This is a genomic window from Nocardioides ferulae (assembly GCF_003660455.1).
Lineage (GTDB): Bacteria > Actinomycetota > Actinomycetes > Propionibacteriales > Nocardioidaceae > Nocardioides > Nocardioides ferulae.
On the sequence record NZ_QZVR01000022.1, the window covers coordinates 57,040 to 102,451 of the forward strand.

47 protein-coding genes (1 of these 47 cut by a window edge) are annotated in these 45,412 nt (G+C 73.2%); 24 read left to right on the forward strand and 23 right to left on the reverse strand.

The window, feature by feature from the left end:
* The 3 genes from D6B71_RS19175 to D6B71_RS19185 form a co-directional block, all read right to left on the reverse strand.
* Positions 1 to 47, reverse strand: partial view of a zinc-binding dehydrogenase gene (locus D6B71_RS19175; RefSeq protein ID WP_121258090.1) — the start only. 922 nt of this gene lie to the left of the window's left edge; the window shows 47 of its 969 coding nt (coding positions 1-47); it begins with the start codon at positions 45 to 47; the stop codon falls past the left edge of the window.
* 45 nt (positions 48 to 92) lie between these two features.
* Positions 93 to 1,292 (reverse strand): NAD(P)-dependent malic enzyme, encoded by a 1,200-nt coding sequence (locus D6B71_RS19180; RefSeq protein WP_121258093.1) that lies wholly within the window; start codon positions 1,290 to 1,292, stop codon positions 93 to 95.
* Positions 1,293 to 1,458: 166 nt separating this feature from the next.
* On the reverse strand, positions 1,459 to 1,827 hold the full coding sequence (locus D6B71_RS19185; RefSeq protein ID WP_240641571.1) for a S24/S26 family peptidase: 369 nt from the start codon (positions 1,825 to 1,827) through the stop codon (positions 1,459 to 1,461).
* A gap of 81 nt (positions 1,828 to 1,908) precedes the next feature.
* Here D6B71_RS19185 and sodN point away from each other — a divergent pair, with 81 nt between their 5' ends.
* From sodN to D6B71_RS19200, 3 genes are all read left to right on the forward strand, one after another.
* Complete coding sequence (sodN, locus tag D6B71_RS19190) at positions 1,909 to 2,313, forward strand: superoxide dismutase, Ni (RefSeq protein WP_121258095.1); 405 nt, start codon at positions 1,909 to 1,911, stop codon at positions 2,311 to 2,313.
* Between the two features lie 360 nt (positions 2,314 to 2,673).
* Complete coding sequence (locus D6B71_RS19195) at positions 2,674 to 3,096, forward strand: ATP-binding protein (RefSeq protein ID WP_121258097.1); 423 nt, start codon at positions 2,674 to 2,676, stop codon at positions 3,094 to 3,096.
* A gap of 25 nt (positions 3,097 to 3,121) precedes the next feature.
* The gene (locus D6B71_RS19200) at positions 3,122 to 3,922 is read left to right on the forward strand and encodes an RNA polymerase sigma factor SigF (RefSeq protein WP_240641572.1); all 801 of its coding nucleotides are present in this window, start codon (positions 3,122 to 3,124) and stop codon (positions 3,920 to 3,922) included.
* Positions 3,923 to 3,925: 3 nt separating this feature from the next.
* Here the strand turns inward: D6B71_RS19200 and D6B71_RS19205 are convergent, their stop codons facing one another.
* Positions 3,926 to 4,345 carry a hypothetical protein gene (locus D6B71_RS19205; RefSeq protein WP_126688328.1) on the reverse strand — a complete coding sequence of 140 codons (420 nt, stop codon included), beginning with the start codon at positions 4,343 to 4,345 and terminating at the stop codon, positions 3,926 to 3,928.
* Between the two features lie 295 nt (positions 4,346 to 4,640).
* On the opposite strand from D6B71_RS19205, the gene D6B71_RS19210 reads away from it, so the two are divergent.
* Positions 4,641 to 4,892: a WhiB family transcriptional regulator gene (locus D6B71_RS19210; protein ID WP_027863177.1), complete on the forward strand. Its 252-nt coding sequence runs from the start codon at positions 4,641 to 4,643 to the stop codon at positions 4,890 to 4,892.
* Between the two features lie 88 nt (positions 4,893 to 4,980).
* Here D6B71_RS19210 and D6B71_RS19215 read toward each other — a convergent pair whose 3' ends face one another.
* A complete protein-coding gene (locus tag D6B71_RS19215; RefSeq protein WP_206051852.1) occupies positions 4,981 to 6,456 on the reverse strand; it encodes a sensor histidine kinase in 1,476 nt (491 codons plus the stop codon).
* Positions 6,457 to 6,556: 100 nt separating this feature from the next.
* Between D6B71_RS19215 and D6B71_RS19220 the strand changes: the two genes are divergently transcribed.
* The 5 genes from D6B71_RS19220 (at position 6,557) to D6B71_RS23955 (ending at position 10,367) form a co-directional block, all read left to right on the forward strand.
* Entirely contained in the window at positions 6,557 to 7,420 is an 864-nt protein-coding gene (locus D6B71_RS19220) for a DUF2785 domain-containing protein (protein ID WP_121258104.1), read from the forward strand.
* Positions 7,421 to 7,480: 60 nt separating this feature from the next.
* A complete protein-coding gene (locus D6B71_RS19225; RefSeq protein ID WP_121258106.1) occupies positions 7,481 to 9,226 on the forward strand; it encodes an acetolactate synthase in 1,746 nt (581 codons plus the stop codon).
* 7 nt (positions 9,227 to 9,233) lie between these two features.
* Positions 9,234 to 9,722, forward strand: a complete 489-nt coding sequence (locus D6B71_RS19230; RefSeq protein ID WP_121258108.1) for a GNAT family N-acetyltransferase — start codon at positions 9,234 to 9,236, stop codon at positions 9,720 to 9,722.
* Entirely contained in the window at positions 9,722 to 10,102 is a 381-nt protein-coding gene (locus D6B71_RS19235) for a thioesterase family protein (RefSeq protein ID WP_121258110.1), read from the forward strand. The genes D6B71_RS19230 and D6B71_RS19235 overlap by 1 nt, the downstream gene beginning before the upstream one ends.
* Positions 10,103 to 10,292: 190 nt before the next feature.
* Positions 10,293 to 10,367 carry a 50S ribosomal protein bL37 gene (locus tag D6B71_RS23955; RefSeq protein ID WP_369759046.1) on the forward strand — a complete coding sequence of 25 codons (75 nt, stop codon included), beginning with the start codon at positions 10,293 to 10,295 and terminating at the stop codon, positions 10,365 to 10,367.
* 129 nt (positions 10,368 to 10,496) lie between these two features.
* Here the strand turns inward: D6B71_RS23955 and rsrA are convergent, their stop codons facing one another.
* The 5 genes from rsrA to D6B71_RS19260 all read right to left on the reverse strand — a co-directional run bounded on the left by rsrA (position 10,497) and on the right by D6B71_RS19260 (position 13,778).
* Positions 10,497 to 10,784: a mycothiol system anti-sigma-R factor gene (gene rsrA, locus D6B71_RS19240; RefSeq protein ID WP_121258112.1), complete on the reverse strand. Its 288-nt coding sequence runs from the start codon at positions 10,782 to 10,784 to the stop codon at positions 10,497 to 10,499.
* Positions 10,784 to 11,413, reverse strand: a complete 630-nt coding sequence (locus D6B71_RS19245; protein ID WP_121258175.1) for a sigma-70 family RNA polymerase sigma factor — start codon at positions 11,411 to 11,413, stop codon at positions 10,784 to 10,786. Before D6B71_RS19245 ends, rsrA begins: the two co-directional genes overlap by 1 nt.
* A 121-nt stretch (positions 11,414 to 11,534) precedes the next feature.
* Positions 11,535 to 12,206: an alpha/beta hydrolase family protein gene (locus D6B71_RS19250; protein WP_121258114.1), complete on the reverse strand. Its 672-nt coding sequence runs from the start codon at positions 12,204 to 12,206 to the stop codon at positions 11,535 to 11,537.
* Positions 12,203 to 13,000 carry an SOS response-associated peptidase gene (locus tag D6B71_RS19255; RefSeq protein WP_121258116.1) on the reverse strand — a complete coding sequence of 266 codons (798 nt, stop codon included), beginning with the start codon at positions 12,998 to 13,000 and terminating at the stop codon, positions 12,203 to 12,205. Before D6B71_RS19255 ends, D6B71_RS19250 begins: the two co-directional genes overlap by 4 nt.
* Positions 13,001 to 13,049: 49 nt before the next feature.
* Entirely contained in the window at positions 13,050 to 13,778 is a 729-nt protein-coding gene (locus D6B71_RS19260) for a hypothetical protein (protein ID WP_121258118.1), read from the reverse strand.
* 164 nt (positions 13,779 to 13,942) lie between these two features.
* Here D6B71_RS19260 and D6B71_RS23855 point away from each other — a divergent pair, with 164 nt between their 5' ends.
* The 4 genes from D6B71_RS23855 to rsgA all read left to right on the forward strand — a co-directional run bounded on the left by D6B71_RS23855 (position 13,943) and on the right by rsgA (position 18,466).
* Entirely contained in the window at positions 13,943 to 15,535 is a 1,593-nt protein-coding gene (locus tag D6B71_RS23855; RefSeq protein ID WP_121258120.1) for a sigma-70 family RNA polymerase sigma factor, read from the forward strand.
* A gap of 65 nt (positions 15,536 to 15,600) precedes the next feature.
* Positions 15,601 to 16,122 (forward strand): DoxX family protein, encoded by a 522-nt coding sequence (locus D6B71_RS19270; RefSeq protein ID WP_121258122.1) that lies wholly within the window; start codon positions 15,601 to 15,603, stop codon positions 16,120 to 16,122.
* Between the two features lie 23 nt (positions 16,123 to 16,145).
* Positions 16,146 to 17,456: a 3-phosphoshikimate 1-carboxyvinyltransferase gene (aroA, locus tag D6B71_RS19275; RefSeq protein ID WP_121258124.1), complete on the forward strand. Its 1,311-nt coding sequence runs from the start codon at positions 16,146 to 16,148 to the stop codon at positions 17,454 to 17,456.
* Positions 17,453 to 18,466, forward strand: coding sequence for a ribosome small subunit-dependent GTPase A (gene rsgA / locus D6B71_RS19280; RefSeq protein WP_121258125.1), 1,014 nt, complete (start codon positions 17,453 to 17,455; stop codon positions 18,464 to 18,466). The genes aroA and rsgA overlap by 4 nt, the downstream gene beginning before the upstream one ends.
* Positions 18,467 to 18,484: 18 nt before the next feature.
* Here the strand turns inward: rsgA and D6B71_RS19285 are convergent, their stop codons facing one another.
* Positions 18,485 to 18,931, reverse strand: coding sequence for a DUF2231 domain-containing protein (locus tag D6B71_RS19285; RefSeq protein WP_121258127.1), 447 nt, complete (start codon positions 18,929 to 18,931; stop codon positions 18,485 to 18,487).
* 41 nt (positions 18,932 to 18,972) lie between these two features.
* Between D6B71_RS19285 and D6B71_RS19290 the strand changes: the two genes are divergently transcribed.
* Positions 18,973 to 19,905: an inositol monophosphatase family protein gene (locus D6B71_RS19290; RefSeq protein WP_121258176.1), complete on the forward strand. Its 933-nt coding sequence runs from the start codon at positions 18,973 to 18,975 to the stop codon at positions 19,903 to 19,905.
* Between the two features lie 131 nt (positions 19,906 to 20,036).
* A complete protein-coding gene (locus D6B71_RS19295) occupies positions 20,037 to 20,471 on the forward strand; it encodes a CBS domain-containing protein (protein ID WP_121258129.1) in 435 nt (144 codons plus the stop codon).
* Between the two features lie 26 nt (positions 20,472 to 20,497).
* Here the strand turns inward: D6B71_RS19295 and D6B71_RS19300 are convergent, their stop codons facing one another.
* A complete protein-coding gene (locus D6B71_RS19300) occupies positions 20,498 to 21,943 on the reverse strand; it encodes a protein adenylyltransferase SelO (protein ID WP_121258131.1) in 1,446 nt (481 codons plus the stop codon).
* A gap of 59 nt (positions 21,944 to 22,002) precedes the next feature.
* Here D6B71_RS19300 and D6B71_RS19305 point away from each other — a divergent pair, with 59 nt between their 5' ends.
* On the forward strand, positions 22,003 to 22,371 hold the full coding sequence (locus D6B71_RS19305) for an FKBP-type peptidyl-prolyl cis-trans isomerase (protein WP_121258133.1): 369 nt from the start codon (positions 22,003 to 22,005) through the stop codon (positions 22,369 to 22,371).
* A 25-nt stretch (positions 22,372 to 22,396) separates the two neighbouring features.
* Here D6B71_RS19305 and D6B71_RS19310 read toward each other — a convergent pair whose 3' ends face one another.
* Positions 22,397 to 22,651 carry an RNA-binding S4 domain-containing protein gene (locus D6B71_RS19310; RefSeq protein ID WP_121258135.1) on the reverse strand — a complete coding sequence of 85 codons (255 nt, stop codon included), beginning with the start codon at positions 22,649 to 22,651 and terminating at the stop codon, positions 22,397 to 22,399.
* Positions 22,652 to 22,713: 62 nt separating this feature from the next.
* On the opposite strand from D6B71_RS19310, the gene D6B71_RS19315 reads away from it, so the two are divergent.
* On the forward strand, positions 22,714 to 23,850 hold the full coding sequence (locus tag D6B71_RS19315) for a hypothetical protein (protein WP_121258137.1): 1,137 nt from the start codon (positions 22,714 to 22,716) through the stop codon (positions 23,848 to 23,850).
* A gap of 31 nt (positions 23,851 to 23,881) precedes the next feature.
* Here the strand turns inward: D6B71_RS19315 and D6B71_RS19320 are convergent, their stop codons facing one another.
* Positions 23,882 to 25,189: a DUF445 domain-containing protein gene (locus tag D6B71_RS19320; RefSeq protein ID WP_240641573.1), complete on the reverse strand. Its 1,308-nt coding sequence runs from the start codon at positions 25,187 to 25,189 to the stop codon at positions 23,882 to 23,884.
* Between the two features lie 72 nt (positions 25,190 to 25,261).
* Here D6B71_RS19320 and D6B71_RS19325 point away from each other — a divergent pair, with 72 nt between their 5' ends.
* Both D6B71_RS19325 and D6B71_RS19330 read left to right on the forward strand, forming a co-directional pair.
* Positions 25,262 to 25,660 carry an FAD synthase family protein gene (locus D6B71_RS19325; RefSeq protein ID WP_121258139.1) on the forward strand — a complete coding sequence of 133 codons (399 nt, stop codon included), beginning with the start codon at positions 25,262 to 25,264 and terminating at the stop codon, positions 25,658 to 25,660.
* 60 nt (positions 25,661 to 25,720) lie between these two features.
* On the forward strand, positions 25,721 to 27,262 hold the full coding sequence (locus D6B71_RS19330) for an MXAN_6640 family putative metalloprotease (protein WP_121258141.1): 1,542 nt from the start codon (positions 25,721 to 25,723) through the stop codon (positions 27,260 to 27,262).
* A gap of 27 nt (positions 27,263 to 27,289) precedes the next feature.
* On the opposite strand, the gene D6B71_RS19335 is transcribed toward D6B71_RS19330, so the two are convergent.
* Positions 27,290 to 28,831 (reverse strand): LLM class flavin-dependent oxidoreductase, encoded by a 1,542-nt coding sequence (locus tag D6B71_RS19335; protein ID WP_121258143.1) that lies wholly within the window; start codon positions 28,829 to 28,831, stop codon positions 27,290 to 27,292.
* A gap of 79 nt (positions 28,832 to 28,910) precedes the next feature.
* On the opposite strand from D6B71_RS19335, the gene D6B71_RS19340 reads away from it, so the two are divergent.
* Positions 28,911 to 29,996 (forward strand): patatin-like phospholipase family protein, encoded by a 1,086-nt coding sequence (locus D6B71_RS19340; protein ID WP_206051854.1) that lies wholly within the window; start codon positions 28,911 to 28,913, stop codon positions 29,994 to 29,996.
* A 79-nt stretch (positions 29,997 to 30,075) separates the two neighbouring features.
* Here the strand turns inward: D6B71_RS19340 and D6B71_RS19345 are convergent, their stop codons facing one another.
* Positions 30,076 to 30,834, reverse strand: a complete 759-nt coding sequence (locus tag D6B71_RS19345) for a PIG-L deacetylase family protein (RefSeq protein ID WP_121258147.1) — start codon at positions 30,832 to 30,834, stop codon at positions 30,076 to 30,078.
* Between the two features lie 33 nt (positions 30,835 to 30,867).
* Entirely contained in the window at positions 30,868 to 32,640 is a 1,773-nt protein-coding gene (locus D6B71_RS19350) for a long-chain-fatty-acid--CoA ligase (protein WP_121258149.1), read from the reverse strand.
* A 135-nt stretch (positions 32,641 to 32,775) separates the two neighbouring features.
* On the opposite strand from D6B71_RS19350, the gene D6B71_RS19355 reads away from it, so the two are divergent.
* From D6B71_RS19355 to D6B71_RS19365, 3 genes are all read left to right on the forward strand, one after another.
* Positions 32,776 to 33,333: a MarR family winged helix-turn-helix transcriptional regulator gene (locus D6B71_RS19355; RefSeq protein WP_121258151.1), complete on the forward strand. Its 558-nt coding sequence runs from the start codon at positions 32,776 to 32,778 to the stop codon at positions 33,331 to 33,333.
* Between the two features lie 86 nt (positions 33,334 to 33,419).
* Positions 33,420 to 36,647 carry a fused isobutyryl-CoA mutase/GTPase IcmF gene (icmF, locus tag D6B71_RS19360; RefSeq protein WP_121258153.1) on the forward strand — a complete coding sequence of 1,076 codons (3,228 nt, stop codon included), beginning with the start codon at positions 33,420 to 33,422 and terminating at the stop codon, positions 36,645 to 36,647.
* A 175-nt stretch (positions 36,648 to 36,822) separates the two neighbouring features.
* Positions 36,823 to 37,539 carry a helical backbone metal receptor gene (locus tag D6B71_RS19365; protein ID WP_121258155.1) on the forward strand — a complete coding sequence of 239 codons (717 nt, stop codon included), beginning with the start codon at positions 36,823 to 36,825 and terminating at the stop codon, positions 37,537 to 37,539.
* A gap of 21 nt (positions 37,540 to 37,560) precedes the next feature.
* On the opposite strand, the gene D6B71_RS19370 is transcribed toward D6B71_RS19365, so the two are convergent.
* From D6B71_RS19370 to D6B71_RS19395, 6 genes are all read right to left on the reverse strand, one after another.
* Positions 37,561 to 39,744 carry a SpoIIE family protein phosphatase gene (locus D6B71_RS19370; protein WP_164519746.1) on the reverse strand — a complete coding sequence of 728 codons (2,184 nt, stop codon included), beginning with the start codon at positions 39,742 to 39,744 and terminating at the stop codon, positions 37,561 to 37,563.
* A gap of 215 nt (positions 39,745 to 39,959) precedes the next feature.
* Positions 39,960 to 40,490, reverse strand: a complete 531-nt coding sequence (locus D6B71_RS19375) for a DsrE/DsrF/DrsH-like family protein (protein WP_121258158.1) — start codon at positions 40,488 to 40,490, stop codon at positions 39,960 to 39,962.
* Positions 40,491 to 40,507: 17 nt separating this feature from the next.
* Positions 40,508 to 40,822 (reverse strand): TusE/DsrC/DsvC family sulfur relay protein, encoded by a 315-nt coding sequence (locus tag D6B71_RS19380; protein WP_121258160.1) that lies wholly within the window; start codon positions 40,820 to 40,822, stop codon positions 40,508 to 40,510.
* A 2-nt stretch (positions 40,823 to 40,824) separates the two neighbouring features.
* Positions 40,825 to 42,087: a type III sulfide quinone reductase, selenoprotein subtype gene (gene sqr, locus D6B71_RS19385; protein WP_121258162.1), complete on the reverse strand. Its 1,263-nt coding sequence runs from the start codon at positions 42,085 to 42,087 to the stop codon at positions 40,825 to 40,827.
* A 110-nt stretch (positions 42,088 to 42,197) separates the two neighbouring features.
* On the reverse strand, positions 42,198 to 43,022 hold the full coding sequence (locus D6B71_RS19390; protein WP_121258164.1) for an SDR family NAD(P)-dependent oxidoreductase: 825 nt from the start codon (positions 43,020 to 43,022) through the stop codon (positions 42,198 to 42,200).
* Positions 43,019 to 43,606 (reverse strand): TetR/AcrR family transcriptional regulator, encoded by a 588-nt coding sequence (locus D6B71_RS19395; protein WP_121258166.1) that lies wholly within the window; start codon positions 43,604 to 43,606, stop codon positions 43,019 to 43,021. Before D6B71_RS19395 ends, D6B71_RS19390 begins: the two co-directional genes overlap by 4 nt.
* Positions 43,607 to 43,659: 53 nt before the next feature.
* Between D6B71_RS19395 and D6B71_RS19400 the strand changes: the two genes are divergently transcribed.
* Complete coding sequence (locus tag D6B71_RS19400; protein ID WP_240641576.1) at positions 43,660 to 45,357, forward strand: FAD-dependent oxidoreductase; 1,698 nt, start codon at positions 43,660 to 43,662, stop codon at positions 45,355 to 45,357.
* Positions 45,358 to 45,412: the final 55 nt, after the last annotated feature.

Genomic DNA, 45,412 nt, shown 5'->3' on the forward strand with positions numbered 1-45,412 from the left:
GACAGCGGGTCGTCGGACGAGAGCCTGTCGGCGTACACGGCGAACATAGGGCGAACCTACCGGGACGCCGAACTCCCCCGGCGTGCGTCCCGCTATCTGCGCGCGACGCCGTCGCGACGGGCTGCCTCGGCGACCGCCGCGCTCACCGCCGGGCCGACCCGAGGGTCGAACGGCGAGGGGATCACGAAGTCCTCGGCGAGCTCGTCGCCCACGAGCCCGGCCAGCGCCTCGGCGGCCGCGAGCTTCATGCCCTCGGTGATCGCCGTGGCGTGCACGTCGAAGGCCCCACGGAAGATGCCGGGGAAGGCCAGCACGTTGTTGATCTGGTTCGGGAAGTCGGAGCGGCCGGTGGCGACCACCCGGGCGTGCCGGTGCGCCACCTCGGGATGCACCTCGGGGTTGGGGTTGGCCATCGCGAAGATGATGGCGTCCGGCGCCATCCGCGCGACGTCCTCCTCGGGGACCGTGCCGCCCGAGACGCCGAGATAGACGTCGGCCCCGTCGAGGGCCTCCGAGAGCGTGCCGCTGCGGCCGCTCTTGTCGGCGGTGATCGCGGCCAGCGCGCGCTTGACCGGGGTCAGGTCGTGGCGCCCGGAGTGCACGACGCCCTTGCGGTCGGTGACCGCGAGGTCCTGGATGCCGGCCTCCAACAGGATCTTCGCGATCGCCACGCCTGCGGCGCCGGCGCCGGAGATGACCACCCTGGTCGACTCGTGGCTGCGCCCGGTGAGGCGCAGCGCGTTCTCGAGCGCGGCCAGCGCGACCACCGCGGTGCCGTGCTGGTCGTCGTGGAAGACGGGGATGTCGAGGCGCTCCTTGAGCCGGTCCTCGATCTCGAAGCACCGGGGAGCGGAGATGTCCTCCAGGTTGATGCCGCCGAAGCTGGGCGCCAGCCGGGCGACGGTCTCGATGATCTCCTCGACGTCGGTGGTGTCGAGGCAGATCGGGACGGCGTCGACGCCGCCGAACTGCTTGAACAGCACCGCCTTGCCCTCCATGACCGGCATCGCCGCGGCGGGACCGATGTCGCCGAGGCCGAGCACGGCGGTCCCGTCGGTCACCACCGCGACGGTGTTGGGCACCCAGGTGTAGTGCTGGGTGAGCGCGGGGTCCTCGGCGATCGCCTCGCACACGCGGGCCACCCCCGGGGTGTAGGCCAGCGAGAGGTGATCCCGGTCGGCCACCGAGACGGTGGCGACCGTCTCCATCTTCCCGCCGACGTGCAGGTCGAACACGGGGTCTCCGGCGTGCGGGTGCTCCGGTGCGGGGTCGTTGCTCGGTGCTGCAGGCATGTGTGTGTCGAACTCTCCAGGCGCGGGGCCGTACTCGAAGGACCGGTGGTGGGGCCCGGCTCGACGCGGAAGGGTGTGCCGCGGAACCGTCGGGTCGGGGGTTGCCGTCACCGCAGTCTTTCACAGCGGTCACGACGCCGGTGGTGGCGTCCGGCAGTGCGGTGGGTCACAGCAGCCGCGGGCGGGGCCAGATCCTGGCGAGCACCACGGCGACCACGTCGGCGTCCGGCACGGGGCCACGGTGCCGCGAGTCGACCCCGGCCTCGGGCTGGTCGCTGAGCAGCCACCAGCCCACGGCGCCGCTGCGCGTCGTACGCCGTTCGGTGGCGCGCTTGACGGCCACGGTGCCGTCGGCGAACCGCGCCACCACGAGACGGCCGGGTCGCACCCGCGGCCGGTATCGGACCAGCAGCCGGTCACCGGGGCGCAGCGTCGGGCGCATCGACTCGCCCCGCACCCTCGCGAGGCCGAGCACGGGGCCCGCTGCGCCCACCCTGCGGACGGACCGGATCGCACCTCGTCCTCGCTCGGTCACCCGAGTAGTGTCGCAGTGCTGCCAGTCCGATCAGCAACGAGCTGAACGACGTTCACGACAACCGAAGACGAGAGGACACGCATGTTCGCGCGACTGTTCGCACCCACTGTCGAGGTCTCCGCCCACTGCGACCTGCCCTGCGGCGTCTACGACCCGGCCCAGGCCCGGATCGAGGCCGAGTCGATCAAGGCGATCATCGCCAAGGTCGCGGACAACGACGACCCCGACTTCCGCACCCGCGCCACGCTCATCAAGGAGCAGCGCTCCGAGCTGGTCAAGCACCACCTGTGGGTGCTCTGGACCGACTACTTCAAGCCTCCGCACTTCGAGAAGTACCCCCAGCTGCACCAGCTGTTCAACGAGGCGACCAAGCTCGCCGGCGGTGGCGGCGGCACCAAGGCCGTCTTCGACGCCGAGGTCGCCGACCAGCTGCTCGCCAAGATCGACGAGATCGCGGAGATCTTCTGGGAGACGAAGAAGGGATGACTTCGTCATCCCTTCTTCGTCTGTAAGCCTGGTCGGATCCACCTGGTGACCGCGAGGCTCAGCAGTCGCGCATCACCGCAGCGACCAGGTCGAGACGGGTCACAAGCCCTTCTTGGTCTGTGACAACCGGCCGGGTCACCCGGTGACCGCGAGGCCCAGCTGTAGGGCCCGGTCGGGTCCACCTGCCGGAGACCCGGGAACCACCTGTCCCCCAGCGCCGTCCACTCCTCGGAGCGGGCGGCGCTGGGGCATTTCGGCGTGGCTCTCCCCAGGTTCCTCAGTCCCGCCCCCGCGGGCTCGACCCGCGACTAGGGTCTGGGGAGGCATCGGGGGATGGACACGCGGACGAAGGAACGACACATGGTGACCGGACAGGTGAGCGCGACGACGGAGGAGCACGCGGACGTGGAGCTGCGGCTGCCCGCCGACAACGCCTACGTGTCCGTGCTGCGCACGACGACGGCCGGGCTGGCCGCGCGGCTCGACTTCACCATCGACGACATCGAGGACCTGCGGATCGCCGTGGGCGAGGCCTGCGCGATGATCCTGCCGCAGGCCGACTCCGGCTCCGACCTGCGCGCCTGGTTCCACCTGCAGCCGGGCCGACTGATCATCACCGTGGGCGTCGAGGCCGCCGCGGCCGTCGCCCCCGACTACGACAGCTTCGCCTGGCAGGTGCTGACCACGCTCGCCACCAGCGCGGAGGTCGACGTCCGGCACGGCCTGATCGCGGTGTCGATGAGCATGGAGTCCTCGGCACTCTCCTTCGGGGGCGGCAGCTGACATGACCGATCAGGCTCTCTCGGGAGTGCAGCATCCCCCGGACACGGTGCCCGGCACCGCAGGTGACGCGACCCGCCGGCGCAGCGCCGAGCTCTTCGCACAGCTGCGGGCAGCCGGCGCCGACGAGGCGGCCCGCGAGACGGCGCGCGAGGCGCTGGTCCACCTGCACCTGCCGCTGGTCGAGCACTGCGCCCGACGGTTCCGCAACCGCGGCGAGCCGTTCGAGGACCTGGTCCAGGTCGGCACGATCGGGCTGATCAAGTCAGTCGACCGGTTCGACTCCGACCGGGGCGTCGAGTTCTCCACCTACGCGACCCCGACGATCATCGGCGAGATCAAGCGCTACTTCCGCGACAAGGGTTGGGCCATCCGGGTGCCCCGCCGGCTCCAGGAGCTGCGCATGCAGATCGCCACGGCCGGAGCCGAGCTGACCCAGAGCCTGGGCCGCTCCCCCACGCCGCGCGAGCTGGCCGAGGCCGTGGGCTGCACCGTCGAGGAGATCGTCGAGGGCATCGAGAGCAGCAACGCCTACTCGACGTTGTCGCTCGACGCCAGCGACGACAGCGAGGGCGGGGCCGCCTCCATGCTCGACGCGATCGGGGTCGACGACGCCAACCTCGAGCACGTCGAGATCCGTGAGTCGATCAAGCCGCTGCTCGACCGGCTGGACGCGCGCGAGAAGAGGATCCTGCTGCTCCGGTTCTTCAAGAACATGACGCAGTCCCAGATCGCCGAGGAGATCGGGGTGTCCCAGATGCACGTCTCCCGGCTGCTCAACCGCACACTGGTGCAGCTGCGCTCCTCGCTCGAGGAGTCCGCGCACTGACGGTCAGTCGTCCCTGGTCAGGGTCTCGATGCTGCGTGGGTGCAGCACCCCGACCAGGGTGATGGCCGCCACCGCGAGCAGGGCGAGCGCGACGGGCCAGAGGCCGCGGAAGCTCCAGGCCAGGAGCAGGCCGAAGAGCTGGAACATCACCGCGGGGCCGCGCGACCATCCCCGGCCGCGGCGCAGGCCCCAGGCCACCAGCAGCGCCGCGCCGCCGAAGATCGCGAAGAAGGCGGCCGTGGTGGCCCCCATCGTCAGCCTCTCGGAGGACAGGTTGGCCAGTTCGGCGACGGCGAGGAGCAGCAGGACCAGCCCCTCGACGGCGGTCAGCGAGGCCGCGACGATCAGCGGCGGCGGCACCTGACCCGCCTGGTCACCGAGGTCCGGCCCCGGCTCGGAGCCACGGCCACGTGCGATACTCACGAGTCAGGAGCCTACGGCCGGGCTGCCGGTGGGGGGTGGGGGCACCCCCACCGGGTGTCTGTCCTGGAAACAATTCGGAAACCCCTGTGATGAACGAGACCCCCCAGAAGAACCCGCAAAGGCTTGTCTGGGAGAGGTTCAGTCGGCAGGCTAGACCGTGCGCTCGTGAAGACGTTCACATCATCATGCTCGTGGACCAGGCTCAACCACCCGTACGCCGCACATGCCGACGAGCGACCGCAGGCCAGAGACCCTGGCCTGCACGCACGCTTGAGGAAAGAGGGATCTCCCAGCCATGGATTGGCGCCACCGTTCTGCCTGCCTCGACGAGGACCCGGAACTCTTCTTCCCGATCGGGAACACCGGTCCTGCCATCCTCCAGATCGAGGAGGCCAAGCAGGTGTGCCGTCGTTGCGACGTCCGCGAGCAGTGCCTCGCCTGGGCGCTCGAGGCGGGCCAGGACCACGGCGTCTGGGGAGGTCTCAGCGAGGACGAGCGGCGCGCGTTGAAGCGCCGCAACGCCCGGGCGCGGGTGCGCACCGCCTGACCGAGCGGCGACCTGCCTGCCGCGGCGCGGCGTCGCGATGCCGGCGGTCGGCGACGTCTCCCGACTCCAGGACCCTCCCGGGGGAGCCTCACTCCAGCGGGATGTCGACGATCGCGCACGCTCCGGACCCGTTCGGTGCGGGTCCGATCTCGAGCTGACCGCCGAGCTCGGACTCCACGAGCGTGCGGACGATCGAGAGCCCGAGGTTCGTGGAGCCGTCGAGGTCGAAGCCGGCCGGCAGTCCGCGGCCGTCGTCGACCACCGAGAACCGCAGCCGACCGGTCGGCTGCCGCACGCTGACGCTGATCGAGCCCGTCGCCTGCTCGTCGGCGGGGTCGTAGCCGTGCTCGACCGCGTTCTGCAGCAACTCGGTGAGCACCATCGCCAACGCGGTGGCGGCCTCGGAGGGCAGGCGCCCGAAGTCGCCCTCACGGCTCACCCGCACCCGGCCGCCCACGGCGCCGACCTCGGTCACCATCGAGCCCAGCCGGTCGGCGATCTCGTCGAAGTCGACGATCTCCTCGACGGCCTGGCTGAGCATCTCGTGCACGATCGCGATCGAGCCGACCCGGCGCACCGCCTCCTCGAGCGCGGTCTTCGCGGTGGTCGAGTCGATCCGCCGCGCCTGGAGCCGCAACAGTGCCGCGACCGTCTGCAGGTTGTTCTTCACCCGGTGGTGGATCTCGCGGATGGTGGCGTCCTTGGTGACCAGCTCCCGGTCGCGCCGCCGCAGGTCGGTGACGTCGCGCAGCAGCACCAGCGCCCCGATGTGGTCGCCGTGCGGCCGCAGCGGGATCGAGCGCACGATCAACGAGACCCCGTCGGTGCCGATCTCGGTGTCCCGATGGGCGCGCCCGTTCAGGACCGCGCTCAGCGTCTCCTCGTCGGGCCGCCGACGCGGTGGCACCAGCTCGCGGGTGAGCTCGGCCAGGGCCAGGCCCGCCAGGTCGCCGGAGAGACCGAGCCGGCGGTACACCGACTGGGCGTTCGGGCTGGCGTAGACCACCCTGCCCGCGGCGTCGACGCGGAGGAAGCCGTCGCCGACCCGCGGCGAGTCGGCGTGGTCGCTGCGCTGCCCGGCGGAGGGGAAGTGGCCGCCGGCGATCATCTGGGTCAGGTCCGAGGCGGTCTGCAGGTAGGAGAGCTCCAGCCGGCTCGGCGTCCGCACGCCCAGCAGGTTCGTGTTGCGCGCCACCACTGCGATCACCCGGCCGGCGCGGCGTACCGGGATGGTCTCGACCCGCACCGGGACGTCGTCGCGCCACTCCGGGTCGCCCTCCCGGACCAGCCGTCCCTGCGCATGGGCGGCGTCCAGCATCGGGCGGCGGCCGACGGGGACGAACGTGCCGATCACGTCGTCGACGTAGGAGGTGGGCGCCGTCGTCGGGCGCATCTGCCCGGCCGCCCAGAAGCCGGACCCCTCCCGGTCGGGCAGCCACAGCACCAGGTCGGCGAAGGAGAGGTCCGCGACGATCTGCCAGTCGGCCATCAACAGCTGCAGCCAGGCCACGTCGTCCTCGTCGAGGTCCGTGTGGCTGCGGACCAGCTCGCTGAGGGACGGCACGAGCGGCAGCCTAGTGCCGACCAGCCGGGCGTCGGCCTCGGGACGGCCGACCAACGGACCCCGTGGCCCACCCCCGGCCGGCTTTGGCAGGATGACCCCCATGTCCGGGTCATACTGGCGACAGGTGCAGGCGGAGGGGCTCGCGGTCCCCACCGACCGTCCGCTGGATGACCTCACCGCGGAGCTCACCCGCATGCTCGGCGACCCCGACCCGGGGCTGCGCGACGGCATCGCGGTCCCGACCCTGTCGGAGTGGATCTCCCGCGGGGTCTACGACGACCTGCTCGGCGGGCTGGGGGACGGACTGGCCACCGGCCTGTCGACCGGTCTCGGCGGACGCGCCGACGACACGGTGTTCCGGCGCGCCCAGTCCGCGCTCGTGCTGGGCCGGTGCATCGCGCGCGACAACCAGCGGCCGCTGGTCCCCGGCGGCAAGGTGCTCGAGTGGGGCGACCGGCTCGCCACCTGGCTGCTGCGCGAGCAGGACCTCCGGGCGTTCGTGCCCGGTCGGGGGTGGGCCCGGGCCGTGGCCTGCGGGGCCGACGCGCTCGGCACCCTCGCCCGCTCCCCCCACCTCTCCTCCCCCGAGCTGACCGTGGTGCTCGACGTGGTGGCCGACCGGGTGCTGGAGCCCGTCGAGGAGCAGTTCACCCACGGCGAGCTCGACCTGCTCGCCGGGGCGACGCTGGAGGTGCTGCGCCGCGACGTGCTGCCGCTGGGCGTCGTTGAGCCGTGGGTGGCCAGGGTGGCCTCCGCCGCGGGCACCCTGGCCAGCTACGACGACACCGACCCCTACCTGGTCAGCGGGAACGCCGAGTCGTTCCTGCGCGCGCTCTACCTGCAGCTCTCGCTGGCGGCCTACCCTCCCGCGCTGCGCTCGGACCTGCTGCTGGTGCTGGTGGAGGCACTGCGAGCCACGAACGCGCAGTTCCTGCGCGCCGACTACCTGCGTCCGGTGCACTGACCGCGCCGCCCGGCCGCGTCCTCCTGCGGTCGCGGCGGACCCGTGAGTAGCCTGCGGTCCATGACCGATGCCACCGAGCCCGTGGGGCTCGCCGCCGAGAGCCAAGACGACCGCGACACCGGCCCCGCACCGGGGCCCGGCCAGGAGTCCGGGCAAGACGGGATCAGTGGCCACGCCGGCGAGCTGGCGGTCGCGGTCGCCCGCGCCCACGGAGTCGAGACCATGTTCACGCTCTCGGGGGCGCACGTGTTCCCGATGTACGACGGCGCGGTCAAGGCCGACCCGCCGATGCGCATCCTCGACGTGCGCCACGAGCAGACGGCGGCGTTCGCCGCGGAGGCGACCGGCAAGCTGACCCGGGTGCCGGGGCTGGCGGTGCTGACCGCGGGGCCGGGGGTCACCAACGGCGTCAGCGCGATCGCCCAGGCCCAGTTCGCCGGCTCGCCGATGGTGGTCGTCGGCGGCCGGGCGCCCGGCAACCGCTGGGGCAGCGGCAGCCTGCAGGAGATCGACCAGCCGCCGATCCTCGAGTCGGTCACCAAGCACGCGCGCACCCTGCGCACCGCCGCGGACGTGCTCGAGGGCATGGACCAGGCCTTCTCCTCGGCCGGCTCCTCGCACCGCGGCCCGGTGTTCGTCGACGTCCCGATGGACGAGTTCTTCAACAGTGCCTCCGGCCCGGCCCCCTCCGGTGCCCGGGCGCGCGGCGCCGCCCCCGACCCCGAGACCGTCACGGAGGTGGCCGAGCTGCTGGCCGCGGCCCAGCGGCCGGTGCTGGTCCTGGGCACCGACGTCTGGGCCGACGGGGCCGAGGAGGCGGCGCTGCGGTTCGTCTCCGAGGTCGGCGTGCCCACCTTGACCAACGGCATGGGCCGCGGCGTCATCCCCGGCGGCCACCCGCTGCTGGTGACCAAGGCTCGCAGCCAGGCCCTGGGCCGCAGCGACCTGGTGGTCGTGGTCGGCACCCCGCTGGACTTCCGGCTCTCCTACGGCGTCTTCGGCGGCAAGGACGGCTCGCCGAGCGCCCAGGTGGTGCACGTGGCCGACTCCCCCGGCCAGCTCTCCGGCCACGCCCAGCTGGCGGCGGCCGTCTCCGGCGACCTCACCTCGGTCTTCGACGGCCTGCAGGCGGCGATGGAGCAGGTCGTGCGCCGGCCCGACTGGTCCACGTGGGTCTCCGATCTCCAGGACGCCGTGCGCGCCGCGGCGGAGCGCGACGCGCTGCTGCTGGCCGCCGAGGCCGACCCCATCCACCCCGCCCGCATCTACGGCGAGCTGGTGCCGCGCCTGGCCGAGGACGCGGTCGTCATCGGCGACGGCGGCGACTTCGTCAGTTTCGCCGGCAAGTACGTCGAGCCGAAGCGGCCGGGCGGCTGGCTGGACCCCGGCCCCTACGGCTGCCTGGGCGCCGGGCTGGGGGCCGCGATCGCGGCCCGGCTGGCTCGGCCGTCCGCGCAGGTGGTGCTGCTGCTCGGCGACGGGGCCGCGGGCTTCTCGCTGATGGACGTCGACACGCTGGTGCGGCACCGGCTGCCGGTCGTGATGGTGATGGGCAACAACTCCGCCTGGGGGCTGGAGAAGGGGCCGATGCAGATGCTCTACGGCTACGACGTGGCCGCCGACCTGGCGCCGCGCACGGCGTACGACGAGGTGGTCAAGGCGCTGGGCGGAGCCGGGGAGACCGTGACCGACCCACGGCAGATCGGGCCGGCGCTGGACCGGGCGTTCGCCGCCGACGTGCCCTACCTGGTCAACGTGATCACCGACGTCGAGGCGGCCTACCCGCGGGCGACCTTCGGCATCTGAGCCGGCCGTGCTGATCCGACGGGTGGAGCCGGCCGAGCACGCCGCGGTCGGCGAGGTCACGGTCGCGGCGAACGCGGCCTACCTCGCCGGCGAGGCCGGCCCGGGGCCCTACGCCGAGCGGTTGCGCGACACCGCGACCCGCGACCGTGAGGCGGAGGTGTGGGTGGCGGTCGCCGACGACGGGGCGCTCCTCGGCACCGTGACGATCTGCCCGTCCGGCTCACCGCTGCGCGAGATCGGTCGCGACGGCGAGAGCGAGTTCCGGATGCTCGCGGTCGCCCCCGACGCTCAGCGGCACGGAGTCGGCGAGGCCCTGGTGCGGTTCGTGGTCGACCGGGGCCGCGCCGCCGGCCACCGCGCGGTGGTGCTGTGCAGCCTGGACCGGCAGCACGGTGCGCACCGGCTCTACGAGAGGCTGGGGTTCCGCCGCCTGCCCGACCGCGACTGGAGCCCCCGCCCGGGGATCTCGTTGCTCGCCTTCCGACTGGAGCTGTGATGCCGCCCGAGCCCCTCTCCGCCACCTTGACCTTCACCGTCGGCACCGACGACACCGCCGCCGCGGTCGGGTCCGGCAGCCTGCCGGTGCTCGGCACCCCGCGGCTGCTGGCCTGGTGCGAGGCGGCCACCTGCGCCGCGATCGACCCCTCGCTGCCGGAGGGCTCGACCAGTGTCGGCACCCGCGTCCAGCTCGAGCACCTCGCCGCCAGCCCGGTCGGGCAGCAGGTCGAGGTGACCGCCTCGTCGGCGTACGTCGACGGGCGGCTGCACCGGTTCACGGTCGCCGCGCGCCACGTCGGCGGCAACGGCAAGGTGATCGGCACCGGCGAGGTCACCCGGGTCGTCGTCGACGGCGAACGGTTCCTCTCACGCCTGTGAGCCTGGAATCCAGCCTGAAGCAGGCGGCGAGGCAGCACGAGCGCCGGCTCGACCGCCCGCCGGGCGGCACAAGCGCCGACTCGGTGATGGAGGCGATTTCCCCCGACTGGGTGCGGTTTGCGAGAATGGACGATGGCCCACTGCGTGAACCCGCGGGACGGGCACAGCACACGTCGACCAGGAGGACACCATGGGCAAGACCGGACGCAAGCGTCGCGCACGCAAGAAGAAGGGCGCGAACCACGGCAAGCGCCCCAACGCCTGAGACAGGCGACCGCGCGCCTCGGGCGCGCATCACAGAAGCCCCCGGCCGATGGCCGGGGGCTTCTGTGTTGGTCTGGGTCGGTCCGGTGCGCTCGCCGGGCCTAGGTGATGCCCAGGCACGGCATCACACCTAGGCCTCGGTGATGCGGACCTGCACCTCGCGGATGCTGAGCAGCACCCGGCTGCGCAGGTCGTCGGGGGCGGCCTCGGAGCAGGAGCGGGCCACCACGGACTTCACGGTGCGCTCGAGGTCGTACTTCTGCAGGCAGGGGCCGCACTCGTCGAGGTGGCGGCGCACCACCGAGCAGTCGGCCTCGTCGAGCTCGTTGTCGATGAAGTAGACGATGCGCTCGAGGTAGTCGGCACAGTCCTCGCCGGAGCCGCCGAGCGGCTCGCCACGGCCGTGATCGTGGCTCATCACTTGCTCCCTTCGGGCCCGACCGGCAGCAGGTCGTGGGTGCGCACGTAGTCCGACAGCATGTCGCGCAGCTGGCGGCGGCCGCGGTGCAGACGGGACATCACGGTGCCGATCGGCGTCTCCATGATCTCGGCGATCTCCTTGTAGGAGAACCCCTCGACGTCGGCGAGGTAGACCGCGAGGCGGAACTCCTCGGGGAGTCGCTGCAGGGCGTCCTTGATCTGGGAGTCGGGGAGCCGCTCGAGGGCCTCGGTCTCGGCCGACTTCAGGCCGGTCGAGGTGTGGGACTCGGCGCGAGCCAGCTGCCAGTCCTCGACGTCCTCGGCCATCGACTGCTGCGGCTGCCGCTGCTTCTTGCGGTAGTTGTTGATGAAGGTGTTGGTGAGGATGCGGTAGAGCCAGGCCTTGAGGTTCGTGCCGGGCTTGAACTGGTGGAAGGAGGAGAACGCCTTGGCGAACGTCTCCTGCACGAGGTCCTCGGCGTCGGCGGGGTTGCGGGTCATCCGCATCGCCGCGGAGTAGAGCTGGTCGAGGAAGGGCAGCGCCTCGCGCTCGAAGCGCGAGGAGCGCTCGGCGTCGGTCTCCGTTGCGGGATCGACGGGCGCGTCGGTGAGGGTGGGATCGGTCATCGTCTCCCAGCCTAGCCAGGCGTCCGAGCGGTCGGCGGCGGGTGGATCCAGCAGGGCCATCACGTCGGTCACAACAGCGCGGTCCGGCGACCCATTCCCTCAGCGTCGCTCGGCCGGGGTCTCAGTCGCCGATGATCTCGCGCACCAGCCACTCGAGCACCGCCTCGACCACGACCTCCATGGCGAGCTCCGGGGTCGCCGACCCGCTCTTGCGGACGTGGAAGCCGTGGTCGGCGTCGGGCACCACCGTCAGGTCGACGTGTCCGGGCAGGTCCTCGGGGAACTCCTCGGGCCGGCCCATCGTGTCGCGCTCGCCCTGCACCAGCAGCGTCGGCACGCCGACCGCGAGCAGCTCGGGCAGCCGCGACTTCTCGGGCCTCCCCGGCGGATGCAGCGGGAAGGCGAGGGCCAGGCAGCCGGCGGCGTGCAGGTGGGCGGCGCACCGGGCGGCGGAGCGGGCGCCGGCCGACCTGCCGCCCACGACGAGCGGCACCTCGCGCTGCAGGTGCCGCGCGGCCGCCGTCAGCGCGGCGTCCAGCGTCGGCGGCGGGGTGGCCACCTTGCGGCCGGCGCGCTTCCACGGCTGCTCGAGCCGCACCACCTCGAAGCCGTTCGCCGGGAGGTGGGTGGCCAGTGCGGTCAGGTCGGCGGTGTCGATGCCGTTGCCGGCGCCGTGGCTGAGCAGCAGCGTGCCGAGCGGCTCGGCGGCGAATCCGTGCTGGGCGTCGTGCGGATGGTCGGTGACCAGTCTGGCCTCGCCGTGCGGTGTCTCGATCACGCACTGGGTGCTCATCGGCGATCCTGCCGAGCCGGGTCGGTCAGGTCGGCGGGAAGGCCCGCCGGCACCTCCTCCAGCGGCAGCGGCTCGAGCAGCTCGGGTCCGTTGTTGCGCACGTTGCTGACCAGCGTCGAGACCGGATAGGCCTCCAGAAGCCCCGGCGAGGCCGGAGTGAGCAGTCCGAGCAGGGAGTCGCCGGCGGTACGCGGGTCGAGCCAGGACGACCAGCGCTCGCGCTCCACCATCAGCGGCATCCGGTCGTGGATGTGGCCGAGGGTGTCCTCGGCCTGGGTGGTGATCACCGTGCAGGTCCAGCGGAACCGCTCGGGGTCGTCGTCGGCCCGCGTGGGGTCGCGCCAGATCTCGTAGAGGCCGGCCATGGCCAGCGTGCCGTGGTCGCGGGGGCGGATGAAGAACGGCTGCTTGCGCGGCTTGCCGCGCGAGGTCAGCTGCTCGGTCGGGTACCACTCGAAGTAGCCGTCGGCGGGCAGCAGGCAGCGCCGCGCGGCGAACGCCCTGCGGAAGGCGGGCTTCTCCGCGACCGTCTCCATCCGCGCGTTGATCATCCGGTTGCCGATGGCGGGATCCTTCGCCCACGAGGGCACCAGCCCCCACCGCAGCACCCGCAGCTGTCGTTCGGGGGGCTCCGGGGAGTCCTTGGTGGGAGGCCGCTCGACGACCGCGTAGACCTCCTTGGTCGGGGCCACGTTGAAGTCGGGGGCCAACGGCGTCGGCACCCGGCTCTCGACGACCTCGAACTCCTCGACGAGGTCCTCGGGGCGCCGGCTCGAGGCGTAGCGACCGCACATGCCGCCACCCTAGTGCGGCACGGTCCCGGACGGGCGCCGCGCCGGCCGGTCAGCCCCGGGCGAGCTCGTCGAGCGCCACGGCTGCCGCACCGGCCTCGTCGGCGCCGGCGGCGCCCTGGTGCCCGGTGCCGGCGGGCAGCCCCTCGATCCAGACCCGGGTGCGGTCGTGGTCGTGCTGGAGGAGCCGCCGCAGGAGCGCCACCCGGCTGCCCAGCGCGTCGTCGCGGGACACCAGCGCCGCGATCCTCCGGGGCCCGACCCTGCCCACGGTCCGGGACCGGCCGACGACCGCGCGCACCGTCTCTCCGACGGCGCCGACCCGGTAGGCGTGCTCCACCGGGTCGTCGGCCGGCGACACCTCGACGACCAGCAGCGCCGGCGGCTCGCCCCCTGCGGCCAGCACCTCGGAGAGCCGCGCCACCAGGTGGGCCTGGGTCGACAGGCCGGTCATCGGGTCGGCGCAGTCGAGCCGGTGCAGGTAGCCCAGGGTGCAGTCCGCCCAGCCCGACCCCAGCGCGTGCACCTCCTCGTAGGACGGGTCTCGTCCCAGCACCTGCCGGGAGGTCGTGCGCAGCCCGTCGAGCGCCTCCTCCAGAGGCGTCCCCACGCTCGCCAGCCCGCGCCCGGCCTCCCGGCAGGCGTCGACGGATCCCGCCCCCGAGATCCAGGCCTCCCCCACCGCCACGAGCGGCGCCGGCAGCGCCGACCGCTCGAACGGTTCCCGCCCGGTCCCGGGGACGGCGGTCGACCGTCGTGTCCAGAACACGTTGATCGCCACGGTGCCTCCCCCGTTCCCACCGGTCCGTCGTACGCAGCAGGGACGGCGCCGCTCCCGGGCCATGACGCGGTTTCCCCGAACTTTCTCCCCACGCCCTCCGATCGGCGCCACTGCAGCCCCGCGCCCGCCCGTCATCTTTCGGGGCGTGGGCCGTTGAACCGGGCATGACGTCCCCCGCCGCCGCGCCGGAGCTCGACGCTCCGGCCGACGCCGAGCTGATCTCGGCGGTCCGTGGCGGCGACCTCGAGGCCTTCGGGCAGCTGTTCGCCCGCCACGTCGACGCGGCTCGCCGGCTGGCCCGGCAGCTGGTGCCCACCGCGGACGTGGACGACCTGGTCTCCGACGCGTTCGGCAAGGTGCTGGGCGTGCTGCAGCGCGGCGGTGGCCCGGACCTGGCGTTCCGCGCCTACCTCCTCACCGCCCTGCGCCGGGTGCACGTGGACCGGCTGCGCGCCGGCGCCCGGCTGCGCAGCACCGACGACCTCACGCCGTACGACGCGGGGGTGCCGTTCCGGGACACCGCGGTGGAGGGCTTCGAGTCCAGCACCGCGGCCCGTGCGTTCGCCTCGCTCCCGGAGCGCTGGCGGATGGTGCTGTGGCACCTGGAGGTCGAGGGGCAGAAGCCGGCCGACGTGGCGCCGCTGCTGGGGATGAGCCCGAACTCGGTGTCCGCGCTGGCCTACCGGGCCCGCGAGGGCCTTCGCCAGGCGTTCGTGGCCATGCACGCCCAGGACGTGGCGGACGACGCCTGTGCCCGCGTGCGGTCCGAGCTGGGAGGCTTCGTGCGCGGCGGCCTCTCACGTCGCGACCGGACCAAGGTGGAGGACCACCTCCAGCAGTGCCGCCCCTGCGCCGGCGTCTACCTGGAGCTCAGCGAGGTCAACGCCGACCTGGCAGCGGTGCTGGCGCCGCTGGTGCTGGGCACGGCCGCGACGGCCTACCTGGGCGCCACCGGCGTCGTCGCCGCGGCGGGCACGACGGTGTCCGGGGCGCTCGGCTGGGTGGCGGCGCTGCCGGGCCGCGTGCGAGACCTGGTCGCCACGCAGGCCCCGGCCAGCGCGGCGGCCGGGATCGCCGGGGTGGCCGGCATCGCGGCCACCGTCGCCGTCGTCGGCGGGGTGGTGGTGACGACCCAGGACGACGGGCCCCCCGCCAGTGCCCCCGCCGGTGCCCCCTCGCCACCGCGGGCGGTGGCCTCCGACTCCCGCGGCACCCGAGCCGACGGGCCTGCGGCGCGGTCCGACGCCGGCGCCGGCCGCGGCTCCTCGGTCCCCATGACCGACCCCGCGACCGACCCCGGCACCGGGCAGGGGGCTCCGCCGACGGTCGCGGCCAGCACGGCCGGCACGGCCGCTCCACCCACGGACCCGCCGCCGCCACCGCAACCGCCGCCACCGCCCTCCGGCCCGCCGTCCGGCCCACCTTCGGCGGGGGTGGACGCCTCGGTCAGCGCCTCCTCCCGCGACCTCGCGGGCCTGCTCTGGGGGGTCGACGTGACGGTGCGCGGCCTCTCATCCGGGACCAGGGGGCGACTCCTGCTCAGCACGAACGCCCCCGCGGTCGCGCTCACGCTCGACCCGCGCTGCGGGCTGCTCCAGCTGGGCCGGGCGACCTGCCGGGCGCCCGGCCCGGCGACGTACCGCTTCCTGGTGGTGCCGCTGCCGGTGGCGACGACCACGCTCACCTTCCGCGTGGCGCACGACGGGGGCGAGACCGACCCCACGGACGACACGGTGCGGGTGCGGCTGCACCGTTGACCGCTCCGTGACCGACGGCGCACCGGCGCCGGGTTAGCCGGACCCCCACCCGGGTACGGAGGGGCATGACCGTCAGCAGACTCTTCGCCCGCCCGATGCTCGCCTCGATGTTCGTGGTGGGAGGCGCCAACGCCCTGCGCAACGCCACCGCCCTGGCCCCCACGGCGGCTCCGGTGACCGACAAGCTCGCCGAGAAGGCGTCCCCGCAGCTGCCGTTGCCGACCGATCCGGTGACCTTCGTGCGCATCAACGGCGCCGCCCAGCTCGGCGCCGGAATCGCGCTGGCGACCGGCCGGGCGCCGCGCCTGTCCGCCGCGGTGCTCGCCGCCTCCCTGGTGCCGACGACCTATGCCGGCCACCGCTTCTGGGAGGCGCAGGACAAGGACACCCGCAAGAACCAGATGATCCAGTTCTTCAAGAACGTCTCGATGCTCGGCGGGCTGCTGATCGCCGCGGGCGACACCGACGGTCGTCCCGGCGTCGCCTGGCGGGCGCGTCACGCCGCCCGTGACGCGCGCCGGGAGGCCAGGCACCTCGCCGGCACCGCCCGGCGCGAGGCCTCGCTGGCCAAGGCCAAGGTGACCTGAGGCGCGCCGATAGGCTTGGGCGGGTGAGCCCCAGCCCGATCACCCCCGCGCCCAGCCCCACCGCCTCCCGGTGGGCCGACCCGTGGCCGGCGCCGCGGGCCCGGGGCCCGGTGACGGCCACGGTCTCGCTGCCCGGGAGCAAGTCGCTGACCAACCGGGCGCTGGTGCTCGCCGCGATCTCCGACGGCCCTTCGGTCGTACGCCGCGCCCTGCGCTCGCGCGACACCCTGCTGATGGCGGGGGCGCTGACCGCGCTCGGATCGAGCGTCGACACCGCGGGTGACGACTGGGTGGTGACCCCGGGTGTCTTCGACCGCGACGCCGCGGTCGACTGCGGGCTGGCCGGCACGGTGATGCGCTTCGTGCCCCCCGTCGCCGCCCTGTCCACCGGCGCGGTCGCCTTCGACGGCGACCCGCACATGCGCAAGCGGCCGATCGGCGAGGTGCTCGGTGCCCTGCGCTCGCTCGGCGTCGAGGTCGACGACCAGGGCCGCGGGGCGCTGCCGTTCACGGTCCGCGGCTCCGGCCGGGTCCGCGGCGGCACCGTCGTGGTCGACGCCTCGGCCTCCTCCCAGTTCATCTCGGCGCTGCTGCTGGCCGGCGCCCGCTACGACGAGGGGGTCGACGTGCGCCACGACGGCAAGCCGGTGCCGTCGCTGCCGCACGTCGAGATGACCGTCCAGGTGCTGCGCGAGCACGGCGTCGAGGTCGACGACGCCGACGCGAACCGGTGGGCGGTCGCTCCCGGCGTGGTCCGCGCGGTCGACCACGACGTCGAGCCGGACCTGTCCAACGCGGCCCCGTTCCTGGCCCTGGCCGCGGTGTCGGGAGGGTCGGTCACGGTGCGCGACTGGCCGGCCACCACCACCCAGGCCGGCGACGCGCTGCGCGACATCCTGGCCACGATGGGCTGCACCGTCGAGCGCGTCGCCGAGGGGCTGCGCGTCACCGGCCCCGACCGGCTGCAGGGCATCGACGTCGACCTGCACGACGTCGGCGAGCTCGCGCCGGCCGTCGCGGCGTTGTGCGCGGTGGCGCACTCGCCCTCCCACCTGCGCGGCATCGCCCACATCCGGGGGCACGAGACCGACCGGCTCTCCGCCCTCGCCACCGAGCTGGGCGCGCTCGGCGCCGACGTCACCGAGCATCCCGACGGGCTCAGCCTGCGACCGGCCCCGCTGCACGGCGGGGTGTTCCACACCTATGCCGACCACCGGATGGCGCACGCGGGCGTGATCGTCGCCGCCGCCGTCGACGACGTGCTGGTGCAAGACGTCGCCACCACCGGCAAGACCTTCCCCGACTTCGCCGACGTCTGGGCCGGCCTGCTGTGACCACGGGGCGGGGTGCGGGCCGCTACAGCGACCACGACGTCGAGCACTACGACCGGCCCCGCCGCAGCACCCGCCCCCGTACCAAGGAGCGTCCGAGCTACGACGACGCCGTGAGCGCCCGGGTCGTGACCGTCGACCGCGGCCGGTTCACCCTGCTGGTCGGCGAGGGCGCGGGCGCGACCAAGGTGATGGCGATGAAGGCCCGGCCACTGGGCCGCAAGGGCGTCGTGGTGGGCGACCGGGTGCGCGTGGTCGGCGACACCTCGGGAGCCGACGGCTCGCTGGCACGCATCGTGGAGGTGCAGGAGCGGTCCACCACCCTGCGCCGCACCGCCGACGACGACGACCCGGTCGAGCGGGTGATCGTGGCCAACGCCGAGCAGCTCGTGGTGGTCACCGCGCTGGCCGACCCCGAACCCCAGCCGCGGCTGATCGACCGCGCCCTGGTGGCGGCGTACGACGCCGGGATGGCGCCGCTGCTGTGCCTGACGAAGGCCGACCTGGCCGACCCCGAGACGCTGCTTTCCACCTACCGCTCCCTCGGCGTGCCGTGGGTGGTCACCCGGCGCGGCGGCGACCTGGCGGAGGTGCGCGAGCGGCTGAGCGACCGGACCAGCGTGCTGGTCGGCTCCAGCGGGGTCGGCAAGTCCACGCTGGTCAACGCGCTGGTGCCGACCGCCGGACGCGAGGTCGGCATCGTCAACGCGGTGACCGGCCGGGGGCGGCACACCTCGACCTCGGCCTACATGCTCGCGCTGCCCGGCGGGGGGTGGATCGTGGACACCCCGGGCATCCGCTCGTTCGGGCTCGCCCACGTGCAGCCCGAGCACCTCATCGAGGCCTTCCCCGACCTCGACGAGATGACCGAGGACTGCCCTCGTGGCTGCACGCACGGCAGCGACGAGCCCGAGTGCGGGCTCGACGAGGCGGTGGCCGCAGAGCAGGCCGACCCCGAGCGGGTGGCGTCGTTCCGCCGGCTGCTCGCCGCCCGCAGCGTCAGCGACTACTGACCCGATGACGGGGAGCGCTCAGCCCGAGGTGCCGTACCAGGCGACCTGGGCACCGGCGTCGCCGGTGAGCACCGCATAGACCAGCGTCGCCACGCCGAGCAGCGCGACGAGCCCGGCGAGCAGCCAGCGCACCGGGCCGCCCCGGGCGTGCAGCGCGGTCGCGGCGGCCGCCGCGGCGGCGAAGCCGGTGATCACCAGGCGGAACACCTCGGCCCGCTCCTCGTGGGTCTCCACCAGCTCCGCCAGCGGCCCGCCGTAGGTGTTGGCCTCGGTCAGCTGCTCCCCGGAGAGGTAGGCGACCCACACCGCCGCGGCGGCGACCAGGGCGGCGATCACCAGCGGCCAGCGCAGCCAGTCCCGCCAGCGGGGGACGGCGTAGCCGATGCCGCCGAGGGCCGCCAGCGGACCCAGCACGACGGCGGCGTGCACGACCAGCGCGTGCAGCGGAAGACCGTTGACCTCCATAGGTGAACGCTAAACCAGATTCCTGAAAGTAGCCTGTGGCCGTGTCCACCCGTTCCCCGGGCTCCCCGGGCTCCCCTGACTTCACCGATGACCTGCGCCTCGCGCACGTCCTCGCCGACGACGCCGACTCGCTGAGCAGCGCCCGCTTCAAGTCCCTGGACCTGCACGTGATGACCAAGCCCGACCTGACGCCGGTGACCGACGCCGACCAGGCCGTGGAGGAGGCGATCCGGCGCACGCTGTCGCGGGCCCGCTCCCGGGACGCGGTCACCGGCGAGGAGCACGGCACCACCGGCCACAGCCAGCGCCGCTGGATCATCGACCCGATCGACGGCACGAAGAACTTCGTGCGCGGCGTGCCGGTGTGGGCGACGCTGATCTCTCTCGTCGTCGACGACGAGGTGGTGGTGGGCGTCGTGTCCGCCCCGCAGCTGCAGCGTCGCTGGTGGGCGGCCAAGGGCAGCGGCGCCTGGACCGGCCGCTCCCTGCTCAAGGCCACCGCCTGCCGGGTCTCCGACGTACGCCGCCTGGAGGACGCCTCGCTCTCCTACTCGTCGCTGTCGGGCTGGGACGAGCGCGGCCGGCTCGACGACTTCCTGTCGCTGATGCGCCGCTGCTGGCGGACCCGCGCCTACGGCGACTTCTGGTCCTACATGCTGCTCGCCGAGGGGGCCGTCGACCTGGCCGCCGAGCCCGAGCTGGCCGTGCACGACATGGCCGCGCTCGACGTGATCGTGCGCGAGGCCGGTGGGCGGTTCACGTCGATGGACGGCACCCCCGGCCCGTTCGGCGGCAACGCGCTCGCCTCGAACGGACACCTCCACGAGGCGGCGCTGGCGTTCCTCGGGGCGCTCGCCGACGACGACACCGACGCCGACTGGCCGGCCACCGGCCCGGGGTCCGTCTCCGACCTGCGCCAGCACCGCACCCGCCCGGTCGCCGACGACCGGCCCGGGCCTCCTCCGGGGCACTGACCCGCCCCGTGCACCGTCGCCCACCGGTCGGACGGACCGGCGTCGACCCTGGTCAGGTGCGGGGATCCGTCGTACCGTTCGCAGCATCGACGGATGCACCGAGACCCGAGTCGAACAGCGGAGGTGGCGCCATGCGGATCAGCGACGTGCTCAAGGCCAAGGCCAGCCAGGAGGTCGTCACCATCGCTCCGGAGGCGGGGGTGCGTGACCTGCTCGCCACCCTCGGCGAGCACAACATCGGTGCCTGCATCGTCAGCTTCGACGGCGGCGCCACCGTCGCGGGCATCGTCAGCGAGCGCGACGTCGTGCGGCACCTGCACTCCGACGGCACCGTCATCAACAACACCGTCGGCGCGATCATGACCGAGACCGTCGAGACGTGCGCCCCCGACGACCAGCTCGACGACGTCATGCAGACGATGACCGACCACCGCATCCGACACCTGCCGGTGTGCCAGGACGGCCGCCTCGTGGGCGTGGTCAGCATCGGCGACGTGGTCAAGCACAAGATCGGCCAGCTGCAGTTCGAGCGCGACCAGCTCGACCACTACGTGAACCAGAGCTGACGGGTCAGCCCGGGCTCAGCCTCAGCTCAGGTGCCGCAGAACGTGCGGTAGCGCCCGAAGTCGTCGGGTGCCGGGTCGGCGTACCGCTCGAGCCCGGGCCGCGCCTCGAACGGCCGCAGCACCGCCTCGAGCAGCTCGTGGAGAGGTTCCAGGTCGCCGGCGGTCGCCGCGGCCAGCGCCTCCTCCACCAGGTGGTTGCGCGGCACGTAGACGGGGTTGACGCGGTCCATCGCCCGTGGGTCGGGGTCGCGCTCACGCCACCGGGCCAGCCAGTCGTCGAACGCCGGCAGGTCGAGCACTCGGCCGCGGACCGGCTCGGCGTCGCCGCGGGCAGCCGCGGCGAGTCCGCGGAAGAACGAGGTCCAGTCGGCGTGACCGGACTCGAGCAGCGCGAGCAGCTCGGCGACCAGCCCACGGTCGACCGGGCCGTCGAGGCCGAGCTTGGCCCACACGCCGCCCGCCCACGCCTCCTGGTAGCGGCCGGTGAAGGTCTCCAGCACCTCGACGGCGTCGGCGATCGCCCGCTCCTCGTCGTCGTGCAGCAGCGGCAGCATCGCCTCGGCCAGCCGTGCGAGGTTCCACTGGGCGGCCGCCGGCTGGTTGCGGTAGGCGTAGCGGCCGCCCTCGTCGATCGAGCTGAACACGACCGCCGGGTCGTAGGCGTCGAGGAACGCGCAGGGCCCGTAGTCGATGGTCTCGCCGGAGATCGTCATGTTGTCGGTGTTCATCACGCCGTGCACGAAGCCGATCAGCATCCACTGCGCCACCAGCCCGGCCTGCGCGGCGACCACCGCGTCGTACAGCGCCAGGTGGGGGTGCTGTGCCGCCGCGGCGGCCGGGTGGTGGCGGGCGATGGCGTGGTCGGCGAGCCGGCGCAGCAGGTCGACGTCGCCGCTGGCCCGGGCGTACTGGAAGCTGCCCACCCGAAGGTGGCTGCTGGCCACCCGGGCGAGCACCGCTCCCGGCAGCACGGTCTCGCGCTGCACGGCCCGGCCGGTCGCCACCACCGCCAGCGCCCGGGTCGAGGGGACGCCGAGCGCGTGCATGGCCTCGCTGACGACGTACTCGCGCAGCATCGGCCCGACCGCCGCCCGGCCGTCGCCGCCGCGGGCGAACGGGGTGCGGCCCGACCCCTTGAGGTGCAGGTCGCGCAGCGCACCGTCGGCGTCGCTCAGCTCGCCGAGCAGCAGCGCCCGGCCGTCGCCCAGCCGGGGCGAGTAGCCGCCGAACTGGTGACCGGCGTAGGCCTGCGCGACCGGCCTGGCCTCGCTCGGCACCGTGGTGCCGAGCAGCAGCCCGAGGTCGTCGCGCAGCGCCGCGGCGTCCAGCCCGAGGTCGCCGGCGAGCTGCTCGTTGAGGACCAGCAGTCGCGGATCGGGGGCGTCCTCGCCACGCCACGGCACGGCCAGCTCGGGCAGCTCGCGGGCGAACCGGTCGCCGAGCCGGAGGCTGGAGGAGGGGGCCACGCTCACTCCGTCGAGGCTACGGGCGGAGTCCTAGCGAGTGGGAGGCACGCCCTAGGGTGGTCGCCATGGACAAGCCTGAGATCGACTTCCCCGACTTCGACCCGCCCGCCGACCTCGTGGTCACCGACGTCACCGTGGGCGAGGGCGCCGAGGCCACCGCCGGGTCCACGGTCTCCGTGCACTACGTCGGCGTCGCCCACTCCACCGGCGAGCAGTTCGACGCCTCCTACGACCGCGGCCAGCCCCTGCAGTTCCGGCTCGGCATCGGCCAGGTCATCTCCGGGTGGGACCAGGGCGTGCAGGGCATGAAGGTCGGCGGCCGCCGCCAGCTCGTCATCCCGCCGCACCTGGGCTACGGCGACCGCGGCGCCGGCGGTGTGATCAAGCCCGGCGAGACGCTGATCTTCGTCGTCGACCTGCTCGGCGTCAGCTGACCTGCGCCTCGGCAACTTCGACGAGTCACCAGGGAAGACCGTCGTCGGCGCCCTCGGCGGGCTGGTCGCTGACCCGGGCCGCGACCGCGCCGAGCGCGACGACGTCACCGGTCACGAGCTGGCGGCCGCGCCTGGTCTCGACCTCGCCGTTGACGCTCACCGCGCCGGCGGCCAGGACGGGCTTGGCGTCGGCGCCGGTCTCCACCAGGTTCGCCAGCTTCAGGAACTGGCCGAGCCGGATCGACTCGTCGCGGATCGGGACGTCGTAGGGATCGCTCACGCGTCGCATTCTCCCGCAGCTTCGAGGGTTGGGACTCACGGGAGTGGGGAAGCCTGCCGTCCGTGACCCGCCGCACCCCTCTTCCCCTGCGTGCGCGGTCCGGTCCTGCTGCCAGCCTGATCGTCGGCCTGCTCGCCACCGCCGGGCTGACCGGCGGCTGCCAGGCCCTGGACGGAGATGAGCTGGCGTCGCCCCGCCCCGGCGAGGTCATCGAGCAGACACCCGGAATGTCGCCGACCGACGACTTCCCCTTCGAGGTCGTCGTCCCCGACGGCATCGTCGAGCTCGCCGTCTCACAGCCGTTCCCGCTCCTGCCGAAGACCAGGCACCCTGGCGTCGAGACCCTGCGGGCCCCGGAAGGGCACCGGTTCGTCGGAGTCGCCTGGGATGCCAGGTCCAATCCCCTCCCGTACGACATCGAGGAGGCCATGTCCGGTGTCGAGGCGAGCGCGATCCCGTGGGAGGTGCCGCGCGTCCCGGCCGGACTCGCTCTCGAGGTCGAGGGACTGGGCGAGGTCGAGCTGCCCCCCCAGAGTCTCGGCATGACCGGCGACGACGGTGCCGCCTACGTGGTGGTCCCCGACGACGCAGCCCTGACCCTCCTGGTCACCTACGACGGGGTGACCCAGTCGCTCCCGGTGCCCGCGCAGAGCGCCGGCACCAGTAGTCCGCCCGAGCCGGGCCGCGCCGCACCCCTCTACGACCTGGTCGAGCAGTACTCCGCGCAGCCGCACGGCGACACCTACGCCAGCTGCCCGGTCCCTGACATCCTGGAAGGCCGGGGCCTGGACTCGCTCTTCCTCTGCAGTGCCGACAAGGTCTGGTCACTGCCGTACCTGAGCGGTCGCGGCTGGGCGCCCCCCGGACGGACCTGGCTGGTCGTCGAGGCCCGGATGAGCTTGCAACACCTGTACCACCTCGGTGACGGTGGGCACACCGACTACCGCACCCGATCGGTGTCGTGGTCCGCCACGCTCGACGGCCGGCCGCCGAGCCACCGGTCCCGAGTGGAGTCGAGCACGGCCGAGCACGAGCGATGGCGACTGGTGTTCTCGGTCCCGGAGCGCCGCCGCTACGAGCTCGGCTTCGAGGCGACCTACGCCGGCACGGCGGTCCCACCGAACCGCACCGCCGCCCCCCGGCGTGTGCGGGTCCCGGTGTCCGGCAGCGTCCGGGTGAGCCCGGTGCCGCATGACTGACCGGCTCCGGGGCCGAGTCGCCCAGCGCGGCTCAGTGCACGAGCCCGCTGACGGCGTGGATCAGCACGCCGACCAGGCCACCGACGATCGTGCCGTTGATCCGGATGAACTGCAGGTCGCGGCCGACGTGCAGCTCGATGCGCCGGGCCGCCTCCTTGCCGTCCCACCGCTCGATCGTGTGGGTGATCACCGCGGTGACCTCGGCGCCGTAGCGCTCGACGCCGAAGACCACGGCGTCGGCGAGGATCCCGTCGATCCGGGCGCGCAGGCGGTCGTCGGCGACCAGGCGCTCGGCGAACGAGCGCAGCTCGGCGAGCAGCCGCGCCCGGACCGCGCCGTCGGGGTCCTGCAGCGACGCCGTGAGCACCCGGCGCAGCGCGTTCCACAGCGAGACGCTCGACGCGAGCACCTGCGGGTGGTCGAGCAGCCGTTCCTTGAGACGCTCGGTGCGCTCCCGGGTCTCGGGGTCCTCCAGCAGGTCGTGGGCCAGCTTGGCCAGCATCGAGTCCAGCGCCTCCCGGGCGTGGTGGCGCGGGTCCTCGCGGATGTCGGCGACCCAGCGCACCAGCTCCACGTGGATGCGGGAGGTGACGGCCTCGTTGAGCCGCGTCGGCGCCCACCACGGTGCCCGCTCCCCCAGGATCTCGGTGACCGTGTCGGGGTTCGCGCTCAGCCAGCCGTGCAGCTCCATCAGCGCCAGGTCGACCAGGCCGTGGTGCAGGTCGTCCTCGAGCACCTCGGTGAGCAGTCCGCCGAGCAGCGGGGCGATCGGCTCCTCGCGGAAGCGAGGGACCAGCGCGTCGGCGATCAGGCTCTCGACGTGCTCCTCGCGCACCCGGCGCAGCGCGACCACCGTCACCTCCGACGCCTCGTCGACGACCCGTTGCGCGTGGGCGGGCTCGCGCAGCCAGTGGCCCACGCGCAGCGAGACCGTGGCGGCGGCGACGCGGTCCCGGACGATCTCCTCGTGCAGGAAGTTCTCACCCACGAACTCCTGCAGGCCCCGACCCAGCTCGTCCTTGCGCTTGGGGATCAGCGCGGTGTGCGGCACCGGCAGCCCGAGCGGGTGGCGGAACAGGGCGGTCACCGCGAACCAGTCGGCGATCGCGCCGACCATCGAGGCTTCCGCGCCCGCGTTGACGTAGCCCCAGAAGCCGTCGGCGCCGAGCGTCAACAGGTAGACCACCGCCGCCAGCAGCAGCAGGCCGACCGCGACCGTGCGCATCCGGCGCAGGGCGCGCCGGCGGACCGCGTCCTGGCCGGGGTCCAGGCTGATCAGCGGCCCCGGCGCTGCCGCGTCGGAGGAGCGGCGGGTCTGGTCGGTCGGCATGGCACTCATCGCGGCGATTGTCGCTCACGACCGCGCACGCTGGGGAGGGAGCAGGCGTGCGGCCGTGCCAGAATGCCCGCCATGTCGCGCACGGTGATCACATTCGGCACCTTCGATGTCTTCCACGTGGGACATCTGAGGGTCATCGAGCGTGCCGCGTCGTTGGGTGACCGCCTGGTCGTCGGGGTCTCCGCCGACGCGCTCAACCTCCGCAAGAAGGGCCGCGAGCCGGTGTTCAGCCAGGCGGAGCGGCTCGAGATCGTCGCCGCCCTGAAGCCGGTCGACGAGGTCTTCGTGGAGGAGAGCCTCGAGCTGAAACGTGACTACATCACCAAGTACGCCGCCGACGTCTTGGTGATGGGCGACGATTGGGCCGGCCGTTTCGACGAGTTCCGCGACATCTGCGAGGTCGTCTACCTGGCTCGCACGCCGGCCATCTCCACCACCGCGCTGATCGAGAAGATCGCGGCCACCCCCTGACCCTCGGGAGACCTCTTGCGACGAACAACCGCTGCCATCCTGCTGATCCTCGGAGTCTCGGTGGCAGGACTGCCCGGCCTGCCCGCGACCGCCGCCACCGGTGCCGCCCCGGCGTCCGTCACCACCCTCACCGACCCGACGTCCGATGCCCTCGGCACTCCCGGTGAGCTCACCGCCGACGAGGCCCGCGCCGCGCTGGCCGAGGTCATCGACCTGGTCGAGCCGAACGGTCCCGGTGCCCGGGTCGACGGCCGGCTGCCCCGGGTCGACCTCACTCTCGCGATGCGCGACCTCGCTCGCGCGCTGCCGTCGCTGACCGGCCGCGACCGCGAGCAGGCCGAGGCGCTGCTCGCCCGGCCCACCCAGGGAGCCAGCGACCCGTACGGCTTCGGCTACACCACCCGCGCGGTGAACAAGTGCGCGAAGAAGATCTGCATCCACTGGGTGAAGAGCACCACGGACGCACCACCCAGCAAGAAGTGGGTCAAGAAGTCGCTGAAGGTGATGAACCGGGTCTGGCGCCACGCGGTCGGCAAACTGGGCTACCGCAAGCCCCCGAGCGACGGCAAGCGCGGCCCCGGGCGCGGCAAGCTCGACGTCTACCTCAAGGATCTCTACAGCGCCGGAGCCTACGGCTTCTGCGCAGCCGAGCGCCGCGCCGGCCGCGGCGGCGCTTCGGGCTACTGCGTCCTCGACAACGACTTCGCCGAGTCGCAGTACGGCGCGCCGCCCATGAAGAGCCTCAAGGCCACCGCCTCCCACGAGTTCTTCCACGCCGTCCAGTTCGGCTACGACTACGCCGAGGACCGCTGGCTGCTGGAGTCCACGGCCACCTGGATGGAAGAGCGCTTCGCCGACAGGGTCAACGACAACCGCCAGTACTTCCCCGCCGGCCAGCTCGGCAAGCCCAGGAGCTCGCTGGACGCGTTCGACCAGACGACAGGCAACCAGTACGGCAACTGGGTGTTCTGGGAGTACCTCAGCCAGCGCCGCGGCGTCGGCATCGTGAAGAAGATGTGGCAGCGCGTCCAGCCCACCCGACGCGGCAACCCCTACTCGGTGAAGGCGCTCCGCGGCCTCCTCGGCAAGCGTTTCGTGCGCACCCTCGCCGCCTACTCGGCAGCCAACACCGCGCCGGCGCGCTACTACTCCGAAGGCAAGGCCTGGCCGGCGGCGCCGGTGGCGAAGAAGTGGAAGCTCGGCAAGACCTCTCGCAAGGCCGCCTACCAGGTGAAGCTCAACCACCTCTCCTCGAGCAGCGTCAAGGTCAAGACCGGCAAGGGTCTCAAGGGCAAGCGGTGGAAGCTGCGGGTCCGCCTCAACGGGCCGGCCCGCGGCGGCAGCCCCGCGGCGTACGTCACGGTCAAGCCGCGCAAGGGCAAGGCACGCCACACCCTGGTGAAGCTCAACCGCAAGGGGGACGGGGCGGCGGCGGTCGCGGTCCGCAGCGGGCGGACGAAGCACGTGACGGTCACCCTGGTCAACGCCAGCACCCGCTACCGGTGCAAGCGGGGCACGACCTTCGCGTGCGCCGGCAAGCCCCTCGACCAGAAGAAGCCCTTCAAGTTGAGGCTGAACATCGTCAAGGCCAAGCGGCGCTGAGCCGAGTCGATTCGCCGGTCTGGGAGGTCAGTGGAAGCCGTGCCGCGCCAGCGGCGCGAGCAGCACACTCTCCTCCCAGGCCAGGTGGGAGCGCATCGTGTCGTCGAGCAGGTCGACCGCGCGCCGCAGCTCGGGCAGCCCGTCGGGCCCCGACACGACCGCGACCAGCGCCCGGTCGACCTCGTCCAGCACCCGGGCGATCACGAGGTGCTCCTCCTCCAGCCGGTCCACCACCGGGGCGAGGCCGGGCTCGCGCGACCGCAGGTGCGGGAACATGCTGGTGTCCTCGATGGTGTGGTGCGTGGTGACCACCCGGCAGTAGGACTCGCAGTAGGCCCCCAGCGTCCAGTTGTTCTGCCGCATCGTCATCTCGTTGATCAGCGACCGAGCCCGCCCGGCGTCGACACTGCCGGCCTCGACCTGCCCGATGAGCGCGTGCAGCTGCTCGAGCTCGGCACGCAGGTGGTCGTGGACGTCGACCAGGTGCTGCGCGGTGGCCCGCTCATGGTCGGTCCAGGCCGGCTCCGGACCCTCGAAGCGGTACGCCGGGCGGGTGCGCTCGTCCCAGGGCGCACGGTCGGCGCGGCGCCGGCCGTCGTCGGGGGTGGGCCGCACCGCCCGCGACACCGCCACCCGCTCCGGGGACGGTGCGGCGGCGGCCGGCTCCGGCACCATCGCCGGCGACCCGGCCCGTGCGGCGTCCACGAGCTGCCGCACCGCGGGCGCCACCTCGGCGCCGAAGCGGCGTACCTCGTCCGGGTCGTCGGTGGCCAGCAGGAACGTGCTGATGCCGTGCTCGAGGGTGAGCCCGGCGAGCTGCTCGGCCCAGTCGGCGGCCGAACCGACCAGCCCGGGTTCGCCCGCGCCGGCGGCCGGGTTGACGTTGTAGAGCCGGCGGATCGCGGCAGGCTCGCGTCCGGCGGCGAGCGCCGCCTCGTCGATGCGGCCGTTGCGCTCGGCCAACGTCTGCGGCGGCACGTAGGCCATGCTCGGCAGCCAGCCGTCGGCCAGCCGCCCGGTGAGCGCGAGCATCCGCGGCCCGATGGCCCCGAGCCAGATCTCGACGGGGTGCGCGGGCGCGGGCCCGGGGTGCACGCCCTGCACCTGGTAGTGCTCGCCGGCCACCCGCACCGAGCGCTGCGTGGTGTCCCACGCGCCGCGGACGACCGCGATCGCCTCCTCCAGGGCGGCCACGGCCTCGCCGGGGCTGCGCCGGTCGCCGCCCGCGGCGGCGATCGCGTCCCAGAAGGCGCCCGCGCCCAGCCCCAGCTCGACCCGGCCGCGGCTGAGCAGGTCGAGGCTGGCCACGGTCTTGGCGAGCACGAACGGCGGCCGCAACGGAAGGCTGGCCACGTTGGGGGCCACCCGCAGGCTCGAGGTGCGTGCGAGCACGGTGGCCAGCAGCGCGAACACGTCGAGGAACCGGGCCTGGTAGGGGTGGTCCTGCACTGTGACCAGCTCGAGCCCGGCGACCTCGGTGAGCGAGGCCAGCTCGAGCACCCGGTCGGGCGCCGCGGCGTCCGGGGTGAGGAAGGTGCCGAACTGGAGGTCGTGGCCGTAGTCGGTCATGTCGTCCATCCTGCCGGGCGTCGCGATGGCCGCGGTGACCGCGGTGACCGCGGTGACCGCCAGCCACTAGCCTGGCCGGGTGGCAGAGCGCAGCGGAGACGCCGGCGGGCGACCCCGGGTGGCGCTGGCGCTGGGCAGCGGCGGGGCCCGTGGCTATGCCCACATCGGCGTGGTGCAGGTGCTGGAAGAACGTGGCTACGACGTGGTCACCATCGCCGGCACCTCGATGGGGGCGCTGGTCGGTGGGCTGCACGCGGCGGGTGTGCTGCCGGCGTACACCGAGTGGGCAGTGGGCCTGACCCAGCGCGACGTGCTGCGGCTGCTCGACCCGTCGTTGAAGGCGCCGGGGGCGATCCGGGCGGAGAAGATCCTGGCCCGGGTGGGCGAGCTGCTCGAGGGACGCCGCATCGAGGACCTGCCGATCCCGTTCACCGCGGTCGCCACCGACCTGCTGGCCCGCCGCGAGGTGTGGTTCCAGCGCGGGCCGGCCGACGTGGCGATCCGCGCCTCGATCGCGCTGCCGTCGTTCATCACGCCGGTGATGGTCAACGGGCGGCTGCTCGCCGACGGGGGCCTGATGAACCCGATCCCGCTGGCGCCCACGGCCTCCGCCCACGCGGACCTGACCGTGGCGGTGTCCCTGGGCGGCGAGCCGGCCGGTCCGTCGGAGCGGGTGCTGGTGCAGGAGTCGGCCGAGCCGCGGCCGGTGGAGGAGTGGCTCGACCGGTTCCGGCGCAGCGCCGCCCAGGTGATGGAGCGCGATCTGGTACGCCGGGTGGCGACCCGCCTGGCCGGCGTACGCGGTGCTTCGGCCGAGGCGGTCGCAGAGGGCACCGCGAAGGGCACCGCGGAGGCGGAGCTGATCGAGGACGTCGTCGGCGAGCTGGTCGAAGGCACGGTCGCGGGCGCCCTGCCCGGTGCGGACGCGCTCGGGGCGCTGCCGTCGGGGCTGAGGATGCTCGACGTCATGGAGCTCTCGCTCGACACGCTGCAGAGCGTGGTCACGCGCTATCGCCTCGCGGGCTACCCGCCGGACCTGCTGGTCACGGTCCCGAAGACCGCCTGCCGCACCCTGGACTTCCACAAGGCCACCGAGATGATCGCCCTGGGCCGCGAGCTGGCCGAGGCGGCCCTGGACCAGCACGAGGCCGCCCAGCAGGGGTAGCCGACCCGTCACTGATTCCCGCCGTTCTGCGGCGTGTCGGGGAACGATCGACGGCTCGCCGGACGGGCGAGACTCGGCGCTAGTCGCCCCAGCCCATCGGGAAGACCTCGAAGGTGGCGGCGAGGGCGGCGCCGCCTTCGAGTCGCTGAGCGGCCTGCCGGGCGAAGCCCTCGAGGAACTCGCGGGGGTCGAAGTTCTCCCAGCCCAGGCCGTCGAGGTAGGCGCGGTGGGCCTCGAGGGAGGCGACGCCGGCGTCGAAGGTGGCGGTGGTGTCGACCGCGTGGGTGGCCTGCGGCGAGCCGGCCGCCCAGACCTCGCGGACACCGTCCCAGGGTTGCAGCCCGTCGGGGGCGAGCTGGTCGGGGAAGACCCAGCGGTTCCCCGCGTCGCGGACCGCGTCGACCACCGCGCGGCCGACGGCGATGTGGTCGGCCTGGTTGAGGTTGCGCCCGCCCCAGGTCTCCCGGAAGTTGCCGGTGACCACGATGTCGGGGCGATGGCGGCGCACAGCCTCCGCGATGGCGCTGCGCAGCGGCAGGCCGTACTCGACCACGCCGTCGCGGAAGCCGAGGAACTCCACGGTGTCGACGCCGACGATCCGCGCGGACTCGACCTGCTCGGCCTCCCGCACCCGGCGGCACTCGTCGGGGTGCAGGCCGTCGATGCCGGCCTCGCCACTGGTGACCATGCAGTAGGCTACGCGCTTGCCCTGTCCGGTCCAGCGGGCGACGGCGGCGGCCGCGCCGAACTCGAGGTCGTCGGGGTGGGCCACGACGCACAGGGCGCGGTCCCAGTCCTCGGTGAGCGGTGGCAGCGGTGCGGGCGTGTCGGCGGTCATCTCACCCAGCCTGCCACGAGCGGGTGTCCCGGGTCAGCCCTGTTGCCGGGGACCAGGCTCGTGGCGGCCCTCGGCGTCCTCCGGTCGACCGTCGGCGTTCTCCGGTCGGTCGTCGGGGTGCTCGGGGTGCAGCCGCTGGACGACCTTCGCGACCTCGCGACGCAGCACCTTGCCCATCAGGTTGGTGGGCAGCTCGGGCACGTGTACGAACCGGCGCGGCACCTTGTAGCCGGTCAGCACCTCGCGGGAGTGGCGCTCCAGATCCTCGAGGTCGATGTGGCGGCCCTCGTGGGGCTGGACCGCGGCGACGACCTGCTCACTGCCCCCGGCCGCGGGCATGCCCACCACCGCGACGTCGGCGACGGAGTCGTGGCGGCGCAGCACCGCCTCGACCTCGCTGGGATAGACGTTGAAGCCGCCGGTGATGATGACCTCCTTGAGCCGGTCGACGACGGTGAGGAACCCGTCGTCGTCCATGGTCACGATGTCGCCGGTGCGGAACCAGCCGTCGTGGAAGGCCTTGGCGGTCTCGTCGGGGAGGCCGCGGTAGCCGGCGAAGACCTGCGGTCCGCGCACGAGCAGCTCGCCCCGCTCACCGCGCGGCACGTCGCGCTCGAGATGGTCGGGGTCGGCGATGCGGATCTCGACGTCGGGGAACGGCACCCCGATGCAGCCGGGCCGGCGGCCGGGGCTCATCGGGTTGCCGACGACGACCGGGGAGGTCTCGGTGAGCCCGTAGCCCTCGACGAGCAGCCCGCCGGTGGCGGCCTCCCACCGGGCGACCAGGTCGGCGGGCAGCGACATCGCCCCGGAGAGGGCGTAGCGGATGCCCTGCAGGGACACCTGGCGGCGCTCTGCCTCGGCGACGATCCGCTCGTAGAGCGGAGGAACGGCGGGAACGAACGACGGCACGTCGCGCTTGATCGCGTCCATGAGCAGACCGATCTCAGGGCGTGGCAGCAGCACGAGCCGGGCGCCGAGGCTGATGCCGAACAGCACGCCGATGGTGAGCCCGTAGGCGTGGAACAGCGGCAGGGCGAGCAGGAACGACTCGCGGCCCTCCTGCAGCCCGGGCACCCAGGCGCGGCCCTGGACGACGTTCGCGACCAGGTTGCGATGGGTGAGCGGGACGCCCTTGGGCACCCCGGTGGTTCCGGAGGTGTAGAGCAGCAGCGCGACGTCCTCGGCGGTGGGTGCCGGGTGGGCGCTGTCGAGCGGCGGCGAACCGGCCAGGTCGCGGAAGGGGATCGTGCTGGGCGCCGGGGCGGTCAGCTCGGCGCGCGCGGCCCTGGCCTTGGCGATCGGCAGTCGCAGGGCGACCCGCTTGGCGAGCGGCAGCTCGTCGGTGAGGTCGACGGAGACGACGTGGTCGAGGGCGGTGTCGGCGCGCAGCTGGTCGACGACCGGCACCGCCTTGTCCCACACGATCGCGACCTTGGCGCCGTGGTCGACGAACGGGTGGCGCAGCTCGGCGGCGGTGTAGAGCGGGTTGTGCTGGACCGCGATCGCCCCGAGCCGCAGCACGGCGTAGAACGCGATCACGTTCTGCGGGCAGCTCGGCATCAGCAGCGCGACGCGGTCACCGGGACCGACCCCGAGCATCCGGAGCCCCTCGGCGACGCGCTGCACGCGGTCGCCGAGCCGGGCGTAGGTGGTGCTGCGTCCGATGAAGTCCAGGGCCGGACGGTCGCCGTGCGCGGCGAGGGTGCGGTCGAGCTGGTCCAGCAGCGTGGTGCTGCCGTAGTCGAGGTGGGCCGGGACCCCGGGTCCGTAGGACGCGACCCAGACGGGCTCCTGCGCTGCCACTGCTCTCCTCCCCGCCGGGGACGGGGGTGTCTCCGGCACCGCTCAACCTACCGCCCGCCCGTCGCCCCTCCCCGCGGCTCCTGGGGATCCTAGGATGGCCCGGCTCGCCGTCGCCGCTCCCGAGGTGCCCTGCCGATGACCCGAACACCGGACCCCACGCCGGACCCGATCCGCGAGGCGCACTCGCAGTGGGTCCGGCACGGCTGGGCCGACGCCGCCGACGGGATGGCGATGGTGACCAGCCTGGTCCGGGCGCAGCAGCTGCTGATGGAGCGGATCGACGCGGTGCTGCGCCCGCTCGGGCTGACCTTCGCCCGCTACGAGGTGCTGCGACTGCTGTCGTTCACCCGCTCGGGGGCGCTGCCGATGACGCGGCTCGGCTCGCTGCTGCAGGTGCACCCGACCAGCGTCACCAGCGCCGTCGACCGGCTGCAGGCGCAGGGGTACGTCGACCGGGTGCGCGACGACGCCGACCGGCGGGTGGTGCGGGCCGCGATCACCGACGCCGGCCGAGACATCGTGGAGGCCGCCACCGACGGTCTCAACGAGGTCTTCCGCGACCCCGGCCTCTCCCCCGACGACGTGTACCGCCTCACCGAGATGCTCACGATCCTGCGCGCCAGCGCCGGCGACACGGTCGCGCCGACCGGTCGATCGTTCCCCGACACGCCGCAAGAGCGCGGGAATCGGTGACGCCTCGGCGAGCAAGCCCCACTCCCGCGACTGCTGGGAGGGGCGCGAGTCTTCCCCTAGTTAGTTGGACGTCCTAGTATTGGTGCATGCCTGAGCTCCACGTGCCCACGAACCCGGTCCGACTCGTGACCGCCTCCAGCCTGTTCGACGGCCACGACGCCTCGATCAACATCATGCGGCGGATCTTCCAGAGCCAGGGGTGCGAGGTGATCCACCTCGGCCACAACCGCTCGGTGCAGGAGGTCGTCGACGCCGCGCTCGAGGAGGACGTGCAGGGCGTCGCGGTCTCGTCGTACCAAGGCGGGCACGTGGAGTACTTCGAGTACCTCGTCGAGCTGCTGCGCGCCAACGGCGCCGGACACGTCAAGGTCGTCGGGGGCGGCGGCGGGGTGATCGTGCGCGACGAGATCGAGCGGCTGCGCAGCTCCGGCGTGACGATCTTCTCCCCCGAGGACGGCCAGCAGATGGGCCTGGTCGGCATGGTCAACTCGGTGGTCCGCGACTGCGACGTCGACCTGTGGCGAGACGGCGCCGTCGGCGCCGACGAGGTGCTCAGCGGCGAGCGGCGGGCGGTGGCCCGCGCGATCACCGGCGTCGAGCAGGGCCGGCTCGGCGACGACGTCCTCGAGCGGCTGCGCGCCGCTGCGGCCTCGCACGCCACGCCGGTGCTCGGCATCACCGGCACCGGCGGCTCGGGCAAGTCCTCGCTCACCGACGAGCTGGTCCGCCGGTTCCGGGTCGACCAGCAGGACAAGCTGCGGGTCGCGGTCGTCGCCATCGACCCCACCCGCCGCAAGGGCGGCGGAGCGCTGCTCGGCGACCGGATCCGGATGAACGCGCTCGACGGGGACCGCGTCTACTTCCGCTCGCTGGCCACCCGCGGTGCGCACGAGGTGCCCGAGCACCTCCACGACGTGATCGCGGTGCTGAAGGCCGGCGGCTTCGACCTGGTCGTCATCGAGACCCCCGGCATCGGCCAGGGCGACGCGGCGATCGTGCCGTTCGTCGACCTCTCGATGTATGTCATGACGCCGGAGTACGGCGCCGCCTCGCAGCTGGAGAAGATCGACATGCTCGACTTCGCCGACGTCGTGGCGATCAACAAGTTCGAGCGCCGCGGCGCCGAGGACGCCCTGCGCGACGTCGGCCGCCAGCTGGTGCGCAACCGGGAGGCGTTCGGCAAGCAGCCCGCCGACATGCCGGTCTTCGGCACCTCCGCGGCCCGCTTCAACGACGACGGCGTCACCGCGCTCTACCAGCACCTGCGCGGGCTGCTCGCCGAGCGCGGCCTCCCCGTCGCCGAGGGCACCCTCGCCCACGTCGACGTGCGGCACTCCTCGAAGGTCGACCAGATCATCCCCGGCGAGCGGGTCCGCTACCTCGCCGAGATCGCCGAGACGGTCCGTGGCTACCACGCCCGCACCGAGGACCTCGTGGCCGCGGTGCGCCGGGTGCAGCAGCTCGAGGCGGCGCGCGCCGCGCTGGGCGAGCGCGACGCCGGCGACCTGCCCGCGGTGCTCGACGAGGCGCGGTCGGCGCTGCCGGCCGAGGCCCGCGACGCGCTGGCCGCGTGGCCGGCCACCGTCGAGGCCTACTCCGGCGACGAGCACACCGTCACCGTGCGCGATCGTCAGATCACCACCCGGCTCACCCGCGAGTCGCTGTCGGGCAACAAGGTGCCGCGGGTGGCCCTCCCCCGCTACGCCGACCACGGCGAGCTGCTGCGCTTCCTGCGCCGCGAGAACCTCCCGGGCCACTACCCGTTCACCGGCGGGGTGTTCGCGTTCAAGCGGGACAACGAGGACCCCGCGCGGATGTTCGCCGGCGAGGGCGACCCGTTCCGCACCAACCGCCGGTTCAAGCTGCTCTCCGAGGGGCAGCCGGCCACCCGCCTCTCGACCGCGTTCGACTCGGTCACCCTCTACGGCCGCGACCCCGACGAGCGGCCCGACATCTACGGCAAGGTCGGCACCTCCGGGGTCAGCGTCGCGACGCTCGACGACATGTCCGCGCTCTACGACGGCTTCGACCTGGTGGCGCCGAGCACCAGCGTCTCGATGACGATCAACGGACCGGCGCCGACCGTGCTGGCGTTCTTCCTCAACACCGTCATCGACCAGCAGGTCGAGAAGTTCCGCGCCGAGCACGACCGCGACCCGGACGACGCCGAGCGCGCCGAGCTGGCGGCGTACGCCGTGCAGACGGTGCGCGGCACGGTGCAGGCCGACATCCTCAAGGAGGACCAGGGCCAGAACACCTGCCTGTTCTCCACCGAGTTCTCGCTGCGCTGCATGGCCGACATCCAGCAGTGGTTCATCGACCAGGGCGTGCGCAACTTCTACTCGGTCTCGATCTCGGGCTACCACATCGCCGAGGCCGGGGCGAACCCGATCAGCCAGCTCGCGTTCACCCTCGCCAACGGGTTCACCTACGTCGAGGCCTACCTCGCCCGCGGCATGGACATCGACGACTTCGCCCCGAACCTGTCGTTCTTCTTCTCCAACGGCATGGACCCCGAGTACTCCGTGATCGGGCGCGTGGCGCGCCGCATCTGGGCGGTGGCGATGAAGGAGCGGTACGGCGCGAGCGAGCGCTCGCAGAAGCTGAAGTACCACGTGCAGACGTCGGGCCGCTCACTGCACGCGCAGGAGATGGACTTCAACGACATCCGCACCACGCTGCAGGCGCTGATCGCGATCTACGACAACGCCAACAGCCTGCACACCAACGCCTACGACGAGGCGGTGACCACCCCGGGCGAGGAGTCGGTGCGCCGGGCGCTGGCGATCCAGCTGATCATCAACCGCGAGTGGGGCCTGGCGATGAACGAGAACCCGCTGCAGGGGTCGTTCGTCATCGACGAGCTCACCGACCTGGTCGAGGAGGCGGTGCTGCGCGAGTTCGAGGCGATCAACGAGCGCGGCGGCGTGCTCGGCGCGATGGAGACCGGCTACCAGCGGGGCCGGATCCAGGACGAGTCGATGCTCTACGAGCACCGCAAGCACGACGGGTCGCTGCCGATCATCGGCGTCAACACCTTCCGCCGCCCGGACCGCGACGGGGAGGGCACCCCCGAGCACGTCGAGCTGGCCCGCGCGACCGAGGCGGAGAAGCGCTCCCAGCTCGACCGGGTGCACGCGTTCCAGGCCGAGCACTCGACCGAGGCCGAGGCCGCGCTGGCCCGGCTGAAGGAGGCGGCCACCTCCGGGGAGAACGTCTTCGCGGTGCTGATGGACGCCGCCCGGGTCTGCTCGCTGGGCCAGGTCACCGAGGCGTTCTTCGAGGTCGGCGGGGCCTACCGGCGGAACGTCTAGTCACCCCACGACCTTGCCCGCTCCTCCGCTGCGCTCCCCCGCGGACAAGCCCGCGGGGGCCCCGACGTCTCGGGCTGGTCGGGCTCGCAGAACCTCATGGAAGATGCATGACTGACGCCGACCCAGCCTGCGAGCGGGAGCGACCGCGTGTATCGAAACCTACGACTGGAGGTTCATGAACATCCGCCCCGCCGTGCGCGTCGTCTCCCTGGTCCCCTCGATCACCGAGGCGCTGGCCACGGTCCGACCCGAGGCGCTGGTCGGTGCGACCGACTGGTGCACCCACCCGGCGGACCTCGACGCCCGCGGCGTCACCCGGGTGCGGGGCACCAAGAACCCCGACCTGGCCGCGATCCGCGCGCTCGAGCCCGACGTGGTGGTGGCCAACAAGGAGGAGAACCGCGAGCTCGACGTACGCCGGCTGCGCGAGGCCGGCGTCCGGGTCTGGGTGAGCGAGATCGAGACCGTCCCCCAGGCCGCCGCGGCGTACGACGAGCTGTTCGGCGAGGTGCTCGGCTGGCCGGCGCCGGGGTGGCTGGAGCAGGTCCGCGACCGGTGGTGCGGGCCGCTGCCGCCGGTGCGGGCCCGGGTGGCGATCCCGGTGTGGCGCGACCCGTGGATGGTCGTCGGCAGCCGCACCTTCACCGGCGACCTGGCGCGCCGGCTCGGCTGGGAGAACGTCTTCGCCGCCCACGAGGACCGCTACCCCCGCGTCGAGGTCGCCGAGATCGAGGGGGCCCGGCCCGACGTGGTGCTGCTGCCCGACGAGCCCTACCGGTTCACCGACGCCGACGGGCCCGAGGCGTTCACGACCGCGACCGAGCTGGTGAGCGGTCGGCTGCTCACGTGGTACGGCCCGTCGCTGGTGGAGGCCGCCGACCGGCTCGGCTGACCTCGTCGCCGGCCGGGCGGCTCACCGCTGCCGCAGCGTCGCCCAGACCCGCTTGCCGAGGCCGACCGGGACCACGCCCCACTCGACCGAGAGGGCCCCGACCACGGTGAGGCCGCGGCCGCTCTCGTCGGCGCCCGACGCCTCGCGCGGGGACGGGTCGCGGGACTCCTCGTCGACCACCGCCACCAGCACGCCGTCGGGGCCGTCGGGACGCAGCTCGAGCGCCGCGGAGCCGCCGCCGTGGGTGAGCGCGTTGGTGGCCAGCTCGCTGACCACCAGGTCGACGTCGTCGGCGAGACCGGGCAGCCCCCAGCGTTCGAGGTGGGCGCGGGCGAACCTGCGGGCGGCAGCGACCTCGCGAGGGGTGTCGAGGGTGAGCCGGACCTGGAGGGGCGCGTCGGTGACGCCGAACTCGGCGACCAGCAGCGCGACGTCGTCCTCGGAGCCCGGGCCCACGCGGGTGAGGATCTCGTCGGCCAGGCACTCGACGCCGCGGCCCGGCTCGGCGACCACCTGACGCACCAGGGCCGCCCGGGCCTCGCTCTGGTCGTCGGGGTAGCCGCCCCGTCGCTCGACCAGGCCGTCGGTGTAGACGACGATCCGGTCACCGGCCTTGGCCTGGCCCGCCGTGACCGGCCAGGTGGCGTCCGGCACGCCCAGCGGGGGGCCACCTTCGATGTCGGCCTCGGCGACGACGCCGTCGCGGCAGTAGACCGGGAGCGGGTGGCCGGCGCGGGCGAGGGCCACCTCGCCGGAGGCCGGGTCGAGGCTGACCAGGAAGCAGGTGACCAGCACGCCCTGCTCCTCGACCAGCCGGTTGGTGCGCTCGAGCGCGGCACCGATGCCGTGCCCCTCGGCCAGGTAGGCGTGCAGTCCCATGGAGATGCGGCCCATCACCGCGGCGGCGGCGATGCTGTGGCCCTCGACGTCGCCCACGACGAGGTTGACCCGGCCGTCGGGCCCGATCACCACGTCGTACCAGTCGCCGCCCACCTCCGCCCCGGTGGCCGCCGGTGCGTAGCGCACCGCGACCGCGACCCCGGGCAGCTGCGGCACCAGGCTGGGCAGCAGCGAGCGCTGCAGGGTGGCCGAGGTCGCCATCGCCGCGCGGGCGCGTCGCTGCAGCTCGGCGCGCGCCTGTCGCTCGGCGCGTTGCAGCCGCAGCCGCTCCAGCGTCGAGGCCAGCTGGTCGGCCGCCGCCGCCAGCGTGCTGCTGCGGACGGCGCAGCTGCCGAGGGGTTGCCGGCAGGCCAGCACCAGGCCGCCGCGGGTGCGCTCGGAGACGACCGGGAACGCCGCGAGCGCCGCGAGGTCGGGCAGCGCGCGCAGCAGCCGGGGGTGCCGCCGGGCCAGCTCGTCGGGGTCGACCAGCCAGACCGGCGCCCCGCTGGGCACCCCGACCGGCACTGCCAGCACCTCGTCGGTCAGCGCCGCCACCGCCGCCTCCCAGGCCGCGCGCTCCTCGCCGCCCGGCGGCAGCCGCTCGCCGCCGAGGGTGCGCAGCTCACCGTCCTCGGGGAGCAGCAGCGCGAGCATCACGGCGCCCGCGGGCATCGCGAGCAGCTCGTGCACGGCGGCGAGCGCCTCCTCGAGGGACCCGGCCCGGGCCAGGCGGGCCGTGGCCTGCTGCAGCGCCGCCATCTCGGCAGCGGCGCGCTCGGCCTCCTCGGTGGCGGCGACCTGCGCGGCGAACGCGCGGGCGTTGCTCACCGCGACCGCCGCGTGGGCGGCGACCGCCTCCACGAGCTCCTGCGCCTGCTCGCCGAACCGGCCCGGCTCGGAGTGGCCGAAGAGCAGCGAGCCGATCACCCCGCCGTCGCGGGCCACCACCGGCACCGCCAGGTAGGAGCGCAGCGGCAGGTGCCCCCGCGGGAGGCCGGCGAACCCGGGATGGGCGTGCAGGTCGTCGACCCGGACCGAGCCGCTGCCGGCGAAGGTCGGCTCGAACAACGCGGTGATGCGCGGGGCCGGCATGTGCGCGAACGACTCGACCTGCGCGCCGGAGAGCACGTGGAGCCGGTAGCCCTCGCCGGCCTCGTCGACGGTGTTGTAGAAGAAGGCCCCGAACGTGGCGCCGCTGACCGCGGTCGCGGTGTCGGTGACCGCCTGCAGCACGGCGCCGAGGTCGAGCTCGGAGTTGATGGTGGCCGCGAGCGAGGCGATGGACGCAGCGCCGACGGCGCCCCCGCCGCTGCCTGCCGCCACCTGTCCCCCTTGCTCCGGCCCGAGGCGGGGCGCACACTCGCGACACCCGGCGGCCCGAGCTCCGCTCCGCTGGTGGGACAAGAGTACGAGGTCCGGGGCCCGCCGGCGGTCGGGTTCGGCCAACTGCCGGCGGGCCTTCCGTGCCCCTTGTGCCGCGGCCCAGGAGCCTGGCGTCGCGCCGGGGCTCGTCGACCGGGCTCACCCCGGATCCGGGCTCAGATGAACAGCAGCTGCGCCCCGTCGGTGATCTCGATGAAGTCCGAGGCGCTGATGATGCCCTCGACCTCGTCGAAGAGGTCGTCCTCGGTCAGCTTCATCATGTCGGCCGACATCCGGCAGGCCCACAGGTGGCCACCGGAGTCGGCGATCTGCTGGAGGAACTCGGGCACCTCGGGCACCCCGAGGTCGGCGATCTGCTTCTTCATCATCTTCGTGGTCGCCGCCGTCACGCCGGGCATCCCTGCCAGACCCTGCGGCATCGAGACCCCGAACCTGCCCGGCGGGTGCATCGCGGTGTTGCCGATGTAGGAGAACTTCAGGTCGCCCATCGTCAACTTGTTGATCATGTCGAAGCCCCAGAACGTGAAGAACAGGTGCGTCTCCACGCCCTCCCCGAGCGCTGCGTTCGCGAGGATCAGGCCCGGGTAGGCCATGTCGAGGTTGCCCTTGGAGCAGATGATCGCGAGCTTGCGGTCGGTCTCGTCGTCGTCGAAGGACGGCACGATCGGGGTCTGGTCGGTGGTCATGGCGGTCTCCTCGACGCTCACACGCAGCCGCGGGGCTTGGGCAGGCCGGCGATGTAGGCCATCTTCTTGGCCGGCTTCTTGGGGAACAGCGTGAACAGCTGCTTGGTCGGGATGCCGGCGACGGTGGAGACCCGGCGCAGCGTCGCGGTCTCGCCCTGCTCGGGGAAGTCGCTGCGCAGGAACCTGATCGCGGCCCAGTGCTCGTCGGTCATGTCGACGCCGATCTGGGCGGCCAGCTCCTTGCCCAGCTCCTCGCTCCACTCGTCGTACACGGTCATGAAGCCCTCGTCGTCGACGTGCACCTCGTGTCCGCCGATGGTGGTGGTGGGCATGGTCAGTCCTCCTGGGTGTGGGTGGTGGCGGCGGCCGGGGGTCGCTTCCCGACCATGCTCATGTGCGCGGGCAGCGGCATCGGGCGGCCGGGCAGCAGCACGTTCCAGTAGATCCACCGGAACGCGAGCTTGCCGGCGTGGTTGGCCCGGGTCTCCTTGAGCAGGTCCATGGGCCCGACCCCCGGCAGCGGGTACTTGCCCGGCAGCGGCTCGGTGTCGTAGTTGAAGTCGATGAGCAGTGCCTTGTCGTCACCGGACTCCACGAAGCAGTTGGCGTGTCCGTCGAAGGAGCCGGTCATCGGGCGGCCGGCGATGTGCTCGAGGAAGTTGCCCACGAACACCTCGGTGGCGAAGTGCGCGACCGACCCGGCCTTGGACGTCGGGATGTCGCTGGCGTCGCCGACCGCGAAGATGTCGTCGTACTTCTTCGACAACAGCGTGTGCTTGTCGACCGGCACGAAGTTGAGCTCGTCGCCGAGCCCGGACCGGGCGACGAAGTCGGCGCCCATGTTCAGCGGCACGGTGACGAGCAGGTCGAACGGCACCTCGCGCTCGTCGTAGGAGACCAGCACCTTGCGCTCGGGGTCGACGCTCTCGACCATGAAGTCGGTCTCGACGTGGACCTTGCGCTCCTCGAGCATGCCGCCGAGGTGCTCGGCCGCGACCGGCTTGGTGAAGGCGCCGTCGAGCGGGGTGACGTAGACGATCTCCACCCGGTCCCGCAGCCCGCGGGCGCGCAGCCACGCGTCGGCCAGGAAGGTGAACTCCAGCGGCGCCACCGGGCACTTGATCGGCATCTCGGTGATGTGGACGACCAGCCGGCCCCGGTCGAAACCGTCGAGCGCGTCGCGCAGCGCCTCGGCACCCTCGAGTGTGTAGAACTCGAAGATGCTGCGGTGCCACTCCTCCTCCATCACGCCCGGGGTCTGGTCGGGCCGCGGCGTGGTGCCGCTGGCGATGACCAGCTGGTCGTAGGCCAGCGTCCGGCCGTCCTCCAGATGCACCTGGTGGGCGTCGGGGTCCACCCGGTCGACCTCCGCGAGCACCAGCTCGACGCCGTCGGGCAGGAACGCGTGCCGGGACCGGACGACCTGGTCGCGGGTGTAGGTCCCGAACGGGATGAACAGGTAGCCGGGCTGGTAGTGGTGGGCGTCGTCGCGGTCGACGACGGTGATCGCCCAGTCGTGCCGCCCCAGCTTGGCGCGCAGCTTGTTCGCGATCATGGTGCCGGCCGTGCCGCCACCGAGGATGACCAGGTTCTTCATGAGGGACTCCCGACGGATGGGTGTTCCTCGAAACTAGGACCCCCCGGGGGGATCGAACAGGATCCTTGGTCCCCAGCGGAGGATGACCTAGGTCACTGCCGGCGACACCGTCAGCCGGTCGGCGTCGGCGAGGTCTGCTGCCGCTTGTCCATCGCCTTCTTGACCAGCGAGACGGCGCGGCGCGGGGCCACCTTGATCGCCACGCTCATCAGCAGCGCGTCGAGGCCCACATAGATGTGCAGCCGGTTCTTCTCGATGCCGTCGAGCATGATCCGGGCGGCCTTGTCGGCCGAGGTCATCGGCACCTTCGACCCCTCGGCATCCCCCATGCCGGCCGGCCCGGCGACACCCGAGTGGGCGGTGATCGCGGTGTTGACCGCCCCGGGCATGATCACCGAGACCCGCACGTGGGTGTCGAGCAGCTCGGCGTAGAGGCCCTCGGTGAGCAGCTTGACCGCGGCCTTGCTGGCGCCGTAGATCGTCTGCCCGGGGAACGGGAAGAACCCGCCCATGCTGGAGACGTTCGCGATGTGCGCCTCGGGACGCTCCAGCAGCAGCGGGAGGAAGGCGCGGGTCAGCTGGAGGGTGCCGCTGAAGTTGACGTCCATGACGCGCCGGATCGCGGCGTCGTCGAGCTCGGCGACCGGCACGAACGGCTGGATGATGCCCGCGTTGTTGAGCAGGCCGTCGACGGCGCCGTGCGCGGTGAGGACCGCCCGCGGCAGCGCGTCGACGCCGTCCCGGTCGGTGATGTCGAGGACGTGCGTCGAGAGCCGCTCCCCCGCTCCGGCCAGCGCGGCGGTCTCCGCCAGGGCGTCGCCCCCGAGGTCGACCGCGGCCACGCGAGCACCGCGCCGCAGCAGCTGCAGCGTGAGCTCGCGGCCCATCCCGTTGCCGGCTCCGGTCACGACCCAGACTGATCCGTCGATCTTCATGGTGCGTCTCCTCGGTTGGGTCCGATCACGACGGGTCGCGCCAGGTGGCCCAGGGCGCGCTCGACGACCTGTCGAGCACTCGCGGGATCGAGCTCGGTGACCACGATCCCGTAGGCCATCCGCTGCGCGAGCAGCACGTCGTCGACGCCGAGCAGGGGGTCGACCAGGCCCGCGTCCTGGGCGCGGAGCAGCGGCGGCTCGATGAGGGCGCGCAACCGCTCGCCCCCGTCGTACTCGGGCCGGCTGCGGCGGGCCTCGACGACCATCTCGACGAAGGCGGCCTCTCGGACGGTGAGGTCGAGCAGCCGCGACCAGACGCGGGCGAACGCGTCGGGGGCTGGGTCGTCCGCGAGGGCCTCGAGCTCGGCGAAGTTCTCCTCGAACACCGCGAAGGCGAGGTCGAAGCGGCTCGGGAAGTGCCGGTAGAGCACCCCCTGGCCCACGCCGGCGTCGCGGGCGATCGCGTTGAGGGGCACGTGGTAGCCGCGCTCGGCGAACAGCCGGCGGGCGGAGGCGAGGATCGCACGGTGGTTGTCGGCGGCCGCGGCCGGGCCACGGTTGCCCTCGCGAGTGGTCACGGGCATGCTGGCACTGTACCTACCGGACAGTGCTGTCCGGATCAGCGAAGGAGACCGCCGTGACCCAGGACCAGACCACTCAAGCCACCGACGAGACGCTCGGCGCGACGTCCGGGCAGGCGACCGGCCAGCCCTTCGACAAGGCCTACGACGTCGTCGTCGTCGGCTCCGGCGCCGCCGGGATGGCCACCGCGATGGGCGCCGCCGAAGACGGGCTGAGTGTGCTGATCCTGGAGAGCACGGCCTCCTGGGGCGGCAACACGGCGATGTCCGGCGGCGGCATGTGGCTGCCGAACAACCCGCTGATGGCCCGCGAGCACGTCGGCGACTCCCGCGAGGAGGCTCTGGCCTACCTCGAGGCCACCGTCGGTGACGAAGGCCGGGCCACCTCACGAGAGCGCAAGGAGGCGTTCGTCGACGGCGTCGCCGACTTCGTGCTCACCGCGGAGAAGTACGGCGTGGAGCTGGTGCGGGCCCCCGACTACGCCGACTACTACCCCGAGCTCCCCGGCGGCAAGATCGGCCGCGCCCTCGAGGTGAAGCCGTTCGACGTCAAGCGGATCGGGTCGTGGTGGGAGACCTGCCAGGCACCGGCGGCGATCCCGGCCAAGACCGACGACGTGTGGCTGCTGGGTCGAGCCTGGTCCACCCCGAGCGGCTTCGCCCGCGGAGCGCAGCTGGTCTTCCGCACGCTCGGCGGCGTGGCCCGGGGCAAGAAGCTCGCCGGCATCGGCGCCGCCTGGGCCGCCGCGTTCCTCGACGTCACCGTGCAGCAGCAGGGCGCGCAGCTCTGGCTGGAGGCCCCGCTGGAGGAGCTGCTCGTCGACGGCGACCGGGTGGTCGGCGTGCGCACCACCCGGCACGGACGGCCGGTGCGGGTCCGGGCCCGCCGCGGAGTGATGCTCGCCGCCGGTGGCTTCGACCACAACGTCGCCTGGCGCCGCGAGCACCACGGCATCGACGGCGCCCCCTCGGGCGCACCAGGCAATCTCGGTGGCGCCATCGAGCTGGCCACCGGCGCCGGCGCCGCCCTCGAGCTGATGGACGACGCGTGGTGGGGTGCCTCCCTGGCCGCCCCGCCCGGCGGCGCCCCGTCGTTCCTGGTCGGCGAGCGCTCCTACCCCTACTCGATCATCGTCGACCGCCACGGCGACCGGTTCGCCAACGAGTCGGAGTCCTACGTCGACCTGGGCCACCACATGCTCGACCATGACAAGGAGGGCCCGTACTGGATGGTGGCCGACGCCCGGCACGCCCGCCGCTACCTGCGGATGTTCGCGCTCGACCCGCGCGTCAACAAGGCGATGGCCGAGGCCGGCATCATGGTCAAGGCCGACAGCCTGGCCGAGCTGGCCCGTCGCATCGACGTCGACCCGACCCGGCTGCAGGACACGGTCGACCGCTTCAACGGCTTCGCCCGCGCCGGCGTCGACGGCGACTTCGGCCGCGGCAACTCGGCGTACGACCGCTACTACAGCGACCCCACCGTGCACCCGAACCCGAACCTGGGGGCGCTGGAGAAGGGCCCGTTCATGGCCTACCGGCTGGTGATCGGCGACCTGGGCACCAAGGGCGGCGTGGTCACCGACGCCGACGCCCGGGCGCTGCGCGAGGACGGGTCGGTCATCGAGGGGCTCTACTCCGCGGGCAACTGCTCGGCCTCGGTGATGGGCCGCACCTACCCCGGGCCCGGGTCGACGATCGGCCCCGCCGCGGTCTTCGGGCTGCGCGGCGCCCGGCACATGGCTCGCGGCTAGGAGACCGCTGAACAAGGCGCCATCTGGGCGGCGTTGACGGGGTGGGCGGCGGGCG

What these genes read in the sequence shown, in the direction of transcription:
- D6B71_RS19180 (WP_121258093.1), bottom strand. Translation starts at nt 1,292, where the DNA reads ATGCCTGCAGCACCGAGCAACGACCCCGCACCGGAGCACCCGCACGCC.
- sodN (WP_121258095.1), top strand. Translation starts at nt 1,909, where the DNA reads ATGTTCGCGCGACTGTTCGCACCCACTGTCGAGGTCTCCGCCCACTGC.
- D6B71_RS19195 (WP_121258097.1), top strand. Translation starts at nt 2,674, where the DNA reads ATGGTGACCGGACAGGTGAGCGCGACGACGGAGGAGCACGCGGACGTG.
- D6B71_RS19210 (WP_027863177.1), top strand. Translation starts at nt 4,641, where the DNA reads ATGGATTGGCGCCACCGTTCTGCCTGCCTCGACGAGGACCCGGAACTC.
- D6B71_RS19220 (WP_121258104.1), top strand. Translation starts at nt 6,557, where the DNA reads ATGTCCGGGTCATACTGGCGACAGGTGCAGGCGGAGGGGCTCGCGGTC.
- D6B71_RS19225 (WP_121258106.1), top strand. Translation starts at nt 7,481, where the DNA reads ATGACCGATGCCACCGAGCCCGTGGGGCTCGCCGCCGAGAGCCAAGAC.
- D6B71_RS19235 (WP_121258110.1), top strand. Translation starts at nt 9,722, where the DNA reads ATGCCGCCCGAGCCCCTCTCCGCCACCTTGACCTTCACCGTCGGCACC.
- rsrA (WP_121258112.1), bottom strand. Translation starts at nt 10,784, where the DNA reads ATGAGCCACGATCACGGCCGTGGCGAGCCGCTCGGCGGCTCCGGCGAG.
- D6B71_RS19245 (WP_121258175.1), bottom strand. Translation starts at nt 11,413, where the DNA reads ATGACCGATCCCACCCTCACCGACGCGCCCGTCGATCCCGCAACGGAG.
- D6B71_RS19250 (WP_121258114.1), bottom strand. Translation starts at nt 12,206, where the DNA reads ATGAGCACCCAGTGCGTGATCGAGACACCGCACGGCGAGGCCAGACTG.
- D6B71_RS19255 (WP_121258116.1), bottom strand. Translation starts at nt 13,000, where the DNA reads ATGTGCGGTCGCTACGCCTCGAGCCGGCGCCCCGAGGACCTCGTCGAG.
- D6B71_RS23855 (WP_121258120.1), top strand. Translation starts at nt 13,943, where the DNA reads ATGACGTCCCCCGCCGCCGCGCCGGAGCTCGACGCTCCGGCCGACGCC.
- D6B71_RS19270 (WP_121258122.1), top strand. Translation starts at nt 15,601, where the DNA reads ATGACCGTCAGCAGACTCTTCGCCCGCCCGATGCTCGCCTCGATGTTC.
- D6B71_RS19285 (WP_121258127.1), bottom strand. Translation starts at nt 18,931, where the DNA reads ATGGAGGTCAACGGTCTTCCGCTGCACGCGCTGGTCGTGCACGCCGCC.
- D6B71_RS19295 (WP_121258129.1), top strand. Translation starts at nt 20,037, where the DNA reads ATGCGGATCAGCGACGTGCTCAAGGCCAAGGCCAGCCAGGAGGTCGTC.
- D6B71_RS19305 (WP_121258133.1), top strand. Translation starts at nt 22,003, where the DNA reads ATGGACAAGCCTGAGATCGACTTCCCCGACTTCGACCCGCCCGCCGAC.
- D6B71_RS19320 (WP_240641573.1), bottom strand. Translation starts at nt 25,189, where the DNA reads ATGAGTGCCATGCCGACCGACCAGACCCGCCGCTCCTCCGACGCGGCA.
- D6B71_RS19325 (WP_121258139.1), top strand. Translation starts at nt 25,262, where the DNA reads ATGTCGCGCACGGTGATCACATTCGGCACCTTCGATGTCTTCCACGTG.
- D6B71_RS19335 (WP_121258143.1), bottom strand. Translation starts at nt 28,831, where the DNA reads ATGACCGACTACGGCCACGACCTCCAGTTCGGCACCTTCCTCACCCCG.
- D6B71_RS19345 (WP_121258147.1), bottom strand. Translation starts at nt 30,834, where the DNA reads ATGACCGCCGACACGCCCGCACCGCTGCCACCGCTCACCGAGGACTGG.
- D6B71_RS19355 (WP_121258151.1), top strand. Translation starts at nt 32,776, where the DNA reads ATGACCCGAACACCGGACCCCACGCCGGACCCGATCCGCGAGGCGCAC.
- icmF (WP_121258153.1), top strand. Translation starts at nt 33,420, where the DNA reads ATGCCTGAGCTCCACGTGCCCACGAACCCGGTCCGACTCGTGACCGCC.
- D6B71_RS19365 (WP_121258155.1), top strand. Translation starts at nt 36,823, where the DNA reads ATGAACATCCGCCCCGCCGTGCGCGTCGTCTCCCTGGTCCCCTCGATC.
- D6B71_RS19375 (WP_121258158.1), bottom strand. Translation starts at nt 40,490, where the DNA reads ATGACCACCGACCAGACCCCGATCGTGCCGTCCTTCGACGACGACGAG.
- D6B71_RS19380 (WP_121258160.1), bottom strand. Translation starts at nt 40,822, where the DNA reads ATGCCCACCACCACCATCGGCGGACACGAGGTGCACGTCGACGACGAG.
- sqr (WP_121258162.1), bottom strand. Translation starts at nt 42,087, where the DNA reads ATGAAGAACCTGGTCATCCTCGGTGGCGGCACGGCCGGCACCATGATC.
- D6B71_RS19390 (WP_121258164.1), bottom strand. Translation starts at nt 43,022, where the DNA reads ATGAAGATCGACGGATCAGTCTGGGTCGTGACCGGAGCCGGCAACGGG.
- D6B71_RS19395 (WP_121258166.1), bottom strand. Translation starts at nt 43,606, where the DNA reads ATGCCCGTGACCACTCGCGAGGGCAACCGTGGCCCGGCCGCGGCCGCC.